Source organism: Actinomadura sp. NTSP31, assembly GCF_041951385.1.
Taxonomy (GTDB): Bacteria; Actinomycetota; Actinomycetes; order Streptosporangiales; family Streptosporangiaceae; genus Spirillospora; species Spirillospora napierensis.
The window spans coordinates 1-55,903 of the sequence record NZ_JBGNUT010000049.1; the positions used below are offsets into that span (position 1 = coordinate 1).

47 protein-coding genes are annotated in these 55,903 nt (G+C 72.9%); 16 read left to right on the plus strand and 31 right to left on the minus strand.

Translation table 11 applies throughout. The features are described from left to right. Positions 1-611 precede the first annotated feature (611 nt). The 9 genes from ACA514_RS45625 to ACA514_RS45665 all read right to left on the minus strand — a co-directional run bounded on the left by ACA514_RS45625 (position 612) and on the right by ACA514_RS45665 (position 10,983). On the minus strand, positions 612-1,553 hold the full coding sequence (locus ACA514_RS45625) for a LamG-like jellyroll fold domain-containing protein (protein WP_375047762.1): 942 nt from the start codon (positions 1,551-1,553) through the stop codon (positions 612-614). Positions 1,554-1,618: 65 nt separating this feature from the next. Further along, complete coding sequence (locus tag ACA514_RS45630; protein WP_375047763.1) at positions 1,619-3,706, minus strand: PQQ-dependent sugar dehydrogenase; 2,088 nt, start codon at positions 3,704-3,706, stop codon at positions 1,619-1,621. Between the two features lie 88 nt (positions 3,707-3,794). Next, a complete protein-coding gene (locus ACA514_RS45635) occupies positions 3,795-5,057 on the minus strand; it encodes a hypothetical protein (RefSeq protein ID WP_375047764.1) in 1,263 nt (420 codons plus the stop codon). Positions 5,058-5,094: 37 nt separating this feature from the next. After that, positions 5,095-5,898, minus strand: a complete 804-nt coding sequence (locus ACA514_RS45640) for a sugar phosphate isomerase/epimerase family protein (protein WP_375047765.1) — start codon at positions 5,896-5,898, stop codon at positions 5,095-5,097. After that, on the minus strand, positions 5,895-7,025 hold the full coding sequence (locus tag ACA514_RS45645; protein ID WP_375047766.1) for a dihydrodipicolinate synthase family protein: 1,131 nt from the start codon (positions 7,023-7,025) through the stop codon (positions 5,895-5,897). Before ACA514_RS45645 ends, ACA514_RS45640 begins: the two co-directional genes overlap by 4 nt. Beyond that, complete coding sequence (locus ACA514_RS45650; RefSeq protein ID WP_375047768.1) at positions 7,022-8,170, minus strand: Gfo/Idh/MocA family protein; 1,149 nt, start codon at positions 8,168-8,170, stop codon at positions 7,022-7,024. The genes ACA514_RS45645 and ACA514_RS45650 overlap by 4 nt, the downstream gene beginning before the upstream one ends. A 36-nt stretch (positions 8,171-8,206) precedes the next feature. Then, positions 8,207-9,010 (minus strand): ABC transporter ATP-binding protein, encoded by an 804-nt coding sequence (locus tag ACA514_RS45655; protein ID WP_375047769.1) that lies wholly within the window; start codon positions 9,008-9,010, stop codon positions 8,207-8,209. Between the two features lie 20 nt (positions 9,011-9,030). After that, the gene (locus ACA514_RS45660) at positions 9,031-10,053 is read right to left on the minus strand and encodes an ABC transporter substrate-binding protein (protein ID WP_375047770.1); all 1,023 of its coding nucleotides are present in this window, start codon (positions 10,051-10,053) and stop codon (positions 9,031-9,033) included. A 60-nt stretch (positions 10,054-10,113) separates the two neighbouring features. Next, positions 10,114-10,983, minus strand: coding sequence for an ABC transporter permease (locus ACA514_RS45665; protein WP_375047771.1), 870 nt, complete (start codon positions 10,981-10,983; stop codon positions 10,114-10,116). Positions 10,984-11,115: 132 nt separating this feature from the next. Here ACA514_RS45665 and ACA514_RS45670 point away from each other — a divergent pair, with 132 nt between their 5' ends. Beyond that, positions 11,116-12,174, plus strand: a complete 1,059-nt coding sequence (locus ACA514_RS45670) for a LacI family DNA-binding transcriptional regulator (protein WP_375047772.1) — start codon at positions 11,116-11,118, stop codon at positions 12,172-12,174. A gap of 12 nt (positions 12,175-12,186) precedes the next feature. On the opposite strand, the gene ACA514_RS45675 is transcribed toward ACA514_RS45670, so the two are convergent. Genes ACA514_RS45675 through ACA514_RS45700 form a run of 6 tightly spaced genes read right to left on the minus strand, consistent with a single transcriptional unit; the run spans position 12,187 to position 19,259 of the window. After that, positions 12,187-12,966, minus strand: coding sequence for a hypothetical protein (locus ACA514_RS45675; RefSeq protein WP_375047773.1), 780 nt, complete (start codon positions 12,964-12,966; stop codon positions 12,187-12,189). 3 nt (positions 12,967-12,969) lie between these two features. Continuing rightward, positions 12,970-13,764 carry a polysaccharide deacetylase family protein gene (locus ACA514_RS45680; protein WP_375047774.1) on the minus strand — a complete coding sequence of 265 codons (795 nt, stop codon included), beginning with the start codon at positions 13,762-13,764 and terminating at the stop codon, positions 12,970-12,972. Then, positions 13,761-15,065 carry a polysaccharide deacetylase family protein gene (locus tag ACA514_RS45685; RefSeq protein ID WP_375047775.1) on the minus strand — a complete coding sequence of 435 codons (1,305 nt, stop codon included), beginning with the start codon at positions 15,063-15,065 and terminating at the stop codon, positions 13,761-13,763. Before ACA514_RS45685 ends, ACA514_RS45680 begins: the two co-directional genes overlap by 4 nt. A 27-nt stretch (positions 15,066-15,092) precedes the next feature. Further along, on the minus strand, positions 15,093-16,634 hold the full coding sequence (locus tag ACA514_RS45690; RefSeq protein ID WP_375047777.1) for a polysaccharide deacetylase family protein: 1,542 nt from the start codon (positions 16,632-16,634) through the stop codon (positions 15,093-15,095). Next, positions 16,627-17,976 carry a glycosyltransferase gene (locus ACA514_RS45695; protein WP_375047778.1) on the minus strand — a complete coding sequence of 450 codons (1,350 nt, stop codon included), beginning with the start codon at positions 17,974-17,976 and terminating at the stop codon, positions 16,627-16,629. Before ACA514_RS45695 ends, ACA514_RS45690 begins: the two co-directional genes overlap by 8 nt. An 11-nt stretch (positions 17,977-17,987) precedes the next feature. After that, positions 17,988-19,259 carry a nucleotide sugar dehydrogenase gene (locus tag ACA514_RS45700; protein ID WP_375047779.1) on the minus strand — a complete coding sequence of 424 codons (1,272 nt, stop codon included), beginning with the start codon at positions 19,257-19,259 and terminating at the stop codon, positions 17,988-17,990. 606 nt (positions 19,260-19,865) lie between these two features. On the opposite strand from ACA514_RS45700, the gene ACA514_RS45705 reads away from it, so the two are divergent. Continuing rightward, complete coding sequence (locus ACA514_RS45705; protein WP_375047780.1) at positions 19,866-20,393, plus strand: NADAR family protein; 528 nt, start codon at positions 19,866-19,868, stop codon at positions 20,391-20,393. 15 nt (positions 20,394-20,408) lie between these two features. Here ACA514_RS45705 and ACA514_RS45710 read toward each other — a convergent pair whose 3' ends face one another. The 3 genes from ACA514_RS45710 to ACA514_RS45720 all read right to left on the minus strand — a co-directional run bounded on the left by ACA514_RS45710 (position 20,409) and on the right by ACA514_RS45720 (position 24,768). Continuing rightward, a complete protein-coding gene (locus tag ACA514_RS45710) occupies positions 20,409-21,002 on the minus strand; it encodes a DUF1990 family protein (RefSeq protein ID WP_375047781.1) in 594 nt (197 codons plus the stop codon). A gap of 93 nt (positions 21,003-21,095) precedes the next feature. Then, on the minus strand, positions 21,096-22,505 hold the full coding sequence (locus tag ACA514_RS45715) for a DUF1990 family protein (RefSeq protein ID WP_375047782.1): 1,410 nt from the start codon (positions 22,503-22,505) through the stop codon (positions 21,096-21,098). 133 nt (positions 22,506-22,638) lie between these two features. Beyond that, positions 22,639-24,768 (minus strand): germacradienol/geosmin synthase, encoded by a 2,130-nt coding sequence (locus tag ACA514_RS45720; RefSeq protein WP_375047783.1) that lies wholly within the window; start codon positions 24,766-24,768, stop codon positions 22,639-22,641. A gap of 118 nt (positions 24,769-24,886) precedes the next feature. Here ACA514_RS45720 and ACA514_RS45725 point away from each other — a divergent pair, with 118 nt between their 5' ends. Together ACA514_RS45725 and ACA514_RS45730 are read left to right on the plus strand one after the other, a co-directional pair. Beyond that, a complete protein-coding gene (locus ACA514_RS45725; RefSeq protein ID WP_375047784.1) occupies positions 24,887-25,261 on the plus strand; it encodes a phage holin family protein in 375 nt (124 codons plus the stop codon). 55 nt (positions 25,262-25,316) lie between these two features. Continuing rightward, positions 25,317-26,174 (plus strand): aldolase, encoded by an 858-nt coding sequence (locus ACA514_RS45730; RefSeq protein ID WP_375047785.1) that lies wholly within the window; start codon positions 25,317-25,319, stop codon positions 26,172-26,174. A 41-nt stretch (positions 26,175-26,215) separates the two neighbouring features. On the opposite strand, the gene ACA514_RS45735 is transcribed toward ACA514_RS45730, so the two are convergent. Further along, the gene (locus ACA514_RS45735) at positions 26,216-26,932 is read right to left on the minus strand and encodes a DUF2993 domain-containing protein (protein ID WP_375047786.1); all 717 of its coding nucleotides are present in this window, start codon (positions 26,930-26,932) and stop codon (positions 26,216-26,218) included. A 112-nt stretch (positions 26,933-27,044) separates the two neighbouring features. Between ACA514_RS45735 and ACA514_RS45740 the strand changes: the two genes are divergently transcribed. The 5 genes from ACA514_RS45740 (at position 27,045) to ACA514_RS45760 (ending at position 34,953) form a co-directional block, all read left to right on the plus strand. Further along, the gene (locus ACA514_RS45740) at positions 27,045-29,549 is read left to right on the plus strand and encodes an FHA domain-containing protein (RefSeq protein ID WP_375047787.1); all 2,505 of its coding nucleotides are present in this window, start codon (positions 27,045-27,047) and stop codon (positions 29,547-29,549) included. A gap of 57 nt (positions 29,550-29,606) precedes the next feature. Then, a complete protein-coding gene (locus ACA514_RS45745; RefSeq protein ID WP_375047788.1) occupies positions 29,607-30,158 on the plus strand; it encodes a (2Fe-2S)-binding protein in 552 nt (183 codons plus the stop codon). Then, positions 30,155-31,129: an FAD binding domain-containing protein gene (locus ACA514_RS45750; protein WP_375047789.1), complete on the plus strand. Its 975-nt coding sequence runs from the start codon at positions 30,155-30,157 to the stop codon at positions 31,127-31,129. The genes ACA514_RS45745 and ACA514_RS45750 overlap by 4 nt, the downstream gene beginning before the upstream one ends. Then, a complete protein-coding gene (locus ACA514_RS45755; protein ID WP_375047790.1) occupies positions 31,126-33,183 on the plus strand; it encodes a xanthine dehydrogenase family protein molybdopterin-binding subunit in 2,058 nt (685 codons plus the stop codon). The genes ACA514_RS45750 and ACA514_RS45755 overlap by 4 nt, the downstream gene beginning before the upstream one ends. A 123-nt stretch (positions 33,184-33,306) precedes the next feature. Then, positions 33,307-34,953, plus strand: coding sequence for an L-lactate permease (locus ACA514_RS45760; protein ID WP_375047791.1), 1,647 nt, complete (start codon positions 33,307-33,309; stop codon positions 34,951-34,953). A 1-nt stretch (position 34,954) separates the two neighbouring features. Here the strand turns inward: ACA514_RS45760 and ACA514_RS45765 are convergent, their stop codons facing one another. Next, positions 34,955-35,200, minus strand: a complete 246-nt coding sequence (locus tag ACA514_RS45765) for a DUF2630 family protein (protein ID WP_375047792.1) — start codon at positions 35,198-35,200, stop codon at positions 34,955-34,957. A gap of 64 nt (positions 35,201-35,264) precedes the next feature. On the opposite strand from ACA514_RS45765, the gene ACA514_RS45770 reads away from it, so the two are divergent. After that, positions 35,265-35,744 carry an STAS domain-containing protein gene (locus tag ACA514_RS45770; protein ID WP_375047793.1) on the plus strand — a complete coding sequence of 160 codons (480 nt, stop codon included), beginning with the start codon at positions 35,265-35,267 and terminating at the stop codon, positions 35,742-35,744. A gap of 5 nt (positions 35,745-35,749) precedes the next feature. Here ACA514_RS45770 and ACA514_RS45775 read toward each other — a convergent pair whose 3' ends face one another. From ACA514_RS45775 to ACA514_RS45805, 7 genes are all read right to left on the minus strand, one after another. Beyond that, a complete protein-coding gene (locus tag ACA514_RS45775; RefSeq protein ID WP_375047794.1) occupies positions 35,750-36,280 on the minus strand; it encodes a nuclear transport factor 2 family protein in 531 nt (176 codons plus the stop codon). 63 nt (positions 36,281-36,343) lie between these two features. Further along, complete coding sequence (locus ACA514_RS45780; protein ID WP_375047795.1) at positions 36,344-37,015, minus strand: hypothetical protein; 672 nt, start codon at positions 37,013-37,015, stop codon at positions 36,344-36,346. A gap of 51 nt (positions 37,016-37,066) precedes the next feature. Further along, on the minus strand, positions 37,067-37,813 hold the full coding sequence (locus ACA514_RS45785; RefSeq protein ID WP_375047796.1) for an arginase family protein: 747 nt from the start codon (positions 37,811-37,813) through the stop codon (positions 37,067-37,069). A gap of 61 nt (positions 37,814-37,874) precedes the next feature. Beyond that, positions 37,875-38,627, minus strand: coding sequence for a succinate dehydrogenase/fumarate reductase iron-sulfur subunit (locus ACA514_RS45790; RefSeq protein WP_375047797.1), 753 nt, complete (start codon positions 38,625-38,627; stop codon positions 37,875-37,877). 2 nt (positions 38,628-38,629) lie between these two features. Continuing rightward, positions 38,630-40,567: a fumarate reductase/succinate dehydrogenase flavoprotein subunit gene (locus tag ACA514_RS45795; RefSeq protein WP_375047798.1), complete on the minus strand. Its 1,938-nt coding sequence runs from the start codon at positions 40,565-40,567 to the stop codon at positions 38,630-38,632. A 2-nt stretch (positions 40,568-40,569) separates the two neighbouring features. Further along, on the minus strand, positions 40,570-41,259 hold the full coding sequence (locus ACA514_RS45800; RefSeq protein WP_375047799.1) for a succinate dehydrogenase cytochrome b subunit: 690 nt from the start codon (positions 41,257-41,259) through the stop codon (positions 40,570-40,572). 224 nt (positions 41,260-41,483) lie between these two features. After that, positions 41,484-42,716, minus strand: a complete 1,233-nt coding sequence (locus ACA514_RS45805; protein ID WP_375047800.1) for a PP2C family protein-serine/threonine phosphatase — start codon at positions 42,714-42,716, stop codon at positions 41,484-41,486. A gap of 349 nt (positions 42,717-43,065) precedes the next feature. Here ACA514_RS45805 and ACA514_RS45810 point away from each other — a divergent pair, with 349 nt between their 5' ends. Both ACA514_RS45810 and ACA514_RS45815 read left to right on the plus strand, forming a co-directional pair. Then, positions 43,066-44,757, plus strand: a complete 1,692-nt coding sequence (locus ACA514_RS45810) for an ABC transporter transmembrane domain-containing protein (protein ID WP_375047801.1) — start codon at positions 43,066-43,068, stop codon at positions 44,755-44,757. A gap of 52 nt (positions 44,758-44,809) precedes the next feature. After that, positions 44,810-46,558 carry an ABC transporter ATP-binding protein gene (locus tag ACA514_RS45815; RefSeq protein WP_375047802.1) on the plus strand — a complete coding sequence of 583 codons (1,749 nt, stop codon included), beginning with the start codon at positions 44,810-44,812 and terminating at the stop codon, positions 46,556-46,558. Positions 46,559-46,579: 21 nt separating this feature from the next. Here the strand turns inward: ACA514_RS45815 and ACA514_RS45820 are convergent, their stop codons facing one another. Then, the gene (locus tag ACA514_RS45820; RefSeq protein ID WP_375047803.1) at positions 46,580-48,661 is read right to left on the minus strand and encodes a prolyl oligopeptidase family serine peptidase; all 2,082 of its coding nucleotides are present in this window, start codon (positions 48,659-48,661) and stop codon (positions 46,580-46,582) included. Between the two features lie 177 nt (positions 48,662-48,838). On the opposite strand from ACA514_RS45820, the gene ACA514_RS45825 reads away from it, so the two are divergent. The 4 genes from ACA514_RS45825 (at position 48,839) to ACA514_RS45840 (ending at position 52,330) form a co-directional block, all read left to right on the plus strand. Continuing rightward, positions 48,839-50,290: a protein kinase gene (locus ACA514_RS45825; RefSeq protein ID WP_375047804.1), complete on the plus strand. Its 1,452-nt coding sequence runs from the start codon at positions 48,839-48,841 to the stop codon at positions 50,288-50,290. Positions 50,291-50,371: 81 nt separating this feature from the next. Further along, on the plus strand, positions 50,372-51,271 hold the full coding sequence (gene mshB, locus ACA514_RS45830) for an N-acetyl-1-D-myo-inositol-2-amino-2-deoxy-alpha-D-glucopyranoside deacetylase (protein ID WP_375047805.1): 900 nt from the start codon (positions 50,372-50,374) through the stop codon (positions 51,269-51,271). A 21-nt stretch (positions 51,272-51,292) separates the two neighbouring features. Beyond that, the gene (locus ACA514_RS45835; protein WP_375047806.1) at positions 51,293-51,796 is read left to right on the plus strand and encodes a DUF6113 family protein; all 504 of its coding nucleotides are present in this window, start codon (positions 51,293-51,295) and stop codon (positions 51,794-51,796) included. 78 nt (positions 51,797-51,874) lie between these two features. Next, on the plus strand, positions 51,875-52,330 hold the full coding sequence (locus tag ACA514_RS45840) for a flavin reductase family protein (RefSeq protein ID WP_375047807.1): 456 nt from the start codon (positions 51,875-51,877) through the stop codon (positions 52,328-52,330). Between the two features lie 22 nt (positions 52,331-52,352). On the opposite strand, the gene ACA514_RS45845 is transcribed toward ACA514_RS45840, so the two are convergent. The 3 genes from ACA514_RS45845 to ACA514_RS45855 all read right to left on the minus strand — a co-directional run bounded on the left by ACA514_RS45845 (position 52,353) and on the right by ACA514_RS45855 (position 55,722). Further along, positions 52,353-53,969 (minus strand): DHA2 family efflux MFS transporter permease subunit, encoded by a 1,617-nt coding sequence (locus ACA514_RS45845; protein WP_375047808.1) that lies wholly within the window; start codon positions 53,967-53,969, stop codon positions 52,353-52,355. After that, positions 53,966-54,616: a PadR family transcriptional regulator gene (locus ACA514_RS45850; RefSeq protein ID WP_375047809.1), complete on the minus strand. Its 651-nt coding sequence runs from the start codon at positions 54,614-54,616 to the stop codon at positions 53,966-53,968. Before ACA514_RS45850 ends, ACA514_RS45845 begins: the two co-directional genes overlap by 4 nt. Positions 54,617-54,714: 98 nt before the next feature. Further along, positions 54,715-55,722 carry an LCP family protein gene (locus tag ACA514_RS45855; protein ID WP_375047810.1) on the minus strand — a complete coding sequence of 336 codons (1,008 nt, stop codon included), beginning with the start codon at positions 55,720-55,722 and terminating at the stop codon, positions 54,715-54,717. Positions 55,723-55,903: the final 181 nt, after the last annotated feature.

Genomic DNA, 55,903 nt, shown 5'->3' on the forward strand with positions numbered 1-55,903 from the left:
TCTTGGTCCGCTGGTTCGGGGGCGGTGGGGTGGCGCGACCGGGCGGGGCCGGCGGAGCCTGCCCCTAAGCGCTGCCTCTGGGGCCGCAGAGGCTCCAAAGTCAAGGGTGGACGAAGTCCATCGCGAAGCGACGCCGAAGGCGCCCTTGACTTTGGAGGGGCGGCCCCGTACGCCAGCGCCACCCCACCGCACGAACGCCCTTCTTGCCTCTCCGCGAATACTGAATACTCCTCCTGCGAGGCTGCGCCCGCATGTTCAGGTTCATGCTCGGCAGCACGCGTCCGCGATGGACTCACTGATCCGGCGGCTGATCGAGGAACCCATGGCGAAGGCGCGAGCCGTCTTCGATGGCCTGGGAGCGCGCCTCCGCGCGGGAAGGCCCTGATCACCGGTTGCGTGCGGGAAAGAGGCCGAAGGGGGCGAGGCAGCCGCCGCATTGTCTGCATCTGCGAGTCGGCGATGTGGCGCAGCGGGGGAGCGGGCGACTTACTCGTCGACGTCCAGGCCGGGCGGCGGGAACGCTTTGACCGGGGCAAAGGCAGCCGGGCATGGCGCATGGCTAGGGCCGCCGGCGCGTGCGGGAGGGGCGTGCCGGCGGCCCGGGGTGAGGGTCAGCGTTTGGCGATGCGGTATTGGAGCTGCGCCTCGCGGGGGGTGACGGCGCGGTCGAGGAACATCAGGCCGTCCATGCGGCAGTTGCAGGGGTTCTTCTCGCTGGTGTTCTGCGGGTAGCTGCCGCCGATCTTGATGCCGCGCGGGTCGGTGGCGGAGGTGAGGTGCGGGCTGGGCGTGCCCTGCAGCTTCCAGGGGTCGCCGGAGACGGTGTAGAAGCCGTCCACGGGCTCGCCGTCCTTGTAGAGGGCCATCTTGCCGGTGTCGTAGTCGAACGTGGCGGCGAGGTGCACCCAGGTGTTCTGCGGCAGGAGGGTGTGCCAGTCGTCGCTCGCGGCGAACGTCTGCGAGCTGCCGCCGTCGATGCGGCGGCCGAGGGCGACCAGGCGCATGGTGCCGGAGACGTCGATGATCTCCAGCAGGGCGCGGACGGCGTGGCCGTCGGAGTCGCCGGTCAGCACCCCGAGGAGGCCGACGGCGTTGTAGACGTCGTCGGGGTTCGCGGTCTCGGTGTTGGGCGACGGGTTCGTGCCGGTCATCTTGAACCAGCCGGCGACGGTGGCGCCGCGGACGGCGTTGAACGCGCGCAGCGACGGCACGCCGGACGCGGAGTAGACGCCGGCCTTCCAGTCGTCGTTGCCCTTGGCGGCCGGGTTCACCTGGCCGAGCTGGATCGCGTGCCGGCGGGCGCCGTCCCGGACGCGCATCGCGGCGCCGCCGTTGATGAGGCCGATGGTGGTGCCGGAGCGGCCGAGGTCGCGTTCCTGGGCGGCGTCCCCGCGGACGGGGTGTTCGAAGTCGTAGTAGGAGACGAGGTTCTTCTTCAGGGACGGGGCGACGCCCGGCGCCGGGGACGCCTGGGCGGGGGTGGCGAGTGAGGCGGCGACGACGGACGCGCCGAGCAGGGCGGTCGCGGCCGTGACGCGGCGGCGGAGCAGCATGGAGGGTCTCCTTCGGGTGGCCCCCGGGGCGGGCGGGACCGGGCCCGCCCGCCCCGGGGAGGCCGTTACTGTGCCGGGGTCGCGTGGACGGTGAGGTCGCGGAGCCGTCCGATGTTGTCGAACGACCCGAACCCGACGCGTCCGGACGTGAACGTCTTGTCGAGGGCGGTCATGGCGGGACGGGTGGAGCCGTCCACGTAGACCGCGATCTCGCCGGTGCCGGCGCAGTGGGTGACGCGGACGCGGTGCCAGTCGGCGTCGGTGATGGTCGGCGGGGCGCCGTGCGAGCGGTTGGCGTTCCACTGCTGGTCGATGCGCAGCCGGTCCGCTCCGTTGACGACGAAGATGCCGTTGTGGGGGTAGATGCTGTTGTCGGTGGACAGGTGCGTGTAGTAGAAGTGCGTGTCGTCCTGGTAGCCGAAGACGATGATGACGTCCCGGTTGATGATGTCGACCGGGGTGTCGAGCCGCACTTCAGCGTCGATCTTGGTGGAGCCGAGCACCGGGCCGGACTTCAGCACCGCGTACTCGAAGGGGCGGCGCGGGCCGGGGCGCTCGGAGCCGGCCTCGGCGAGGACGACCTCCTTGCCGGGGAACTGCCACTTCGACGGGGTGACGGGCGCCCAGTTGTCGGCGGCGGTGACGCGGCTCTCGCGGATGTCGTTCGGGCGGCAGCCGGCGTAGCCCTTGGTGCCGACGACCTTCCAGATCTTGCCGTTGGCCTTGGCGAGCAGGTAGGGCTCGCCCTTGGCGTCCGAGCCGTAGCGCAGGTCGACGCGGTCGTTGCCGGCGAGCTGCTTCATCGTGACGGGGTTGCCCTGGGTGTCGTAGGCGGCGAGCGAGTAGATCTGCGCGCGGTGCTTGCCGGCGGGGTCCCGCTTCATCTCCGACTCTTCGGTGTACATGAGCCGGCCGTCGACGATGTCGGTGAACAGGTACTTACCGCGCAGGGCGGGGAGGGCGGCACCGCGGTAGACGTAGCCGCCGGAGATCGCGTGCCCGGTGTCGCTGGTGCAGTTCCAGTCCGCGGGCGGGTCGTGGTCGTAGGCGGCGACCGGGTAGTCGTAGTTGTTCTTGGCGTCGTCCGCGGGCAGCGGGTACAGGTGGCAGCGGTCGTCCTTGCGGAAGGTGAACGCGCCCTCGCGCTCGCTCCAGCCGATGTTGTCGCCGGACTTCACCTCGTGGATCGACTCGATCTCGTGCTCGCCGATGTGGGCGAGGAACATGCGGTGCGTGCCGCCGGTGTCCCAGCTGAAGCGGTGCGGGTCGCGCATGCCGTAGGCGTAGATCTCGCCGACCTTGCCGGACTGGCCGGCGAACGGGTTGTCGGCGGGGATGCCGTACTTGCCGTTCGCGGAGTCGGTCCCGGCCGGGTCGATCCGCAGGATCTTGCCCTGCGGGACGCCGAGGTTCTGCGGGTCGCCGCCGTTGTCGCCGACGTTGCCGTTGCCGCCGTCGCCGACGGACATGTAGAGCTTGCCGTAGTCGGCGGTGCCGGGCTTGGCGTTGGGGTTGAAGTCGATCTGCTGCAGGTTGTGGATGCGTCCGGCGAAGCCGATGCGCAGCAGCTCGCGGTGGGTGCCGTGGAAGGTCTGCGCCTTCGGGTCGTCGGCGGTCCACTCGTCGACGACGCCGTGGAAGGCGGTCTTGGGCTGCGCCGTGAGGTCGGGGGTCCTGGTCGTGAGCGCGTTCCCGGCCTCGACGTGCGTGGTGTAGAACTTGCCGTTCTTCTTGAAGTCGGGGTGGAAGGCGACGAACCCGAAGCCCTGGCCGAGCCCCTGCGCGGAGAAGAAGTCGGGGAAGGTGCCCTTGACGTCCAGGTAGACGTGCGACTTCCCGGTCTTGTCGAGGAAGTACAGGTTGCCGTTCAGGTCCGGGACGTAGAGCCGGCCCGAGTGGTCGGGGAGCTCACCGACGTGGTTGATGCGGTTCCAGCGGTCGAGCCGCGGGTCGGTGGGCGGCGCGGAGGGTTGCGACTTGGGCAGTTGGGCGACCTCTTTGAGGACGAGGCCGAGTCCGGACGGGGCGGGGTCGTCGGGGATGGGGTCGAGGATCGGGGCGTCGTCGCGCGCCTGCGCACCGGCGGGGAGCACGGTGAACAGGGCGGCGAGCAGCGCCAGGGTCGTCAGCAGGCACCATCTCAGTCTTGTCATTCCGGCCGTCCAGTGTGGGGGGATGGGAAGGGCAGGAAAGCGCTTTCTGGAAGCGCTTTCACGAACGTACGACCGGCGCCCGCCTGCGTCAAGAACGAATGCGGAGCCGATTCCCGGATCGAAGTGGCAGGTGGCGGACGAGCAGGGCGTGCACGAGCGTCGCGGCCGCCGACACCGCGAGACCGGCCGGCGCCGCCGCCGCGTGGCCGGCGAGCGTCAGCGCGACGGCGAGCACCGCGCCCGGCGCCCAGATCCACGTCCGGACGGGACGGGCGGGCCGTCCCCGCCGGCGCCGCGCCGCCTCGGCGGCCATCGGCGGGACGAGCGCGGGCAGCGCGGCGGCCAGCACCGTCAGCCAGTCGAGCAGCATCCGGTCGACGCGCAGCGCGGCCAGCACCGCCCCGGGCACCGCGACCGCCAGCACGCCCCACACCGGCGCGCCGGCCCGCCCGCCGGGCGGGAGGAAGCGGCGGACGGCGAGGGCGCCGGAGTGCACGGTGGCGAGCGTCGGCGCGACCACGGACGCGGCGACGAACAGGTTCGCGGCGGGCAGCCCGTCCGGCCCGGCCAGCACCGCGACGACATCGGTGGAGCCGCTGGCCGCCGCGACGCCCGCGCCGACCACCGACGCGGCCAGCGCGGGCCCGACCAGCAGCGCGACGCAGGCCGCGAGGTCGCCGCGGCCGCGCAGGCCGGCGGTGAAGTCCGGCGCCCGCACGGCGAACACCGCGACGTAGCCGATGTAGCCGGCGAGGTCGGCGGCCAGCCCGGCGAACGGGCCGTCCCGCGCGAGCGACACCGGGGACGCGGGCGGAGGGAGCTTCACCGCGACGATCCCGATCAGCGTGATCGCGGTCAGCGTGGTGACGACCGCGACCGCGTTCCACCGGCCGCCGCCCGCGAGGAGGAGCGCGACCAGCGGGACGGTCAGCGCGCAGACGCCGGCCGCGTCCGGCAGCCCCGTGAGCGCGGCGAGGGCCGCGCCGCCGAGCCCGACGTTGAACCCGAACCAGCCCGCCATCGCGACCGCGAGCAGCGCCGTGAACGCCCGCTCGGCGACCGGCGGCAGGTAGCGCGGCGCGAGCCCGGCCATGCCGGTGCCCTCGCCGGCGGGCGGCCGCAGGCCGAGCCGTCCCTGCGCGGCGAGCAGCGCGGTCATGACGGCCCCGCCGACCGCGAGCACGGCGACGGGCAGCGCGCCGCCGTGCCGTCCGCCGACCTGCGCGCCGAGGACGAGCGCGCCCGGCGCCGTGCCGATCCCGAGCCAGGCGCCCGACGCCGACCGCCACGTCCGCCCCCGGTCCGCCTCGGGCGCCGGGGCGCGGCGGGGCGTCGTGCCGTCCGCCGTCATGGCGGCGACTCACCGCGGGCGAAGGTTGCCCGGGGTGTCATTCGACGTGCTGGGCGAAGCGGGACAGGGCGAGGTCGAGGGCGGCCGGGCCGGGCATGGCCCACAGCTCGTCGTTGAAGATCTCCACTTCGATGGGGCCGGTGTAGCCGGTGGCGTCCACGGCCTCGCGGAACCGGCGCAGCTCGACGCAGCCGTCGCCGAGCATGCCGCGCCCGGTCAGGACGCCCTCGGGCAGCGGCGTCACCCAGTCGGCGACCTGGAACAGCGCGATCCGGCCCTCCGCGCCCGCGCGGGCGATGCCGTCCCACACCTCAGGGTCCCACCACAGGTGGTAGGTGTCGACCATGACGCCGACCTGGGACGGCGGGAACGGCGCGGCCATGTCGAGCGCCTGGGCGAGGGTCGCGACGACGCACCGGTCCGAGCAGTACATCGGGTGCAGCGGTTCGAGCGCGAGCTGGACGCCGTGCTCGCCCGCGTACGGCGCGAGCTCGGCGAGCAGGTCCGCGACCCGCGACCGGGCGCCGTCCACGTCCCGGGACCCCTCCGGCAGGCCGCCGCTGACCAGGCACAGCACGGGCGCGCCCAGCGCCGCGGTCTCCTCGATGGCGCGCCGGTTGTCCTCCAGGGCGTCCGGCCGCTGGAAGAAGCCGCCCCGGCACAGGGACGTGACCGCCAGGCCGTGCTCCTGGACGAGCTTGGCCGTGCGGGTCAGGCCGTACTCGGCGACGGGCTCCCGCCACAGGCCGACCCCGCGGACGCCGGCGGACGCGCAGCCGGCGAGCAGGTCGGGCATGGGCCAGTGGCGGGTCGTCCACTGGTTGAGGCTGAACCTGGTCATGCGGCTCCTTGGACGGTCAGCCAGGCGCGCATCCGGGTCGCCGCCAGGTCCGGGTCGGGGAAGAGCCCGGCCGCGTCGGCGAGCCGGAACAGCCGGGACAGGTGCGGGACGGACCGCGCCGACTCCAGCCCGCCGACCATCCGGAAGTGCCGCTGGTGCCCGGCCAGCCAGGCGAGGAAGACGACGCCGGTCTTGTAGTAGAAGGTGGGGGTCTCGAAGATGTGCCGGGCGAGCGGCAGGGTCGGCGCGAAGATCTCGTCGTAGGCGTCCGAGCCCTGGTCGAGGGCCTGCAGCGCGGCGGCGGCGGCCGGGGCGATCGGGTCGAAGATGCCGAGCAGCGCGTCGCTGTGCCCCTCGGCGTCCCCCTTGATCAGCTCCGGGTAGTTGAAGTCGTCGCCGGTGTAGAGCCGCACGCCGGCCGGCAGCCGCCGCCGGAGCGCGATCTCGCGGCCGGCGTCCAGCAGCGAGATCTTGACGCCGTCGACCGCCGCGGCGTGCTCGCGGATCAGCGCCAGGACCGCGTCGGTGGCGGCGTCCAGGTCGGACGAGCCCCAGTAGCCCTCCAGCGCCGGGTCGAACATCGGGCCGAGCCAGTGCAGGACGGCCGGGCGCCGCAGCTGCGACAGCAGCCGCCCGTACACCGCCGCGTAGTCCTCCGGCCCGCGCGCGGCGGCGGCGAGGTGGCGGCTCGCCATCAGCACCGGGACGGCGCCAGCGCCCTCGATGACGGCGAGCTGCTCCTCGTAGGCGGTGGTGATCGCCTCCAGCGAGGCGGGGCCGGGCGGGAGCTGGTCGGTGCCCGCGCCGCAGACGATCCGGCCACCTACTGAAAGCGCTTCCTCACAGCTGCGCACGATGAGCTCGCGGGTCGTCGCCCAGTCCAGCCCCATGCCGCGCTGCGCGGTGTCCATCGCCTCCGCGACGCCCAGCCCGTACGACCACAGGTGGCGGCGGAACGCCAGCGTCGCGTCCCAGTCCAGCGAGTCGCCGAACGGGTCGGCGACCACGTGGGCGGCGGCGAAGGCGACCCGCGACGACGGCGGCCCCGGCGGCGGGGGATAGGCGCGCGGCTCGCCCATCGTGTACGGGACGAGCGTCCCGTCCGGCTCCGGCAGTTCGATCTTCATCGCCGCAGCTCCGGCACCTCGAGGCGGCGGCCCTCGCGCCACGCCTTCAGCCCCAGCTCGGCGAGCTGGACGCCGCGGGCGCCCGCGTAGAAGTCCCAGGCGAACGGCGCGTCCTCGGTAACGTGCCGCAGGAACATCTCCCACTGCGTCTTGAAGCCGTTGTCGAACTCGGTGTTGTCCGGGATCTCCTGCCACTGCGCGCGGAAGTCCTCCGTCGCCGGCAGGTCGGGGTTCCACACCGGCTTCGGCGTCATCGACCGGTGCTGGACGCGGCAGCGCCGCAGCCCCGCGACCGCCGAGCCCTCCGTCCCGTCCACCTGGAACTCCACCAGCTCGTCGCGGAACACCCGGGTCGTCCAGGACGAGTTGATCTGCGCGACGATCCCGCCGTCCAGCTCGAAGATCCCGTACGCGGCGTCGTCGGCGGTCGCCTCGTACGGCTTGCCGTCCTCGTCCACCCGCTCCGGGATGTGCGTCGAGCCCAGCGCCTGCACGGACCTGACCGGCGCGATCGCGTCGAGCACGTACCGCCAGTGGCAGAACATGTCGAGGATGATGCCGCCGCCGTCCTCGGCCCGGTAGTTCCAGGACGGCCGCTGCGCCTCCTGCCAGTCGCCCTCGAACACCCAGTAGCCGAACTCGCCGCGCACCGACAGGATCCGGCCGAAGAAGCCGCCGTCGATCAGCCGCTTCAGCTTCAGCAGCCCCGGCAGGAACAGCTTGTCCTGCACCACGCCGTGCTTGATGCCCGCCTCGGCGGCGAGCCTGGCGAGGCCGAGCGCGCCGTCCAGGTCGTCGGCCAGCGGCTTCTCGGTGTAGACGTGCTTGCCGGCCGCGACCGCCTTGCGGATCGCCTCGACGCGGGCGCTGGTGACCTGCGCGTCGAAGTAGACCTCCACGCCCGGACGGGCGAGCGCCTCGTCCAGGTCGGTCGTCCAGGCGTCCAGCCCGTGCCGCGCCGCGAGGTCGCGCAGCTTCGCCTCGGACCGGCCGACCAGGACCGGCTCCGGCCACAGGTCGGTGCCGTCCGCCAGCCGCAGCCCGCCCTGCTCGCGGATCGCGAGGATCGACCGCAGCAGGTGCTGCCGGTACCCCATCCGGCCGGTGACGCCGTTCATGACGATCCCGATGGACTTGCGTGCCATCCCGTTCCTTCCCAAGCCTTGTGAAGAGAGGCGTGTCTAGTCGAGCGCCGCGCCGGCGCCGAGGAGCTTGCGGATCCGGCCGGTGACGCGGGCGAACTCCGGCTGCGCCATGGTCTCGGCGTAGTCCCGCTTCGCCGGCAGGTCCACGTCGATGACCTCGGCGATCGTGCCGGGCCGGTCGGTCATCACCACGACCCGGTTCGCCAGGTACGCGGCCTCGGCGACCGAGTGCGTGACGAGCAGGACGGTGGTGCCGGTCTCCCGCCAGATCCGGTTCATCTCGATGTTGAGCTGCTCGCGGGTGAGCGCGTCGAGCGCGCCGAACGGCTCGTCCATCAGCAGGACGGGCGGCTCGTGCAGCAGCGCCCGGCACAGCGCGACCCGCTGCTGCATGCCGCCGGACAGCTCGTGCGGCAGCGCGTCCTCGAAGCCGGTCAGCCCGGTCATCTCGATCAGCTCGGCGGTGCGCTTGCGCGCCTGCTCGGCCGGCATCCTGCGCATCTCCGCCTGGAGCAGGATGTTCTTGCGGGCGCTGCGCCACTCCAGCAGCGCGGCCCGCTGGAACACGTAGCCGATGTCGGCGCGCGGCCCGGTGACCTGCTCGCCGCGCAGCCGGACGGCCCCGGTGGACGGCTTGAGCAGCCCGGCGACCAGCTTCAGCAGCGTCGACTTCCCGCAGCCGGACGGCCCGACGATCGCGACGAACTCCCCCATCGGGACGTCCAGCGACACCTCGCGCAGCGCGGTGACGTCGCGCTTCTTGCTGCGGAAGCGGACGGCCACCTCGTCGATCCCGACGGCGGAGGACTGCTCGGCCGCGGCCTGGTGCGGTTCGCTCATGGTCTTCATCGCCCGTCCCGTCATCCCTGCGCCGCCACCTGCGGCGACCAGTACTTCGAGGGCGCCTCGGCCTTGCCGATGACCCCGGTCTGCTGGAACAGCGCGATCGTCTGCTTCCAGTCGTCCTCGCTGTTGACGCCCGGCGCCTTGCCCTGCGTCGCCGGCGTGTGCAGCAGCGTGAGGGTGGTCTTGAACTGCTCGGTCACCACGGGGGTCGCGGGCAGCTGCTCGGACGCGCCGGCCATGCTCGCGACGGCGCCCGCCGGGTCGGCCTCGGCGGCCGCCCACGCCTCGCTGGTGGCCGCGGCCATCTCCTTGGCCAGGCCGCCGTCGCTCTTCAGCTTCCGCTCGCCGACGATCAGGCCGTTGGAGAAGAAGTTGACCCCGAAGTCGGCGTAGCGCAGGTACGACACCGGCTTGCCGGACTTGGCGGCCACCGTCGGGCCCTGGTCGTTGGCGAAGCCGACCAGCCCGTCGGCCTTGCCGGAGATCACCGCGGCGATCTTCCCGGCCGGGTCGGTGTTCTGCAGCGGGACGTCGCCGTCCGACAGCCCGTTCTTCTTCAGGAACACCGGGAAGGTGCGCGAGAGCGCGTCGCCCGCCGTGATGGCGATCTTCTTGCCCTTGAGGTCGGCGGGCTTCTTGAGGTTCTCGGACGAGAACGCCTGCACCGACGCGGGCGTGGTCTGCAGGAACACGCCGATGCTCTTGATCGGCATGCCCTTGTCGACGGCGGCGAGCAGCGCCGGGGTGTCGGCCCAGCCGAAGTCGGTCTGGCCGGCGCCGGTCGCCTGGACGGTCTTCTGCGAGCCCTGGCCCGCCTTGATCTCCAGGTCGATGCCGTGCTTCTCGTAGATGCCCTTCTTCTTGCCGAAGTAGAAGGGCGCGTGCTCGCCGTAGGGGTACCAGTTGAGGGTGAGCGTGACCTTCTTCAGCTTCTTGCCCGAGGCGCTGGTGCTCTCGTCGGAGCCGCCGCCGCAGGCGGCGCTCGCGAGCGCGACGGCCGGAGCCAGGACGGCGGCGGCGAAGACGCGGAGTTTCATGGGACGGTCCTCCATAGGTGGGGTAGGTCCCGGCCGGCGGGCCGGGTTCGTGGAGGCGGGTCAGTAGGTCGTGGTGACCGAGTCGCCGCGCCGGCTGGCGTGCCAGGGGAGCAGCAGCTTCTCGGCGATCTCGACGACGACGAAGAGCACGACGCCGATGGCGGACATCACCAGCAGCCCGGCGAACAGCATGGGGGTGTCGATGTTGCCGTTGGCCTGCAGGATCACGTAGCCGAGGCCCTCGTTCGCGCCGACGAACTCACCGACCACGGCGCCGGTGACGGCCAGCGTCACCGCGACCTTCAGGCCGGAGAACAGGTGCGGCAGCGAGGCCGGGAGCCGGATCTTGGTGAAGGTGGCGTAGGCGCTCGCGCCCATCGTGGACGACAGCTCCAGCATCTCCGGGTCGACCGCCTTCAGCCCGGCGACCATCGAGATCACCACCGGGAAGAACGCGATCAGCACCGCGACGACGATCTTGGGGCCGATGCCGAAGCCGAGCCAGACCACGAACAGCGGCGCGATCGCGATCTTGGGGATGACCTGCGCGAACAGCAGGATCGGATAGAGGGTGCGCTCGACCGTCGCCGAGTACACCATGATCACCGCGGCGAAGACCCCGATGACCACCGCGAGCGCGAAGCCGATCAGCGTCTCGTAGGTGGTGACCCACGTGTGGTGCCAGATGTAGCCCCACTTGTCGCCCATCAGCCTCATCGTCGCCCACGGCGAGGGCACCAGGTACGCCTCGACCAGTTTGAACGCGGTGATCGCCCACCAGGCGGCGAAGCACGCCACCAGCAGCGCGACCGGCCGCCACGCCGACTCCAGCGCGTTCGCGATCCGCTCGCCGGTGCCCGGGCGGTCGCGTTCGACCACTCCCGCGGCGTCCGCCGCGGGCTTCGCGGCGGTTGTGCCCTGACTCACCATGGTTCCTCCGGACGGTGCCGAGAAAGCGCGTTCAGAAAGCGCTTTCTGAGGTACCGTAAGAACCGGCGCCCGGCGCGGTCAAGAGGGTCTTTCCAAACAGATCCGCCGCGCGGCGCCGCGATGAGGAGCGCGATGTCCGAGGCGGTGGGTGAGGAGCGCACCGGGGACCATGCGTACGTGACGCTGCAGGACGTCGCCCGGCAGGCCGAGGTGTCGCTGGCCACCGCGTCCCGCGTCCTCAACGGGACGTCGCAGGTCAGGGCGGACCTGCGGGAGCGGGTCCTGGCCGCCGCCGCCGAGCTGAGCTACACCCCGAACGCCCACGCGCAGGCCCTCGCCAGCTCCTCCAGCAAGGCCGTCGGGGTGATCTGCCACGACGTCAGCGACCCCTACTTCGCCGCCGTCGCCCGCGGCGTGATGCGCACCGCCGCCGAGCACGGGATGCTGGTCATGCTGGCCAGCACGTTCCGCGACCCGTCCCGCGAGATCGAGTACGTGGCGATGCTGCGCGCCCAGCGGGCCCGCGCGATCCTGCTGATCGGGTCCGGCTTCGAGGACCGCGACTGGGAGCGCTCGATGGGCGCCGAACTCGACCCCTACCAGCGCACCGGCGGACGCGTCGCGGTGCTCAGCCGGCACCGCAGCCTCAAGGTCGACGCCGTCCTGCCGCAGAACCGGGAGAGCGCGGGCGCGCTCGCCCGCGCGCTGCTCGACCTCGGCCACCGCGACTTCGCCGTGCTCACCGGCCCCCGCGCCCTGACCACCGTCTCCGACCGGCTCGGCGGGTTCACCGAGGCGCTCGGCGAGGCGGGCGTGCGGGTGCGGGAGGAGCACATCATCGAGGCGTCCTTCACCCGGGACGGCGGGTACCGGGCGGCGACCGAGCTGCTGCGCCGCGAGAACCGCCCGACCTGCGTGTTCGCGGTCACCGACGTGATGGCGATCGGCGCGCTCGCCGCATTGCGCGACCACGGCGTCGCGGTGCCGTCGGAGGTGTCGCTCGCCGGGTTCGACGACATCCCGATCGTGCGCGACCTGACCCCGCCGCTGACCACCGTCGCGCTCCCGCTGGAGGCGATGGGCGAGCGCGTCATGGGCCTCGTGCTCCGCGAGCCGGCCACCCGCCGCAGCCGCATCGAACGCGTCGCCGGCCACGTCATCCTGCGCGACAGCACCGTCCGCCCCCGCTGACCGCCTCCCCGGTCAGGAGAGGGGACGGGCGCGCAGGGACGCGAACTCGAACTCGCAGTTGTCGGCGCGCAGGCCGATCGAGCCGGGCCGGACGATCGGCGGGCCGTGCCGGCCGTCGTCCACCGCCTCCAGCAGCTCGCGGCCGTCCTGGTAGACGGCGATGGTGACCAGCGAGCGGCCGTTGGAGGTGATCCGGACGTCGAACGACTGCCACGCGCCGAGCCGGAACGGGTGCCGGGCCTGCGCGAGCGTGGCGTAGGTGCCGCCGTTCTCGGTGCCGCCGGTCAGCTTCTTCTTCACCACGACCAGCCCGTCCCGCCGGTTCAGCGACGCGACGTACAGCTCGGTCTGGTCCTGGCGGCGCAGCATCAGGTGGACGCCGTCGGTCGGCTCGGTCGGCGCCCGCCCGCCGCCGGGCACGAACCGCAGCGCCCGGATCCTCAGCGTCACCCGGACGTCGCCGAAGTCGGCGCGGCGGGTGTTCATCCGGAACACGCTCGACCCGGTCCCGGTGGACGAGCGGGCGTCCGGGGTGGCGAGGTCGGGCGGGCCGGACCAGCCGGCGCCGTCCCGGACGAAGAGGGATCCGCTGGTCACGTCCCATTGGGGGGAGCGGCGGGCGTCGGAGGCGCGGGGGTTCCAGTGCGCGTACTCGTTGGTGACGAGCCGGTCGCGCCCGGACGTGCGGGACGCGAAGCCGTCCGGCCCGTCCGTGCCGGACATGGACCAGATGGCCGGGGGGAGCGCGGCGACCGCGACGACGCTCGCGATGATGGTCCGCCGGGAGGCCATCGGCTACTCCGTGTCGAGGGCGGTGCAGAACCCCCGCGCGCGGAGCCCGGTGATGATCGCCGGGAGCGCCTTGATGGTGGCGGCGGAGTTGGCGACGCCGTCGTGCAGCAGCACCACCGAGCCGGGCACCGCCTGGCCGAGGACGGTGGCGGCGATGTCGGCGGGCCGCCGCCCGCGCCAGTCGTTGGTGTCGACCGACCAGCGGACGACCCGCAGCCCCAGCGTGCGGGCCTGGCCGTCCACGAGGCCGTCGGTGTTGCCGAACGGCGGCCGGAACAGGGTGGGCCGCGGCGCGCCGGCCCGCATGATCGCGGCGGTGGTGTCGGCGAGCTGGCGGTGCACGGCGGCGGCGTCGAGGTCGGCCATGTGCGGGTGGTCCCAGCTGTGGTTCTCGGCGAGGTGGCCGCCGGCGACGACCGCGCGGACCAGGTCGGGGCGCGCGGCGGCCTTCTCCCCCATGATGAAGAACGTGGCGCGCACGTTGTAGGCGCGCAGGACTTCGAGGACCTGCGGGGTGTAGACGTCGGGGCCGTCGTCGAAGGTGAGGGCGACGCGTCCGCGCCGGCACGCGTTGCCGGTGTCGGCGCTCTGCAGCATGTCGCGGGAGACGACGGTCCTGGCGCGTCCGGTGTCGGCGCTGCCGCGCTGCGGGAGCAGCGCGTCGCGCGCCAGCGGGACGATCGCGGCGAGCGCGAGGACGCCGAAGCCGAGTTCGGTGAGGTGCCGGCGGAGGTGCCGCCTGCGGCGGGCCGGACGGCCGGGCCGCGCGGGCCCGGCCGTCTCCTGGTGATCCGTCATGTGCCCTGGTCCGTGAGGGAGAAGTCGTCGACGACGAGGCTGCCGACTCCGGGCAGGGCGACGCCGAAGCTGAGGTTGGTGGCGCCGGCGGGGACGGCGGGGGTGGTGACGAGGGTCTGCTGCCAGGTGCTCGTCTGCGCGAGGGTGGGGCCGTTCGTCCAGAACGTCCAGGCGCCGGTGGCGTTGCGGTAGTAGATGCTCATCTTGGTGGTGACGCCGGACGACCAGGTGCCCTTGTACCAGACCCCGAGCTGGTAGGTGTGGCCGGGCGTGGCGGCGGGCGCGCAGGTCCCGGCGTCCTGCTTGGTGACGAGTTTGCGGTCGCCGTCGGTGCGGGCGGTGACGTCGACCCGTTCGGCGTACTGGCCGGTGCGGGAGTCGTTGGTCCGCGTCCAGGCGAAGGTGTTGGTGCCGTAGCCGCCGAGCTGGAAGCAGTCGGGGACGCCGCCGGTCGCGGCCTCCAGCGACGGGTTCTGCACGGTGGTGGGCGACGGCGGCCCGTTGACGGGCGGTTGCAGGCCGCCGCCGATGACCTGGTCGACCGTCTTCACGGTCGTGCCGTTCGCCGACCTCGGCGCCAGCCAGTTCAGGAAGGACGACAGGGTGGACGGGGTGACGGCGTAGGTGTCGTCGCAGCCGTTGCACACGTGGTGGATGACGAGCTGCACCCATCCGCCGCCGTGCGTCTCCGCCTGCGTGACGTAGCCCTGGAGCTGCGCGAGCGTCGTGCCCGTCTTGACGGAGTCGGGGGTCTGGGTGAAGTAGGCGTCCGCGGGCGGGACGGTCTCGGCGTACCCGCAGCCGTTGCAGCTGCCGGGCGAGACGACGCCGCCGACCGTCCGGGCGCTGTTGTAGCCGCAGTCGTGCACGACCTGCTCGGACGTGCTGTTCGCGTTCCCGTACGGGTAGGCGAAGTTCTTGACGGTGAAGCCCATGTTGAGCAGCGCGACGCGGTCGTCGCAGACCTGCCGCTGCTGCTCGGCGGTGGACAGGGTGGGCAGGTCGGCGTGCGTGATGGTGTGCCCGCCGATCTCGTTCCCGGCGGTCTCCAGCGCCGCGATCTCGGCCTGCGTCATGTAGCCGGACGTGCCGACCCGTGCGCTGTTGATGTAGTACGTCCCTTTCATCCCGTGGCTGTCGAGCGCGGGACGGGCGTTGTCGTACTGGTCCTGCGATCCGTCGTCGAACGTCAGCGACACGGCCGTGCCGGTGTCGGCGTGCGCGGGCGCGGGCGCCGGGACGAGGACGAAGGCGGTGACCAGGGCCGTGGCCAGGAGGAGGAGAAGGATTCGAGGAGGCATCGTCGGACTCCGTTGGGGGGTGGGGGATCAGCGCGCCCGGAGGGGGTCGAGCGCCGGTCTGCGGAAGATCAGGGTGCGCTGGTCGCGCGCCGCGATCTCGAACGTGAGGCCTCCTTCGTTGAGCCGCGGGTCGATGGCGGTGCGCAGCGGCGCCCCGCCCCCCACGGCGACGGAGAGCCGGGCGCCGCGCACCTCGATCCGGACGGCCCGCGCCCCCGCGCGCGCCGCGATCGGGCGGCGGCCGAGCACGACCGGGTCCGCGACCCCGATCTGCTGCCGGACCAGCACGGACGCGGCGCCGACCACGACCTCGGCCCGGCCGCGGTGGCCCGCGCCGGCGCCGTCCCGGACCGCGATGACCGCGCTGGTGCGCGGGTCGATCCCGGAGATCGTCGCCGTCACCCGGTAGTCCGTCCACTGGCTGGTGTTGGCGCCGGTGAGCAGGCAGCTTCCGTAGACGTCGCTGGTGACGCGCAGGTCGGACCCGTGGCGCCGGCAGGCGGCGAGGTCGCCCGTCCACGGCAGCGCCGCCAGCGCGTGCGGCAGCGGGGTCGGGACGGCGCCGCGGACCATCTCCAGCAGGTCGGACACCGACGTGGTGGCGCGGACGCCGATCCGGTCGAGGCCCCAGCGCGGCGCGTTCGCGGTGAGCGCGTCCACGTGGTCGGTCGGGACGTTCTCGCCGGTGAACGCCTCGCTGAACCCGGCGTGCCGGATCAGCGTGGGCAGCTCCGCCGCGATCCGCGGGTCGTTGCCGGACCGGCCCGGCTCGCCGAACGGGTAGGAGAACGCGGTGGCCTTGCGGCCGAGCGTCCCGGTGAAGAACCGCTGGCTGCGGGCCAGGTCGGCGCGGACGCGGGCCCGCCAGTGGCCGATCGTCTCCATCCCGCCGTCCACCAGCACGCGGTTCGCCATCGGCGCGGCGACATCGCCCGGGATCCGGGTGAGGTCGTGCAGGCCGTCGCTGTGCGAGCCGAACTCCCAGCGCCCGGTCGCGGCGAGGTCGCGGACCTGCCGGGTCGACAGGTAGTACGACGGCGTCCCCGGCTGGACGATCTTCCCGGTGGTCAGGAAGCCGGCCGCGGTGAAGCCGTGCGCCTTCAGCACCGGGTCGGCGGTCGTCCAGTCGGTGAGCTGCCCGTCGTCGAAGGTGATCAGCAGCGCGCGCGGCGGCAGCCGGACGGACCGGTGCGCGATGAGGTCCTCCACGTCCCGCAGCCGGACGGTCCGGTACCCGGCCGCCGCCAGCGCCGCCATGTGCTCGCCGAACATCCGGCGCGACAGCGTGCTGCCGGCGTGGTCGGTGTCGGACACCCCGTGGTAGGTCAGGACGAGCACCGACCCCGGATACCGGGGGAGCGCCGCCGCCGTCCGCGCCGCGGCCGGGTCCAGCCGGACGGTCAGCGCCGCCTTCTGGCCCGGGTCGAACGGTCGGCTCAGCGTCACCCACGTCGTGACCGCGAGGACGAGCGCGCACAGGAACACCAGGCCGGTGAACGCCCGGAAGACCCGGGTGGAGCGGCCGGGCGGCGGCCGCTCCCACGGCGCCGGCTCCGCCCGCTCACCCATCGCTCGCCGCCGCGCTGTACACCTGCATCGGGCGCGGCGCGGACGGCGGCGCAGGCGTCTCGGCGTCCCGGGTGCCCCACTTGCCGTCCCGGATCCGCGCGATCGCCCACAGCAGCTGGGGGGAGAACGCGACGTAGAAGAACGTCCCGATGAACGCGTAGATCCACATGCCGTCGTCGCGCAGCATCCGGTAGGTCAGCGCGTACCCCATCGACACCAGGTACAGGCCGAGGAAGTAGATCATCGGGAAGCGGCCGCCCGCGAGCGGGGTGGCCAGGCTGTAGATCACCACGATCGGGCTGAGCAGGCCCGCGATCGTCTGCACGGCGATGGACGGCAGCGCGCGCGTCCGGCTCCGCCACACGTGCGCCAGCAGCAGCGGCCCCTCCCGGCTCCACGACTTCTTCCAGCGCAGCTGCTGCCGGAAGAACTTGCGGTACCGGTCGGGGGCGTCCGTCCACGCCTCGGCGCGGGCGTCGTAGCGCGTCGTCCAGCCGGACTTGATGACCCGGTTGGTGAGCGCCCGGTCGTCGCCGTAGGTGCACTCGACGCCGAGGAACCGCTGGTGCTCCCACGCGTCCAGCAGCGGCGCGATCGCCGCCCGCCGGTACGCGGCGAAGCAGCCCGAGCAGCAGGTGACCGCGCCGAGCACCGACTCGGCGCTCTTGAGCAGCTGGAACGACACGTAGTACCGCGCCGCCTGCATCCGCGTCAGCACGTTGCTCTCGGCGTTGCGGACGTAGGTGAGGCCGGAGATCGCGCCGACCTTCGCGTCCGCGAACCCCTGGACCAGCAGCCGGACGGAGCCGGGCGCCGGCATCGAGTCGGAGTCGACGAACACCAGGATCTCCGCCGACGTCGCCCGGATCCCGGCCGCCATCGCCGCGCGCTTGCCCTTGTTGCCGCCGAGGTCGACGCACCGCACCCGTCCCCGCGGGTACCGCGCGGCGGCCTCCCGCATGCGGTCCCAGGTGTCGTCGGTGGAGCCGTCGTTCACCACGACGATCTCCAGCCTGTCCGGGGGGTAGTCGAGCCCGAGGCAGGAGTGGATCGTCCGGGCGACGGCCTGGCCCTCGTTGTAGGCGGGCACCACGATCGCGACGGAGGGCGCGATGCCGGCGTCGCGCGGCGGCCGGTAGAACGCCGCGAGCACGAAGCGGCTGATGACGTAACTGCTGACCAGCACCGTGTACGTCGGCAGCAGGAGGTTGCCGCGCATGTAGGCGACCTTCACCCCCACATGCCAGACGATCACTCCGCAGATCACCGTGACGGCGGCCAGCGCGCCCAGCGACAGCAGGCGCGCACGCCAGGGCAGGCCGCGGAACGGGGCCCGCGGCATTCGGCCACGGCTCACAGCGCGACTCGCCGGGAGGGGCCGGAGAAGCGGTACGTCGCGTCCAGCAGCAGCTGGTCCTCGTGCAGCCAGCCCAGGTCGAGGCCCTGCTGCGGGGTGTGCGCGATCACCAGGTCGGCCGGTTCCGGGGTGACGCTGGCCAGCTTCGTGCCGCCCTCGGTGACCAGTTCCGGGACGCGCGGGTCGTGGTACCTGACCTGCGCGCCCGCCGCCAGCAGCCCGTCGATGATCTCCAGCGCGGGCGACTCGCGCAGGTCCTCGACCTCCGGCTTGTAGGCGACGCCGAGGATGAGGACGTCCGCGCCCGCGAGGCCGCGGCCCTGGTCCGACAGCACCTGCCGGGCCCGCTCGACCACCTGCCCGGGGCGCATCGCGATCGCGTTCATCGCCGCCGACACCAGCGGCGTGTGCAGCCGGTCCCGCTTCAGCTGCCAGAGCAGGTAGTGCGGGTCGCAGGGGATGCAGTGCCCGCCCGCGCCGGGGCCGGGAAAGAACGGCATGAACCCGTACGGCTTGGTCGCGGCGGCCTCGATGACCTCCATCACGTCCAGCTCCAGCAGCCGGCTGGCGTCCGCGAACTCGTTGACGAGCGCGATGTTGACCGCGCGGAAGGTGTTCTCCAGCAGCTTGGTCATCTCGGCGGTCTCCGCCGACGAGACCGTGTGCAGGTCGCCCGCGTACCGGCCGAGCAGCGCGACGGCCCGCGCCGCGCACCGCGGCGTCACGCCGCCGACGACTCGCGGCACGTCCTCGTGCGCGTGCCGGTCGTTGCCGGGGTCGATCCGCTCCGGGCTGAACGCGACGAACACGTCGGTGCCCACCCGCAGGCCCCGTGCGGTGAGCGGCCGGACGAGCAGGTCCCGGGTCGACCCGACGTAGCTGGTCGAGGTCAGCACGATCGTCTGCCCGTCCCGGGCGTGCGCGGCGGCGGTGGCGCACGCCCCCATCAGCGCGCCGAGGTCGGGGACGAGATGCCGGTTGACGGGCGTCGGCACGCAGATGATCAGCGCGTCGGCGCGGGCCGCGTCCGCCGGGTCGGCGGTCACGGCGAAGTCGTCCCGCGCCGCCCGCAGCCGCTCGTGGTCGCTGTCCAGCAGGTCGACGCGGCCGGTGCGGACGGCCTCCAGCCGGCCCGGGTCGAGATCGACGCCGAGGACGCGGAGCCCGGCGGCGTGGAAGGCGAGCGCGGTCGGCAGCCCGACGTAGCCCAGGCCGATGACGGCGACGTCGTACGCGGACGAATCCGTGTGCTGGGCTTCGATGGGCAAGGTAGCGGAGGACATGGCTCAGTGATCTCCCCGTGTGAGCTCCGGTCCGAGGACCGGAGTCCATCAGCCAATGGCAAAGACAAGGTAAAGAGTCTTAGGTGACTGGTTGACAAGGGACCACAGTTCAGCGGAGGTCTTCTACGCCCGATAGGGGACGACTTCGCCCGCCGATCTATATGATCATGCACCTGACCAGGCGAAAAGAGACCAGGACCCGCCCGGAGACCGGGCGGGTCCTGGTCGCGGCCATAACCGGCCGGTCAACGTGCGGCGAGACCGTCCTCCGGGGAGGCCGTCTCCGCGTCCGTCGGACGCTCGGAGTCGGTGTCGGCGGGCCGGCGCTCCGGCCACGACACGATCCGGGTACGACGAGGGTTCGCCAGGGCGTTGTCCATTTCTGCTGCTGTCCTCCCGTTGTCGACGGCCCGCGATTCTCGGTATCGGGGCCGACCGAAATAAGGAGATCTTCCCCGATGACCCACCCGGGATAGCAAAATGGTCTAGACCGCAAGGCCTGTACCGGTGACAACGCCGTGGCCCCCGCAGTGCATTCCCGCGCATGAAACCCGGTCGCACTGTGACCTTTCTCTCTGCCACCATCGCCACATGGACGTCCAGCACCTCATCCGCCTCCACGACGAGGGCGCCCGCGTGAAGTACCTGTTCTTCTGGGGCCACCGCACCCCCGGCCCCGGCTATCTCAGCCAATGGTGGCCGTCCCCCTTCAGCGTGGACGGGGTGACCTATGCCACTGCCGAGCATTACATGATGGCCGGAAAGGCCCGCCTCTTCGGCGACGAGGAAACGGCCGCCGCCGTCATCGCCGCGCCCCATCCCGGCGCCGCGAAAGACCTCGGCCGCCGCGTCCGCGGCTTCCGCGAGGACGCCTGGGCCGCCCACCGCACGTCCGTCGTCGTCGCCGCCAACCAGGCCAAGTTCACCCAGCACCCGGAACTGCGCGACTACCTGGCCGGCACCGGCGACCGCGTCCTGGTCGAGGCCAGCCCCCTGGACCGCGTCTGGGGCATCGGCCTGGCCGCCGACGACCCGCGCGCCGCGAACCCCGCCGAATGGCTCGGGCAGAACCTGCTCGGCTTCGCCCTGATGGCCGTCCGCGCCACCCTCGCGGCCTGACGCCGGCGAACACGGTCAGCCGTCCGCCGCCGGTGGGCGCCGGCGCCCGTCGAGTTCCGCCCGGGTGAGGTCCGCCATCCGGCGGCAGGCCCGCCGCTGGTATTCGAGCTGGGTGGGGCGGCCGAACAGCGCGAAGCCGAGCCGGACCACGGGATTGCGGATGCCGGCGCGGCGGGAGAAGGCGTGGAGGTGGAACTCCACTTCCCCGGTGTCGAGCCACTTGCGCACTTCCTGGTCCATCTGGCCGCGTTCCAGATGCCCTTCCAGCGTCCGGTAGTTCCAGCCCCACACGCGCGCCCGGCGCCCGTCCCGTTCGACGACCGTGTCGACGACGTCGCCGACGCGGACGCCGAGGTGGAAGCGCAGGCCGAAGAACCTGCCCTCCAGGAGCATGTCGTTCCCCGGGGCCGGGGCACTCGTCCGGTAGGCGCTCCGGATGATCCGCGGGTCGGCGAACTCGTAGTCGCGGACCAGGCGGCGGGCGATCTCCCAGCTGCCCTCCGGCTCCGGCGGGCCGGGGCGTTCCGGCGGAAGGGGCCGGCGGTAGTCGTCGATGTGCCAGCCGTCCGGCCCGGCGTTCTCCGGCCGATCCCGCGGCTCGAAGTTCACCGGACGATCCCGTAGCTCGCCGTAGAGCCGCTGCAACCGGCGATGCTTGCGCGGCCCTCCGCGCTGGGCGGTCCTCCACCGGCCGATCATCGCTCACCCCGCGCGGCGGTCGGTGTGCTGGACGGCGTCATAGGTGCGCCTCCGCACCTGCTGGAGCGGACCGGCGGGCCGCAGCCCCGGGATCGGGTGCCGGGCGGGATTGAAGCGCACCGGCGCGCGGTCGTCCCTCCGCGCGGGGCCCGTCAGGACCAGTTCGCCGAAACGCTCCCATGGGCCGAACTCGGTGGCCACGACCAGATCCATCGGGACCGGCCCCTCGCCGGCGGCGCGGGCGAGGGCGCCCAGGCCGGACGGGACGGTCCGCCGGGCGACCGCGCCGACGAACACGTGCCGGTCGCCCGCGGCATAGGGCAGCAGCGAACCGTAGAACCCGGGCCCCCACCGGACCGCCGGGCGCAGCAGGTGCCGGCCGAGCCGTCCCCGCCCGGTGGTGGCCAGCAGCAGTTCGGAGGGCGCGCCGCCGTCCGGGGCGTCGTCCCCGGGCTGCCGCCACCGCAGCGCCAGCCCGAGGACGTCGGGAAGCGGGGGCGGCAGGCCGACCGACCGCGACAGGCGCGCCAGGCCCCGCGCCTCCACCGTGTCGTCCAGCAGGGGGACGCCCCAGAAGTGCGAGGTCCCCGACAGGCGCAGGGTCGCGTCGAGGACCAGCCCGCGGGGATGCAGCGGCCGGCCGCCGCGCAGCCTCGCCAGCGCCGTGAAGGCCCGCGCGGACGCCGCGGCCGCCAGCTCGGTCGGGTACCGGGCGTTCACCCGGCCGTCCCCGGTGATCTCGACCCGCTCCGTGCGGACCTCGACGTCCCCCGCCATCCTGCCGCCGGACATCTCGGCCACCCGGCCGCAGAAATGGGTCCACATGTGGAGCTGCATCTCCTTCGCCATGCGCAGCCGGTCGTAGAGCACGTCGGCCAGCCGGTCGCCGCTCCGCGTCCACGACTCGACGGTGAACTGCAGCCCGTCCTCGGTGTCCTTCGCGCGGAACTCGATCTCCCCGGCCTCGACGTGGCCCTGCAGGGTCGCGAACCGGAACGACACCGGCGTGCGCTCCACCACCCGCACCGGGCAGTCCCAGGGCCCCGGCATGTGGACGTCGTACTCGTCGCCGAGGTCCAGGGGCGCCGCGTCCCCCGAGGTCTTGTCGAAGACGGCGAACTCGACGGGCGACGCGGCGTTGACGTCGGCGCGCAGCCGATCCATCAACCGCGGCGCGTCCAGGCCGCTGCCGACGATCCGGGCCCGGTAGCGCCGCTGGTACACCGGTCCGACACCCTGCCGCACGCCCTGGACGCGGTCGCCCCGGCGGTCGGGGATCTGGTCCGGGGCGGACGCCGCCGGCAGCCGCTCGCGCGATATCCCGCGCGAGGTCCGCAGCCAGCGCCACAGCGCGACGCCCATCCCCACCGGCCAGCGCGCCGTGCGCGCATGCCGCCGCCAACGTCCCCGCACGGCGCCCCCCGACGACTCGCGCCTTCGCTCCAGCGTCATCACCCTGCGTCACTTCACGCTGGTCACGCCCTACCCTCGCCGCCGTCCCCCAACCAACGCCCACCCGGACGCGGGCCCGCCGAACGGGGGTGCGTCAGCCGATGGTCGTCCTGAAGGGGCGGAAGGCGGAGGCGCCCAGCGGGCGGACGGGTTCGCGCTCGTCGTAGCGGCGGGTCTCGCGGTGCCATTTGAGGATGCCCGCCATCCAGTCGCGGAGTTCGGCGACGTAGGTGTCCAAGGCGGTGCGGGCGGTGTCGTCGAGGCCCATGTCGGCGGCGAGGGCGGGCAGTTCGGTGGTGGCGAGGTGCTCGAACTGGCGGCGGCGCGAGGTCATGAGGTCGTTGACGATGGGGACGGCCTCGTCGCGGCCGCAGTCGAAGAAGTGCTGCACGGCGAGGACGCCGTTGTTGACCTCGCCCTCGTACTCGATCTCCTTCTGGTAGGAGAAGACGTCGTTGAGCAGGCAGGCGTAGTCCATCGCGGACGCGTCGATCTCCTGCAGGGTGCGGGTCGCGAAGACCTCGGCCGGGATCTCGTGGGCAAGGCCGATGCGGCTCAGCGCCATGGTGAGCTCGGACCCGAAGGTGCGGCGGCGCATCTCGAGGTAGTCGACGGGGTCGGGGATGCGGGACTGCAGGTGGTTGCCCAGTTCCCACAGCCAGCTGTCGACCATGTGCTCGATGGCGGCGCGGAACTCGCGGCGGCCGCGGGCGGTCATGGGGGACGCGGTGCGGTGCCACAGGTCGAGGAGGCCGGTCTCGAAGGGGTTCTCCGGGACGGGCGCCGCGCCGCAGTCGAGCGGCATGAAGGCGCGGACGCGCGCGGTGAACCGTTTCGCGCCGGCCATGTCGTGGTCGCGGTGGAAGACGGCCGGGAAGTAGTCGTCGCCGAAGGTGCCCCAGGCCAGCCACTGGGTGGCGAGGTCGAGCGCCTCCGGGCTGGAGTCCGGGTCGAGGGACGCCGAGCAGATCGCGAAGTCGAACCCGGCGAGCTTCTCGGCCGTCCAGAGCGGGACGGGGTGGCGGGGCAGCGGGTCGTACATGCCCATGGCGGCGCACCAGGCGACGACGTTCCGGCGGGCCGTCTCGCGGTGCGGGTTCACGCGGGCCTCGTACGGCATGTCGAAGTCGGGGAGGGCCGTCGGGCCCACTTTCTGGAACGGGACGTGGGGGCGGCTGATCCGGGCCGACTTCAGCAGCGCGGGTATGTGCGAGGCCGGCATGCCGGCGGACTCGCGGTTCATGTAGCGGCTGGAGCGCAGGTGCCATTCGTGGCCGCCGGACTGCCAGTCCTGAAGGCCCTTGACGTAGCCGGCGACGGCGGCCCGCTCTGCCGCGTTCAGCCCGTGCTCCTCGAACAGCGGGGGCAGTTCGGTGACGGCGGTGTTCTCGAACTGGCGCAGCCGGGAGGTGAGCAGGTCGTTGACGGTGTCGGCGGCGCGCTGGGCCGGCACGCCGAGGAAGTGCTCGACGACCAGGACGCAGTTGTTGATCTCGCCTTCGGACTCCGTCTCGCGCTGGTAGGAGAAGATGTCGTTGCGCAGGTGGACGCCGTCGGAGAAGGTGTCCTTCAGCACGCGGAGCGGGCGGGTGCCCACGACGCGGGCGGGGACCTCCACGCCGGCGGCGTGCTCGACGAGGTCCGCCGACCAGGGGGCGCCGCCGACCTTGCGGCGCATCTGGACGTACTCGACGGGGTTCGGGACGCGCCCGGTGCTGATGTTGGACAGCTCCCACAGCGACTCGCGCAGCAGCGCGTCGGTGCTCTCGGCGAACCGGCGGCGCCAGGCCAGGGAGCGGACCGGGACGGTGCGGGCCCACAGGTCGGCGAGGCCGCGCTCGACGGCGTTCCGCGGCTCCGGCGGGTCGAGCGACATGAACAGCGGGAGCCGGTCGAGGTAGGCGCGGGCGCCCGCCTGGTCCTGCGGCTTCTTGAACACCTCGAGGAAGTGGTCGTCGAAGTAGAAGACCCAGACGTACCAGTCGGTGACGAGGTCGAGTTCGGGGCCGTCGCAGTCGGGATGGGTGTAGGCGCACAGGAGCGCGTAGTCCATCGCGTCGAGCTGCGCCTCGTCCCAGATGTCGGGGGTGCCGGGGTCGCGGGTGTCGTCCAGCATGCCCATCGTGCGGGCCCAGGCCGTGCTGTGCGTCCGCGCCCGCTCCAGGTGCGGGTTCAACCGGGCCGGGTACGGGACGTAGAAGTCGGGCAGCTGGAACGGTTGCATCGACCGGACACGCCTTCCTGCTCGGGGACGCTTCGCAACCTATAGCACACGCAAAGTTACTTGCAGTGACAGCTTTGCTCCCCGGAATCCTTCGCCATGCAACGGGTAGGCCGAGGTCATGACTCGGTCGCGACAGGCGGCGAAGATCAAGGACGATCCGGTGGAGCAGAACCTGGCGCTCGTCCGGCAGGTGATCGACGCCGCGCATCAGGAGATGCTCGACAAGGCGCGCAAGCGCGTGCCCGCGGTGAAGTTCGGCGCGCTCGCCGGAACGCTCGGGGTCCTCGCCACGGCGGCGACCTACCGGATGAACGTGCTGCTGCTGGAGAAGAAGCTCCCGCCGGAGCTGGCGTCGTTCGTCGCCGCGCTGGCGTACGGGGGCGGCGCGGGCGCCGCCGCGATGGCGGCCTCGCGCAGGTGGAAGGGGCTGCCCGCGCCGCTGCCGACGGAGACGGCCCGGCAGGTCGCGGAGATCATCACCGACTCCGGCTGAGCGGGGCCGCCCGCCCGATTGACAGCGCGCCGTGCTCGTCAGCAGACTCGCAGGAGTGCGCATCGGCGAGCTGACGGACGTGCGGGCCGCGCGACCGGAGGCGGTCGCCGAGGCGGCGGCGCGCCGGGTGCGGCTCCCGTCCCTCCCGGACCGGCCCGTGATCATCGCGGCGGACCATCCGGCCCGCGGCGCCCTCGCCGCCGGCGCCGACCCGGTCGCGATGGCCGACCGGCGCGACCTGCTCGAACGGCTCTGCACCGCGCTGGAACGCCCCGGTGTGACCGGCGTGCTCGGCACCCCGGACGTCCTGGAAGACCTGATGCTCCTCGGCGTCCTGGACGGCAAGGTCGCGATCGGCTCGATGAACCGCGGCGGGCTCGCCGGCGCGGCGTTCGAGATCGACGATCGCTTCACCGCCTACGACGCGGACGCGATCGCCGCGTCCGGGCTGGACGGCGGCAAGATGCTGCTGCGCATCGAGGACACCGACCCGGCGACGGCCCGGACCCTGGAGGCCTGCGCGCACGCCGTCACCGCCCTGGCGGGGCACCGGCTGATGGCGATGGTGGAGCCGTTCGTCTCGCACCGCATCGAGGGCCGCGTCCGCAACCTGCTGACGCCGGAGGCGATGATCCGCGCGGTCTCGGTGGCCGCGGGGCTCGGCGCGACGTCGGCGTACACGTGGCTGAAGGTGCCGGTCGTCCCGGAGATGGAGCGGGTCGCGGCGGCGACGACGCTGCCCCTGCTGCTGCTCGGCGGCGACATCGGCGACGATCCCCGCTCGGTGCTGGACGGCTGGCGCCGCGCGCTGCGGCTGCCGGGCGTGAAGGGCCTGGTCGCCGGGCGCTCGCTGCTGTACCCGCCGGACGGCGACGTGCGGGCGGCCGTGGACGCCGCCGTCTCCGTCCTCTAGCCCGGCCTCACGAGTCGCCGAACCTCACGAGTCGCCGAACCTCACGAGTCGCTGAACTTCACGTTGCGGCCGGTCACGTGGAGGCCGACGCCGCTGGACGAGACGGTCACGCTCTGGAACGTCAGCCCGAGCGGCAGGCCCTTCACCGGGACGGTGAAGTCGAGGTCGTCGCCGAGCTCCGACCGCGAGAACCCCTCGACCGACTGGGTCCGCACCACGATGCTGTCGCCCTGCTTGGTGACGGTCGCGGTGGCGGTGGCGTCCGTGATGCCGAGGTCCATCTTCGCCTTGACCAGGTTGTTCCCGGCGGCCGTCAGGACGAGGTCGGGGTTGTCGCTCGCGCTCGCGAGGTCCTTGAAGCTGACGAACGCGGTGCCGTCGACGCTGCCCAGCGTGCCGCTGCTGAAGCCCGAATCGACCCGTACGTCCTGTGCGCGCACTTTGAGGTTCGTGATGCGCAGGGGGCCCTCGGTGATTTTGCTCGCCTCCAGCCGCACATCGCCGAAGTGCCGCGACACGACCTGGGTCAGGAACGGGATTCCCTTGATCGTCACTTTCGGCGTCGTCGGGAATCCCTCCTTTTTGATCTGCACGGCCATCTCGTGCTGCGCGAACGCCACACCGCCGCGGTCCGCCACCACCAGGAGCAGCACCAACAGCAGGACGGCACAGATCAGTACGGTCAGCCACCTCGGCCGCCTGCGCCTCGGCAGACGGTCGACACGGGTGACGGTGGCCGCGTGCGGCGGATTCGCCATGGCGTTCACTCAATTCGCGCGCCCGGCCCCTGTCAATGGGACCGGTGTCCCGTGAATGCCGGGCCCGAAAAGGGGCCGGGACATTTCCGGGGCGAGGACTTACACTCCCCGCATGACGGCCGGACCTTCCGCCGAATCCCTAGCCGCGCCCGTTCTCGTCGTCCGCACGCGCGACCGGGTCCACCGGCTGCGCCCCGGCGGCTCCTACCGCATCGGCCGCGACCCCGCGTCCGACATCGCGCTGTCCGACGCGCGCGTCTCGTGGTGGCACGCGGTGCTGCGCACGGGCCCCGACGGCTGGCTGATCGAGGACGTCGGCAGCAGCAACGGCACGTTCTGCCAGGGCGAACGCATCGAGCGGATGGAGATCGGCGGGCACCGCACGTTCCTGCTCGGCCACTCCTCGGCGGGCGAGAGCCTGGCCTGCTTCCCCGAGAACCCGCCGCCGAGCCGCCGCCAGGTGTACCCGCCGCCCGGCGGCCGGGCGGTGCCGCCCGTCCAGGCGCCGGCACCGCGCGGCCGGGCGCCGCGGCCCGCCGGCCCGCCGTCCGGCACCGCGCCGCCGAGCCCGTACCCGCCGCAGCCGCGCCCGCAGCCGAACGGGGCGCCGGGTCCGCGGCCGGAACCGGCCGCGCAGTACCGGCCGAGCGTCGACCGGAACCCGAGCCAGATCATCCGGGTCGCGCCCCGCACGCTGCGGATCGGCCGCGCCGCCGACAACGACATCGTGGTGGCGGACCTCGTGGTGTCGCGGCACCACGCGGAGCTGCGCACGCTCGGCCCGGGACGGCACCAGATCGTCGACCTCGGCAGCCACAACGGCACCTACGTCAACGGCAACCGGGTCGAGTCGGCGGAGTTCACCGAGAGCGACCTGCTCGGCGTCGGGCACGCCACGTTCCAGCTGGTCGGCCAGGAGCTGCGGGAGTACGTCGACACCGGCGACGTGTCGCTGTCGGTCGAGGACCTGATCGTCCGGACGCCCGAGGGCAAGGTGATCCTGGACGGGGTGGGCTTCCCGATCCCGGAGCGGTCGCTGGTCGGGGTGATCGGGCCGTCCGGCGCGGGCAAGTCGACGCTGCTCGGCGCGGTGACCGGGACGCGTCCCGCGACCGAGGGGACGGTCCGCTACGACGGCCGCGACCTGTACTCCGACTACGACGAGCTGCGGCACCGCATCGGGCTCGTCCCGCAGGAGGACATCCTGCACACCCAGCTCGACACGCGGCGGGCGCTGCTGTTCGCCGCCGAGCTGCGGTTCCCCGGCGACACCCGCAAGCAGGAGCGCGAGCAGCGCGTCGACGAGGTGATCGGCGAGCTGGGCCTCACCCCGCACGCGAAGACCCGGATCGACCGGCTGTCGGGCGGGCAGCGCAAGCGGGTCAGCGTGGCGCTGGAGCTGCTGACGAAGCCGTCGCTGCTGTTCCTGGACGAGCCGACGTCCGGCCTCGACCCGGGGCTGGACAAGACGGTCATGGAGATGCTGGCCGAGCTGGCGCACGACGGCCGGACCGTCATCGTCGTCACGCACAGCGTCGCGAACCTCGACATCTGCGACCGGCTGCTCGTCCTGGTCCCGGGCGGGCGGCTCGCCTACTACGGCCCGCCCGCCGAGGGGCTGGACCATTTCGGGAAGCAGTCGTGGGCGGAGGTGTTCCAGGCGTTCGACCGCGAACCGGACCGCGACTGGGCGAGCGAGTTCCGCGGTTCGCCCCGCCACGCCCGGTACGTGGAGAGCGGCCGGCAGGGCGGCGCCGTGCAGGCCGACACCTCCGTCCCGGCCCCGCCGCCTCGCCAGCAGTCCCGGTTCGCGCAGCTCAGCACGTTGTGCCGGCGCTACCTCTCGGTGATCGCGTCCGACCGCAGCTATCTCGTGCTGCTCGGGGTGATGCCGCTGATCCTCGGCGGGCTGAGCGCCGCGATCCCGGCGCCGAAGGGGCTGACCGGGCCGCCGGGCTCCAACGCCGACGCCGCGTCCAAGCTGATGGTGCTGGCGTTCGCCGCCTGCTTCGCGGGCACCGGCAACGCCGTCCGCGAGCTGGTCAAGGAGCGGACGATCTACAGCCGGGAACGCGCGGCGGGGCTGTCGGCCGGGGTGTACCTGATGTCGAAGCTGCTCGTCCTCGGCGTGATCACGGCGCTGCAGGCGGTCGTGCTGGTGTTGATCGGGACGATCGGGGTGAAGCTGCCGCCGTCCGGGACGTTCGGGCCGGTGCTGCCGGAGCTGATGCTGGCGATGGCGCTGCTCGGCGTGGTGTCGATGGCGCTCGGGCTGCTGGTGTCGGCGTCGGTGAACAGCTCGGAGAAGACGCTGCCGCTGCTGATCGTCCTGTCGATGGGGCAGCTGGTGCTGTCGGGCGGGCTGGTGCGGCTCGCGGGCAAGCCGGGGCTGGAGCAGCTGGCGTGGCTGTCGCCGTCCCGCTGGGGGTTCGGCGCCGCCGCCGCGACCATCGACCTCGACACGATCATGCCGCACGAGGGCGGCTCCGACGCGGTGTGGAAGCACGCCGTGGGCGCCTGGGGCATGGACCTCGGCATCGCGGCCGGGCTCGGCGTGCTGTTCTCCGCGCTGGCCTGGTACCGGCTGTACCGGCTCCGCCCCCGCCGCCGCCGCTGACCGCGTCCGCCGGTCCGGGTCGACTGGCCACCGCCGATCCGGGGTAGGGGCCCGGTCATGGACAGCGAAGTCACCCCGGTGCACACCGAGATCACGCTGGTCGTGAACGGGACCGAGCACCGGCTCCGCGTCGACACCCGCGCCTCGCTGCTGGACACGCTGCGCGAGGACCTCGGACTGACGGGCTCGAAGAAGGGCTGCGACCACGGCCAGTGCGGGGCCTGCACCGTCCTGCTGGACGGCCGGCGGGCGAACGCGTGCCTGGCGCTGGCCGTCGCGCACGACGGCGCCGAGATCGTCACCGTGGAGGGGCTCGCCGAGGACGGGCGGCTCAGCGCCGTCCAGGAGGCGTTCATCGAGCAGGACGCGTTCCAGTGCGGCTACTGCACGCCCGGCCAGCTCTGCTCCGCGACGGCCGTCCTCGACGAGGCGGACCAGGGCTGGCCCAGCGCGGTGACCGAGGACCTCAGCGCCGATCCCGTCCTCGACGACGACGAGATACGCGAACGGATGAGCGGCAACCTCTGCCGGTGCGGCGCGTACACGGGCATCGTCAAGGCGGTACGCGAGGCGTCGCGGAAGACGCGGACGGAGGCCACCAAGGCATGAGGCCCTTCGTGTACGAGCGCGCCACCAGCGCCGACGACGCCGTGCAGCGGCACAACGACGGCGCCTACTACCTGGGCGGCGGGACCAACCTCGTGGACCTGATGCGGCTCGGCGTCGAGGAGCCGTCCCGCCTCGTCGACGTCTCGCGCCTTCCCTACGGCGAGATCGAGCTGCGCCCGGACGGGAGCCTGCTCATCGGCGCCGCCGTCAGCAACAGCGACCTCGCGGCGGACCGGACGGTGCGCGAGAGCCATCCCGTGCTGGCGCAGGCGGTCCTGGCGGGGGCGTCCGGCCAGATCCGCAACCTCGCGACGGTCGGCGGCAACCTGCTTCAGCGCACGCGTTGCTCCTACTTCCAGGACGCCGACAAGCCGTGCAACAAGCGCGACCCGGGCAGCGGCTGCCCGGCCCGCGAGGGCGAGCACCACAACCTCGCGATCCTCGGCCATTCCGAGGCGTGCGTGGCGACCCACCCGTCCGACATGGCGGTGGCCCTCGCCGCGCTCGACGCGATCGTCCACGTCCAGGGCCGCGATGGCGAGAAGGCGATCCCCGTCGCGGACCTGCACCGGCTGCCCGGCACCGAGCCGCAGCGCGACACGGTCCTGGAGAACGGCGACCTCATCACGGCGGTGGAGGTGCCGCCGCTGGACATCCCGTCCCGCTACCGCAAGGTCCGCGAGCGCGCCTCGTTCGCGTTCGCGCTGGTGTCGATCGCGGTGGCGCTCGACGTGGAGGGCGGCACGGTCCGGGACGTGCGGATCGCGCTGGGCGGCGTCGCGCACAAGCCGTGGCGGGCGCGCCGCGCCGAGGAGACGCTGCGCGGCGCCCCGGCGATCGGCGAGGAGTTCCAGCGCGCCGCCGAGGTGGAACTGGACCTGGCCGAGCCGCTGCGCGACAACGCCTACAAGGTGCCGCTCGCGCGCAACCTGATCGTCCGGACGCTGACCGAGCTGGGGGAGCAGTCATGACCGACCGGCTGGAGAGCCGCGAGAAGGTCACCGGGGCGGCCCGCTACGCCTACGAGTACCCGCTGGAGGACCCCGCGTACGCCGCCGCAGTGCAGGCGACGATCGCCAAGGGCGAGATCACGGCGGTGGACGCGGAGGCGGCGCTGAAGATCCCGGGCGTCCTCACCGTCCTGTCCTGCGAGAACGCGCCGCACCTGCACGACGTCGCGGACCGGGAGCTGGCGCTGTTCCAGTCCCGGACGGTGGCGTACCGGGGCCAGTTCGTCGCGGCCGTCGTCGCCGAGACGCTCGACATCGCGCGGGAGGCGGCCCGCCACGTCCGCATCACCTACGTGTCCGAACCGCACGACGTACGGCTCAGCGCGGACCACCCGGGCCTGTACAAGCCCGACAAGGTGAACCCGGCGTTCCCCGCCGACACCGAGCAGGGCGACCCGGAAGCGGCCTACAACGACTCCGCCGTCCGCGTGGACGCCACGTACACGACGCCGGCCGAGCACAACAACCCGATGGAGCCGCACACGACCGCGGCGCAGTGGAACGACGACGGCACCCTCACGCTGTACGACTCCACGCAGGGCTCCTCCTCGACGCGGGACATGATCGCCCAGGTCTTCGGCCTCGACAAGACCCACGTACGCGTCATAGCGCCGCACGTCGGCGGCGGTTTCGGCTCCAAGGGGACGCCGCGCCCGAACGTGGTGCTCGCGGCGATGGCGGCGGGAGCGGTGCGCCGCCCGGTGAAGTTCGCCGTGCCGCGCCAGCAGATGTTCGCCACCACCGGCTACCGGACGCCGACGATCCAGCGGTTCCGGCTCGGCGCCGACGCCGACGGGACGCTGAACGCGATCGTCCACGAGGTGTTCGAGCAGTCCTCGACGGTCCGCGAGTTCGCGGAGCAGACCGCGACCCCGACGCGCGTGGTGTACCGGGCGGGCAACCGCCGCACCTCGCACCGGCTGGCCCGCCTCGACGTCCCGACGCCGTCGTGGATGCGGGCGCCCGGCGAGACGCCCGGCATGTTCGCGCTGGAGTCGGCGATGGACGAGCTGGCCTTCGCCGCCGGAGTCGACCCCGTCGAGCTGCGGATCCGCAACGACACCGACCGCGAGCCCGAGAGCGGGCTGCCGTTCAGCTCCCGCAACCTCGTCGCGTGCCTGCGCGAGGGCGCCGACCGGTTCGGCTGGGAGCACCGCGGCCCCGAGCCGGGCGTCCGCCGGGAGGGCCGCAAGCTCGTCGGGATGGGCGTCGCCGCGTCCACCTACCCCGCCTACATGCGGCCGAACAAGGCCACGGCGCGCGTCGACGCGGACGGGCGGTTCACCGTGCGGATCGCCGCCGCCGACATCGGCACCGGCGCCCGCACCGCCCTCACGCTGATCGCCGCCGAGGCGCTCAAGGCCGACGCCGACCGGGTGACGGTCGAGATCGGCGACAGCTCCCTGCCGGACGCGACCGTCGCGGGCGGCTCCGCCGGGACCGCGAGCTGGGGCACCGCGGTCGTCCGCGCCTGCGAGTCGTTGCGCGGCAAGATGAACGGCTCCGTGCCGCCCGGCGGGCTGGAGGCGTCCGCCGACACCGCCGAGGAGATCAAGGCCCGCGACGCGTACGCCCGGCACGCGTTCGGCGCGCAGTTCACCGAGGTGGAGGTGGACGCCGACACCGGCGAGGTCCGGGTCCGCCGGATGCTCGGCGTGTTCGCCGCCGGGCGGATCATCAACCCCAAGACCGCGCGGTCGCAGTTCATCGGCGGCATGACGATGGGGATCGGCATGGCGCTGATGGAGGAGAGCGTCATGGACGACCGGTTCGGCGACTACGTGAACCGCGACCTCGCCCAGTACCACGTGCCGGCCTGCGCCGACGTCCGCGACATCGACGCGGCGTGGGTGGAGGAGTCCGACCCGCACCTGAACCCGATGGGGTCGAAGGGCATCGGCGAGATCGGCATCGTCGGCGCCGCCGCGTCGGTCGCCAACGCCGTGCACCACGCGACCGGGGTCCGCGTCCGCGACCTGCCGATCACCCCGTCCCGGCTGCTCCCGCTGCTCTGAGTCCGCGGGACGGCCTTCGGCGGGCACTGACTGATTGAAAAGTTCACCATCAATGTGAGGCAGGCCACACCAGGGGGTATCGATCGTTCACTCGGGGGCCGCTCCTACTCGCGAGGTGATCCCGTGTACCGACAGGTCCTCGATCCCGTCGCCGATTCGCTCGGCTGGAGTTCCCTGGTCGCCGCGCTGCCGCTGGCGGTGCTGTTCGTCCTGCTCGGCGGCGTCCGGATGCGCGCCTGGCTGGCCTCCCTGATCGCCCTGGCGGTGTCCCTGGCCATCGCCGTCTGGACGTACGGGATGCCGGTGGGGCAGGCGCTCCTGGCCGGCAGCGAGGGCGCCGCGTTCGGCTTCTTCCCCATCCTGTGGATCGTCATCAACGCGCTCTGGGTCTACAACATGACCGTCGCGACCGGGCACTTCGACGTGCTGCGCCGCACGTTCGCGCAGGTCAGCGACGACCAGCGGCTGCAGGCGATCCTGATCGCGTTCTCCTTCGGCGCGCTGCTGGAAGCGCTTGCCGGGTTCGGCACCCCCGTCGCGGTCACCTCCGTGATGCTGATCGCGCTCGGCTTCCCGCCGCTGAAGGCCGCCGTCCTCGCCCTCACCGCCAACACCGCGCCGGTCGCGTTCGGCGCGATGGCCACGCCGATCCTCACCCTCGGCAAGGTCACCGGCGAGTCCAGCGACACCCTCGGCGCCATGGTCGGCCGGCAGACCCCGATCCTCGCGGTGTTCGTCCCGCTCGTCCTGGTGCTGATCGTCGACGGCCGGCGCGGCGTCCGCGAGACCTGGCCGACCGCGCTGTTCTGCGGCGCCGCGTTCGGCGCCGCGCAGTACGTCACCGCCAACTTCGTCTCGGTGCCGCTCGCCGACGTCGTCGCCTCGCTGGTGTCGGCCGCCGCGGTCGTCCTGGTCGTCCGGCTGCGCCGCCCGCACGCCCCGGCCCGCCCGGTGATCGCCGGCGGTTCGGCGGACGAGCCGACCCCCGAGTTCGCCGCCCGCGCCGGGCGCGGCGAGGCCCCCGCCGACTCGCGGGCCGACATCGCCCGCGCCTACGCCCCGTACGCGATCATCATCGCGGTGTTCGTCGTCTGCCAGATCGACCAGGTCAAGGACTGGCTGAACGGCGCCACGCAGACGGTCGGCTGGCCCGGCCTGCACATCACGGGCGCGTCCGGCAAGCCGTCGACGCTGCCCACCTTCACCTTCAACTACTTCACCACGCCCGGCACCCAGATGCTCGTCGCCGGCCTCATCACCATGGTGGCGCTGCGCGTCGGCGCCGTCCGGGCGCTGCGCGCCTACGGCACCACGCTCGTGCAGCTCCGCTGGGCGATCGTCACCGTGATGGCCGTGCTGGCGCTCGCGTTCGTGATGAACGCCTCCGGGCAGACCGTCACCCTCGGCACCTGGATGGCCGGCGCGGGCGGCGCCTTCGCCGTGCTGTCCCCGGTCCTCGGCTGGCTCGGCACCGCCGTCACCGGGTCGGACACCTCGTCGAACTCCCTGTTCGGCGCCCTGCAGATCACCGCCGCGGACAAGGCCGACCTGTCGCCGGTCCTGATGGCCGCCACCAACAGCTCCGGCGGCGTCCTGGGGAAGATGGTGTCACCGCAGAACCTCGCGATCGCCGCGGCCGCCGTGGGCCTGGACGGCCGCGAGGGCGACATCTTCCGCCGCGTCGTGCTGTGGAGCCTGCTGTTCCTGGCGGGCATGTGCGTCCTGTCGGGCCTGCAGTCGACCGCCGTCCTGTCGTGGATGGTGCCCTGAACTACTGGCGGTAGCCCTCGACCTCGCCGGCGGGGCGGACGTGCGCGTCGTCGGGGTTCTGCCCGGCGTCGATCCTGGCGCGCCGCTGGCGCAGCAGGTCCCAGCACTGGTCGAGGGCCACCTCCAGTTCCCGCAGCCGCTGCCGGGCGTCCTCGCCGCCGGTCTCGGCCCGTTCGTGCGCCTGCCGCAGCGCGTGCTCCTCGTCGATGAACTCGTTGATCCGTTCGAGGATCGCCTTCTCGTCCATGAAAAGCCTCCCGATGACGGTTTTCCCGCGTGGTGGGAACCAGAAGGTGTCAACAGGTGAGATCGTGGCATATACGGGCGTGCCCGCGGTAGGCGGCGCCCCGGTCCCGAAGGGCGAGGAGCGGATGACGGTCTGGCGGATCACCGGCGGGGAGGGCGGGCCCGGCGGCCCGCGCCCGGAGCGCACCGCTCCCCGCTACGACGTCGTCGAACTCGACACCCCGCTGCTGCGCATCGAGGGCGCCGCGGACGCGCCCTGGCTGCGCGTGTCCGGTGAGGTCGACGTCTCCAACGCCGGCGACCTGAAGCGCGCCCTGCGCTCCGCCCGCGCCCGCGTCGACGGCGACCTGCACCTCGACCTCGCCGGCGTCGACTTCATCGACGTCGCGGGCCTGCGCGCGTTCACCCTGACCGCCCGCGACCTCGCCGAACGCGGCGGGCTGCTCGTCCTGCACTCGGTGTCGGCGCACATCGACAAGCTGGTCCGGCTGATCGGCTGGGACGCCGTTCCCGGCCTCGAACTGCACTGCCGCCTCCGCCCCTGACCCGGTCAGGAGGCGGCGAGGCGGCGCATGGCCTCCTGCCGTTCCGGCGGGACGAGCGGCGGCTTGCCGGCCGTCCACGCGACGTCCAGGGCGACCGCGCGGAACCGCCAGCCCTCCGGGGTCCGGACGGCCTCCGCGTCGTAGTGGCCGCCTGACACGAACGTCTCGCCCAGGCGGTCGGCGCGGGCCTCCTGCGTGGACGCGAGGTGCACATGGGTGTGGACGGCGCTCCACCGCACCGTGGCCCGGTCGCCGTCCAGCGCGATCTGCGGGATGCCGGCCAGGTGCTGCGTGCGCCCGAAGTTGTCCATGGTGAGGTCCATCACCTCGTCGGCGTGCCCCGTGTAGGCGCCGACGGGGTAATGGAACTCGACGTCCTCGGTGAACAGGTCCCGCGCCCACGCGCCGTCGAACGGGTGGGCCCGCGGGTCCCGCTGGCGGTCGTCGATCGAGGCGAAGAACCGCGCGACCAGCTCGGTGAGCTCCGCGCGGTCGGCCAGCGCCGCCACCCTGCCGGTCAGGTCCTCGTCGTTCATCGTCTTCTCCTTCTTCCGGGAACACGACCAACGCTAGGGACGCCCCGACCGGCCGGGCATCCGTCAACCGACCGGTCCGCCGGCGGCCCGCGCGGGCGTCTCGACGGCGCCGCGCCCGGTGGGCAGCGACCGGACCCAGGCGGGCGTCCGCGTCTCCTTGACCGAGACGCGGACGCGCCGGTACGCGGCGGCCTCGCACGTCCGGTTCTGCGCGATGACCTCCTTGTAGAACCACTCCGACGCGATCACCGCGATGACGTCGGCGGAGTCCCGCAGCGCGTCCCGGAGAGCGCCGGCCTCCAGCAGCCGGAACGGCAGGTTGATCGCGCTGCCCGCCACGCCGTGGCGGTCGTAGTGCACCTCCCCGGCGTGCATCGCGACCCGGAGCCGGACGCGGGCGCCGGGCGCGGCGGCCCCGTTGTGGCGTTCGAGGCACGCCGCCAGCCTCGCCGGGAACGCCCCGGCGAGGTGCTCCTTCGGCACGGCGGGGTCGACGAGGATCAGGGCGCCGTCGCCCCGGTCCTCGTAGGCGACGTGCTCAGCGGGCACCCGGGACCCGGCGAACGCCTTGTCCAGGGCGCGGAACATGGCGTCGCGGACGGTGAGCTGGTCCGGGTTCGCCCGGCGGCCGAACTTCTCGACGTCCACGCAGACGATCGACCGGTGCAGGGCGAACGACACTCCGGCAGTACCGTGCAGTTGCTCATGCTGATGCACTGTCTTATGCACGTGCATGACGAGCATGGTAGGGCACGCGGTGCCGCGCGGCCCAGGCTTTCCGGCGCGTCAGGACGCGAGGAGGGCGGCCAGCAGGCGGGTGCGGACGGGGGTGTCGGCGGCCTGCGGCGGGTGCCAGGGGCAGGCGATGTCCAGGGCGGCGACGCGGCCGGTGGCCTTCACCCGCCGGACGGCCGCGACGACGGCGTCGAAGGACGGGCCGCCGCCGACCGGGAACTTCAGGCCCGGCAGGTCGGCCTTGTCGACCACGTCCACATCGATGTGCAGGACGAGCGGGCCGTCCGGCAGGTCGATGTCGTCCACGGGGCAGCGGCGCACCCGGGAGGAGGCGAGGAACTCGGCCTCGGCCGGGTCGAGGTCGCGGGCGTCCACCAGGACGGCCCGCTCCTCCGGCAGCGGCCGCAGGCCCAGCCGGGACGACAGCAACTCGGGGTGGTCGCCGAGGATCTGCCGCAGCGGCATCCCGCCGATGTACCCGGACGTGGTCGTCTCCGGCGTCTGGACGTCCCCGTGCGCGTCGAACCACACGATCGAGGCGTCCACTCCGGCGCGCTGCACGCCCGCGAGGACGGCCTCGGAGACCAGGCAGTCGCCGGAGACCACCGACGGGACGGTTCCGTTCGAGACCTGCGCGGCGACCTCGGCGGCCACGGGCTCGTAGAGCGCGGCGATCCGCGTCCACACGTCGCCGTCGGGGAACTCGCGGCCGACCGTGACCACCTCCGCCTCGGGGAGCGGGAACGTCGTGCCGGGGAGGCGTTCGTCCTGGTGGTAGGGGACCAAGGTAATCGTCATGCGCACACATTAGAGCGGCCCCGCCCGGTACGCCGGGCGGGGCCGTGGCCTGCGGTGACCGTCAGCGCTTCCTGCCGCCGGCGGTCGCCTTCAGGTAGTCGCGGTTCAGGTTGCCGATCACGTCGAGCGGGATGCCCTTCGGGCACGCGACGGTGCACTCGCCGGTGTTGGTGCAGCCGCCGAAGCCCTCCTCGTCGTGGGTGTCCAGCATCGACACGACGCGGTCCCAGCGCTCCGGCTGGCCCTGCGGCATGAGGCCGAGGTGGGTGACCTTCGCGCCGAGGAACAGCGACGCCGAGCCGTTCGGGCAGGCCGCGACGCAGGCGCCGCAGCCGATGCACTCGGCGGCCTCGAACGCGCGGTCGGCGTCCGGCTTCGGGACGGGCGTGGAGTGCGCCTCCGGGGCGGTGCCGGTCGGCGCGCTGATGTACCCGCCGGACTGGATGATCCGGTCGAACGCGGACCGGTCCACCACGAGGTCCTTGACGACCGGGAACGCCTTGGCGCGCCACGGCTCGACGTCGATGACCTCGCCGTCCTTGAACTTGCGCATGTGCAGCTGGCAGGTGGTGGTGCGCGCCTCGGGGCCGTGCGGGGTCCCGTTGATGACCAGCGAGCACATGCCGCAGATGCCCTCGCGGCAGTCGTGGTCGAACGCCACCGGCTCCTCGCCGCCCGCGATGAGCTTCTCGTTGAGGACGTCCAGCATCTCCAGGAACGAGGCGTCCGAGGAGATGTCGTCGAGCTCGTACTCGACCATCCTCCCCTTGTCCTGGGGGCCGCTCTGGCGCCAGACGCGCAGTGTGAGCTTCATGATTACTTGTACGACCTCTGCGTCGGGTGGACGTATTCGAAGTTCAGGTCCTCCTTGTGGAGGACGGGCTGCTCGCCCTCGCCGGCCCATTCCCAGGCGGCGACGTAACCGAAGTTCTCGTCGTCGCGCTTGGCCTCGCCGTCCTCGTCCTGGCTCTCGGCGCGGAAGTGGCCGCCGCAGGACTCGGTGCGGTGCAGGGCGTCGATCACCATCAGCTCGGCGAGCTCGAAGAAGTCGGCGACGCGGCCGGCCTTCTCCAGCTGCTGGTTGAGCTCCTCGCCCTTGCCGGTGACCTTGACGCGCGTCCAGAACTCGTCGCGGAGGGCCGGGATCAGCTCCAGCGCCTTGCGCAGGCCCTCCTCGGTGCGCTCCATGCCGCAGTACTCCCACATGATGTGGCCGAGCTCGCGGTGGAAGGAGTCGACGGAGCGGTCCCCGTCGATCGACAGGAGCTTCTCGATGCGCGAGGCGACCCGCTCCTCGGCCTCGGCGACGGCCTTGTCGTCGACCGGCGGGAGGGAGTTGCGGGCGATGTAGTCGTTGATGGTGTTCGGCAGCACGAAGTAGCCGTCGGCGAGGCCCTGCATCAGCGCGGACGCGCCGAGCCGGTTCGCGCCGTGGTCGGAGAAGTTCGCCTCGCCGATCACGAACAGGCCGGGGATGGTCGACTCCAGGTCGTAGTCGACCCACAGGCCGCCCATCGTGTAATGCACGGCGGGGTAGATGCGCATCGGCGTCTCGTACGGGTTCTCGCCGGTGATGCGCTCGTACATCTCGAAGAGGTTGCCGTACTTGGCCTCGACCGTGTCGCGGCCCAGCCGCTCGATCGCGTCGGCGAAGTCGAGGAAGACGCCGAGGCCGCCGGGGCCGACGCCGCGTCCCTCGTCGCAGACGTTCTTGGCGGCCCGGGACGCGATGTCGCGGGGGACCAGGTTGCCGAAGGACGGGTAGATGCGCTCCAGGTAGTAGTCGCGCTCGTCCTCGGGGATGTCGGACGGCCTGCGCGCGTCGCCGGCTTTCTTCGGCACCCACACGCGGCCGTCGTTGCGCAGCGACTCCGACATCAGCGTCAGCTTCGACTGGTGGTCGCCGCTGACCGGGATGCAGGTCGGGTGGATCTGGGTGTAGCAGGGGTTGGCGAACAGGGCGCCGTGCCGGTGCGCGCGCCACGACGCGGTGACGTTCGAGCCCATCGCGTTCGTGGACAGGAAGTACACGTTGCCGTAGCCGCCGGACGCCAGCACCACCGCGTCGGCGGTGTGGTGCTTGATCTCGCCGGTGATCAGGTTGCGGACGACGACGCCGCGGGCCCGGCCGTCCTCCATGATCAGGTCGAGCATCTCGTGCCGCGGGTGCAGCTCCACGTTCCCGGCGTCGACCTGGCGCATCAGCGCCTGGTAGGCGCCGAGCAGCAGCTGCTGGCCCGTCTGGCCGCGGGCGTAGAACGTGCGGGACACCTGCGTGCCGCCGAACGAGCGGTTGTCGAGCAGGCCGCCGTACTCGCGGGCGAACGGCACGCCCTGCGCGACGCACTGGTCGATGATCTGCGTGGAGATCTCGGCGAGCCGGTGCACGTTGGACTCGCGGGAGCGGAAGTCGCCGCCCTTGACCGTGTCGTAGAACAGCCGGTGCACGCTGTCGCCGTCGTTGCGGTAGTTCTTCGCGGCGTTGATGCCGCCCTGCGCGGCGATCGAGTGGGCGCGGCGCGGGCTGTCCTGGAAGCAGAACTGGACGACGTGGTAGCCGGCCTCGCCGAGGGTGGCGCCGGCCGAGCCGCCGGCCAGGCCCGTGCCGATGATGATGATCTTCTTCTTCCGGCGGTTCGCCGGGTTGACCAGCTTGGCCTCGAACTTGCGGGTCGTCCAGCGGTCCTCGATCGGGCCCTTGGGCGCCTTGGCGTCGGCGATCGGCTCGCCGGACTTGTAGAAGCTGTCGCTCATTGTCAGCTCACCCATCCGAAGGTGACGGAGATCGGGACGGCGATGAAGCCGAGGGTCACGACCCCGGCGACGCCGCCGGCGAGCACGCGCAGCGCGCCGTTGCTGCGGGGGCTGCGCAGGCCGAGGGTCTGGAACGCGCTCCAGATGCCGTGGTTGAGGTGCAGGCCGACCAGCAGCACCGCCAGGACGTACCAGACGGTGATGTACCAGCGGGAGCCGTCGAAGTCGGCGATGACCCGGTCGTAGGGGGTCGCGTCGGAGCCCAGCGGGTTCACCGCGAAGAAGGTGAGGTCCAGCAGGTGCCAGATGATGAACAGCGCGACGACGATGCCGCCGTACCGCATCGTGTAGGTGGCGTAGCCCTGCGCGTGCGACTTCTTCTTCGACTGGTACTTGACGGGCCGGGCGTGCGCGGCGCGCTTGCCGAGCGACACCGCCGACCAGATGTGCAGGACGACCGAGACCGTCAGCACGATCTCCAGGAGCGTCAGCAGCACGCGGTGCGGCAGGGCCGGCTCGCCCATCGTGCGCAGCCAGTGCGCGTAGTGGTCGAAGTCCCCGGCGCCGAGGAAGATCTTCAGGTTGCCGATCATGTGCGCGATGAGGAACAGCACCAGGATGGCGCCGGTCACGGCCATGACGGCCTTCTTGCCGACGGTCGATCGGTAGATCGCAGGTATCGCTATAGCCACGTCGCGAACGCTATGTCCAATTTGGACAAGAGCGCCAAGTCATCAGCGCACTCATTCTGATAGCCGCAGGCTATGAACCGAGCAGGGACGGGCATCGCCGCCGCCGGGGCCGCGGATGATCGTGAGTGACCTCACAGGGGGTCCGGGAACTCGTCCGCACGGTGACGCAGACGACATTGACCGGTCGCCGCCGGTGTGCGGTCAGGACGCGGCGGTGGCGAAGATCACGACGCCGTGGCCTGCCGGGACAGCAGCAGCACGGCCAGGTCGTCGGTCAGGGCGTCGCCGTTGAGGCGCTCCACCTCGGTCACCAGCTCGTCGATCAGCGTCCGCCCGGTGGCGCCCCGGCCGCGCGCCCCGCGCGCCAGCTCCACCAGGCCGTCGGTGCCGAGCCGGGTGGAGCCCGCGCCGACCCGTCCCTCGATCAGGCCGTCGGTGTAGAGCATCAGCCCCCACGACTCGCCGAGGTCGATCTCCGTCGTCGGCCACTCCGCGCCCGGCACCAGGCCGAGCGCCGGGCCGTGCGCGTACTCCGGCAGCGCGGCGACCTCGAAGCCGGCGCCGGCCTCCTCGCGGAACAGCAGCGGCGCGGGATGACCGGCCAGGTGCATCCGCGCGGTGCGGCGCGACGGCGCGATCGTGATCATGCAGAGGGTGGTGAAGATCTCCTCGCTGCGCCGCTCGTGACCGAGGACGGTGTCGAGCGTGCCGAGCAGCTGCTCGCCGGTGTGCCCGGCCAGCACCAGCGTCCGCCACGCCATCCGCAGCTGGACGCCGAGCGCGGCCTCGTCCGGGCCGTGCCCGGCCACGTCGCCGATCATCAGGTGCACCGCGCCGCCCTCGGTCTGCACGGTGTCGTAGAAGTCGCCGCCCAGCAGCGCCCGCCGCCGGCCGGGCCGGTAGCGGGTGTGGTGCCGCAGCGACGGGTCGTCGATCAGCGGGACGGGCAGCAGCCCGCGCTCCAGCCGCGCGTTCTCGCGGCCCAGGATGCGCGCCTCCACCAGCCGCCGCTCGGTCTCCTCCGACCGCTTGCGCTCTATGGCGTAGCGCACCGCGCGGGCCAGCAGCGGACCGTCGACCTCCTGCTTGACCAGGTAGTCCTCGGCGCCGGCGGCGACCGCTCGGACCCCGAGGCCCGCGTCGTCCAGCCCGGTCAGCACCACCACCGCGGCCGTCCCGGACATGTCCAGCACCTCCCGCAGCCCCTCCAGCCGGTCGATGCCCGGCGCGGACAGGTCCACGATGATGCACTGGGTGCGGCGGGTCAGCCGGCGCCGCGCGGTGGGCAGGTCCGCCGCGACGGTGATCAGCGCGTCCAGGCCGCTGTCGGCGAGCATCTTCTCGACCATCAGCACGTCGGAGGGGTCGTCGTCGATCAGGAGCAGGTCGACCCGGTCCTGGACGGCGGACGTGGCCCCTGGCGTGAAGGGATGCGTCTGGTGACTGATAGTGCTCACTAAGCTTCCGGAGAACTCGGGGCTGGCGACGGCACTGGCAACGGCCGGACCGTTCCGGTTATTCCTGCGACGGCAGGACGCAAGGGCCGGACCGCACCGGGGGAGCGGCATCTGCGTAGCCGCCGGAGTCCCGGCTCGAGGAGCGGAGGAGCATCGCTCCGTGCCCTCCGACCTTAGCGTGTCCTCACCTTTGCGCGCACCCCTGTGATCGTCCGTCAGGCGGGTCCCGGACGGCCCGGAAACCCCCTCCGGCGCGCCGGCCCGCGGCCGGCCCGCCGCCGTGCGGCCGCTCGGGCGGCGGCCAGAAAATCGTTCGAACTCGGCGGGGCCGGCCGCATATCTTCGTCCGGTGAAACCGTTGCCGGAGAAAGATCCAGGCAGCCCGGACCACAGATCCCCCGCCCGGTACCTGCTGTGGCTGCTGCGCGCCGAGTGGCGCGGCGTGCTGGCCGGCTGCCTGCTCGGCGTCGGCTGGATGCTCAGCCAGGCGCTGATGCCCGCCGCGATCGGCCGCGCCATCGGCGACGGCGTCGCCGGCCGCGACGACGGCGCGCTCGCCGCCTGGACGGGCGTGCTGCTGGTCCTCGGCGGCGTGCAGGCCGCGACCGGTGTCCTCAGGCACCGGCGCGCGGTGTTCCTGTGGCTGTCGTCGGCCTACCGGACCGTCCAGATCGTCACGCGGCACGCCACCCGGCTCGGCGCGACGCTGCCGAAGCGGCTCGGCGCGGGCGAGGTCGTGAGCATCGGGCTGTCCGACGTCGCGCACCTCGGCGACGTCGTCGACATCGTGTGCCGCGGCTCCGGCGCCGTCGTCGCGATCGTCGTGGTCGCGGCCGTGCTGCTGGTGACGGCGCCGAAGCTCGGCCTGATCGTGCTGGTCGGCGTCCCGCTGGTGCTGCTGCTCGCGGCGCCGCTGCTGCGCCCGTTCCGCGAGCGCGAGGAGGTGCACCGCGAGCTCGTCGGCGAGCTGAACGGCCGCGCCACCGACCTGGTGGAGGGGCTGCGGATCCTGCGCGGCATCGGCGGCGAGCGGCTGTTCTCCGGCCGGTACCGCGGCGTGTCCGGCCGGGTCCGCGACGCCGGTGTGGCCGCGGCCCGCGCCGAGTCCCGGATCTCCGGGGCCGAGGTGCTGCTGCCCGGCCTGCTGATCGCCGCCGTGACCTGGGCGGGCGCCCACTACGTGGAGCGCGGCGAGATCGGCGTCGGCGACCTGGTGTCCTGCTACGGCTACGCGGTGTTCCTGATCGTCCCGCTGCGGACGATCGGCGAGGCCGCCGGCAAGGTCACCAAGGGCCTGGTGGCGGCGCGGCGGGTCGTCCGGCTGCTCGACCTGGAGCCGGCACCGGACGGCGGCGCCGCCCGCCCGGCCGGGCCCGCCGAGCTCGTCGACATCGCGTCCGGGCTGGTGGTGCGGCCCGGCCGGGTCACCGCGATCGCCGCCGCGCAGCCGCGCGACGCGCAGGCCATCGCCGACCGGCTCGGCCGGTACGCGCCCGGGGACGTCGACTTCGCCGGCGTCCCGCTGCGCGAGGTCGCCGGCCTGCGCCGCCGCGTGCTGGTCGCGGTCAACGAGGACCGGCTGTTCTCCGGCCCCCTCGCCGAGGCCCTCGCGCCGCCCGGCACGTCCCCGGCCGTACTGGACCGGGCCCTGCGCGCGGCGTCCGCCGAGGACATCGCCGCCGCGTCCAGCCTGGACCGGCACGTCGCCGAGGCGGGACGGGAGTTCTCCGGCGGGCAGCGGCAGCGGCTGCGGCTGGCCCGCGCGCTCGCCGCCGACCCGGAGGTGCTGGTCCTCGTGGAGCCGACCAGCGCCGTCGACGCGCACACCGAGGCGCGCATCGCCGAGCGGCTCGGCGAGGCGCGCGCGGGCCGCACCACCGTCGTGTGCACGACCAGCCCGCTGATGCTGGACCGCGCCGCGCACGTCGCGTTCGTCGAGGACGGGCGGGTCGTCGCCGAGGGCCTGCACCGCGACCTGATGCTGTCCGAGCCGCGCTACGCCGCGGCCGTCACCCGCGGGGAGGGCGTCCCGCAGCCCTGACGCCGGGGTCCGCCGAACCACCGAACACGAAGCACGGAAGGCCCGAGGAAACGTGAGCACCGAGATCCTGCCGGTCGCGGAACCCGCGCAGGTGCGGACGTACGCGCAGCGCATCGCGCTGCGGCATCCGCGCGCCCTCGCCGGGACGCTGGCGCTGCACGGGCTCGCCGCTGCGGCCGGCCTCGTCGCGCCCCGGCTGCTCGGCGACCTGGTCGAAGGCGTCGGCGACGGCACCGCCCACATCGACACCGCCGCGCTCGCCATCGCCGCCTTCGTGATCGTCCAGGGCGTGCTGACCCGGTACGCCTACTTCACCTCCGCGCGGCTCGGCCAGCGCGTCCTGGCCGAGCTGCGGGAGGAGTTCGTCGACCGGCTGCTCGGGCTGCCGCTGTCGGCGGTCGAGCGGGCCGGCACCGGCGACCTGGTCACCCGCGCGTCCCGGGACGTCGACACGCTCGGCACCTCGCTGCGCGAGGCGGTGCCGGAGACCCTCGTCGCGATCGTCGTCGGCGCGTTCACCTTCGGCGCGCTGCTGCTCAACGGCCCGCTGGTCGCGCTGCCGTGCCTGGTGTCCGTCCCGATCCTGTGGGGCGTGATGCGCTGGTACCTGCCCCGCTGCCGGGACGGCTACCTGCGCGAGAACGCCTCGTGGGCGCTGATCGCCGACGGGCTCGCCGAGACCGTGCACGGCGCCCGGACCGTCGAGGCGTTCGGGCTCGCCGGCCGCCGGCACGCCCGCGGCGACGCCGACATCGCCCGCAGCTACGCCGCCGAGCGGTACACGCTGCGGCTGCGGACCGTCCTGTTCCCGGTCGCCGAGTTCGGGTTCGTGCTGCCCGTCGCCACGACGCTGTTCTTCGGCGGCCTGTTCTACGCGCACGGGATGGCCTCGCTCGCGCAGGTCACCGCCGCGACCCTGTACGTCCAGCAGCTGATCGAACCCGTCGACATGCTGCTGTCCCGGCTGGACGAGCTCCAGCTCGGCGGCGCGTCGCTGGCCCGGCTGCTCGGCGTCGGGAACGTCCCGCCGGACCGGGAGCCGGGGGAGCGGCGCCCGGACGGCGAGCGGCTCACCGCGCGGGACGTCCGCTACTCCTACCGGACGGGCCGCGACGTCCTGCACGGCGTGGACCTCGACCTGCGGCCGGGGGAGCGGCTGGCGATGGTCGGGCCGAGCGGCGCCGGGAAGTCGACGCTGGGCCGCCTGCTCGCCGGCATCGACGGTCCCCGCTCCGGCGCGGTCACGGTCGGGTCCGGCGCGCCCGTCCCGCTGGTCGAGCTGCCCATGGACGACCTGCGCGGCCATGTCGCGCTCGTCACCCAGGAGCACCACGTGTTCCGCGGCACGCTGCGCGAGAACCTGGCGATGGCCCGCCCGGACGCGTCCGACGCGCGGATCCGCGACGTCCTCGCGACCGTCGACTGGGACGGCCCGGACCTCGACGCCGAGGTCGGCGAGGGCGGCGCGGCGCTGTCGCCCGCGCAGGCGCAGCAGCTGGCGCTGGCCCGGCTCGTCCTCGCCGACCCGCACACGCTGGTGCTGGACGAGGCGACGTCGCTGCTCGACCCGCGCGCCGCGCGCCGGCTGGAGCGCACGCTCGCCGCCGTCCTGGACGGCCGGACCGTCGTGGCGATCGCGCACCGGCTGCACACCGCGCACGACGCCGACCGCGTCGCGGTCGTCGAGGACGGCCGGATCACCGAGCTCGGCACCCACGACGAGCTCCTCGCCGAGGACGGCTCCTACGCCGCCCTCTGGACGTCCTGGCACGGCCCCGAATCCCGCACCCCCGCGACCTGAACCGCGCTCACTCGCCGCGACTCAGCGAGCGAGGGCGGTCTTGAGGTACTCCACCTGGACCAGCAGGAGGTTCTCCGCGACGATCTCCTGCGGGGTCATGTGGGTGACGCCCGACAGCGGCAGGACGGTGTGCGGGCGGCCGGCGGCCAGCAGCGCCGACGACAGCCGCAGCGTGTGCGCGGCGACCACGTTGTCGTCGGCGAGCCCGTGGATGATCATCAGCGGGCGCTTCAGGTCGCCGGCCATCCCGATCAGCGAGTTCGCGGCGTAGGCCTCCGGCTCCTCGTCCGGGTGGCCGAGGTAGCGCTCGGTGTAGTGGGTGTCGTACAGCCGCCAGTCGGTGACCGGCGCGCCCGCGATGCCCGCGTGGAACACGTCCGGGCGGCGCAGCACCGCCAGCGCCGCGAGCCAGCCGCCGAACGACCAGCCGCGGATGCCGACCCGGTCCAGGTCGAGCGCGGCCGGGTGCACCCGCGCCGCCTCGATCAGCGCGGTGATCTGGTCCTCCAGCACCGGCTCGACGAAGTCGCCGCGGACCGCGCGGTCCCAGACCGGGCCGCGGCCCGGCGTGCCGCGGCCGTCCGCGATCACCACGGCGAAGCCCTGGTCGGCGAGCCACTGCGCCTCGCAGTACGCCCGCTGGACGGCCAGCACCCGCTGCGCGTGCGGGCCGCCGTAGGGGTCCATCAGGACGGGCAGCCGTCCGTCGCCGGGCTTCCAGCCGGTCGGCAGCACCACGGCGGTGCGGACCTCCCGGTCCCCGGCGCGCAGCAGCTCCACCCGCGGCGTGATCACCGGGGTCTCGGCGAGGGACGCGACCGGGTGGATGCCGGCCGGCTCGCGCACCTCCACCTCGGTGCCCGGACGGTCCAGCCGCGATCCGGTGACCACGGTCACACCGGCGGCCCGCACCCCGCCGAACACGCCCTGGCCCTCCGTCAGCCGGACGATCTCCCCGGCGTCGTAGGAGTAGAGGTGCACCTCGGTGGGCTCCTCCGAGGCGGTGAACAGGATCGACTCGCCCTCCACGCCGAGGATCGAGCGGACCTGGAGGCCCCCCGGCGTGACCGGCTTCCCGCCGACCGTGATGCGGCGGGTGTCGGTCTCGCGGTCCTCGGTGACCCACACGAGATCGCCCGCCCCGGTGTGCGCGGGCAGGCCGGGCACGATGTCGGTCCACACCGGGTCGTGCTCGTTGTGCACCAGCGACGTCTCCCCGTTGGACGGGTCGATCCGCAGCACCCGCTGGGACCGCTGGTCGCGCGGCTGCACGACGATCAGCAGGCCGTGCCGGTCCCAGGACGCGGTGACGACGTAGGGGAACATGCCGCGGTCCCACGCGACGCCGAGCCGGCCGCCGTCCACCTTCAGCAGGACCAGCGAGACGATCGCGTTCGGCGTGCCCGCCGCCGGATAGGCGATCTCGGCGGGCGTCCGGTCCGGGTTGGCGGGGTCGGCGATGTGCCAGCGCTGCACCGGCGTCTCGTCCACCCGCGCGACCAGCAGCGTTCCGCCGTCCGGTGACCACCAGTGGCCTCGCATCCGGCCCATCTCCTCGGCCGCGACGAACTCGGCGAGGCCGTAGGAGATCTGCTCCGACTCCGGCTGCACGAGCGCGCGGTCGTCCGAGCCGTCCATCTCGATCACCCGCAGCGTCCGCCCGGACACGTAGGCGACGCGGCGGCCGGCCGGGTCGGGGCGCGGGTCGAACACCGGCGCCTGCGCGGGCAGCTCCCTGACCTGCCCGGACCCGATGTCGGCGACGTAGAGCCGGCCGCCGAGGGTGAACACGGCCTGCCGCATCTCCCGGTCGGTGGCGTACCCGACGATGCCGCCCGCCTGCTCGCGCGCGCGCTCGCGGCGGGCCCGCTCCTCGGCGGGCAGGTTCTCCTCGCCCGGCACGTCCAGCGCGGCCGGGTCGGCGACGAGGCGCTCCTCGCCGGTGCCGGTCTCCAGCGTCCACAGGCAGGTCACCGGATCATCGCCCGCCCTGGTGCGCAGGAACGCCACGCGCGTCCCGTCCGGCGCGATCTGGAAGGCGCGCGGGACGCCGAGGGTGAAACGGCGGGTGCGGGCGCTCTGCCGCGGATAGCTGATGCTCATGGCATCCGAGTCTGCCAGCCTGCGAGCCTTTGCGAACGGCGGCGCGGCGCGGGGGCGCGGCCCTATGATGCCGGGCGGTCGTCGCGGCCGGGGAACGGCCGGTGGCCGTGCTCCCGCTCGCGTAAGCTCAAGACTTCCCCAAGCACATTTGTTCTCGCGGGTTTGAAGGAGTGGTCCATGCCGGAGCTGCAGCCGGGCGATCCCCGGCGGCTGGGCTCGTACGAGATCGTCGATAGGCTCGGCGAAGGCGGCCAGGGCGTCGTCTACGCGGGCGTCGACGCCTCGGGTAACAGGGCCGCCATCAAGCTGCTGCGCGCCGATCTGTCCGGCGACGCCGCCGCGCGCAACCGGTTCGTCCGCGAGGCGCAGGCCGCCAAGCAGGTCGCCCGGTTCTGCACCGCGCAGGTGCTGGAGGCCGACGTCGCGGGCGACCAGCCCTACATCGCCAGCGAGTACGTGCCGGGCCCGTCGCTGTACAAGCAGCTCACCGAGACCGGGCCGATCACCGGCGCGGCGCTGGACCGGCTGGCGATCGGCACCGCGACCGCCCTGGTGGCGATCCACCAGGCCGGGATCGTGCACCGCGACTTCAAGCCGCACAACGTGATCATGGCGCCGGACGGCCCGCGAGTGATCGACTTCGGCATCGCGCGGGCGCTGGACACCGGCCAGACCAACGCCACCAAGGCGATCGGCACGCCGTCCTACATGGCCCCCGAGCAGGTGGCGGGCGCGACCCTCACCGAGGCCGTGGACGTGTGGGCGTGGGCGACCACCATGGTGTTCGCCGCGACCGGGCACCCGCCGTTCGGCGACGACACCGTGGTCGCGGTGATCAACCGGGTGATGAACGAGCCGCCGTACCTGGAGGGCGTGCCCGCCGACCTGCACCGGCTGGTCGCGGCGTGCCTGGTGAAGGAGCCCGAGCGGCGGCCGACCGCGCAGCAGCTGATGATGGCGCTGATCGGCAGCGGGCCGGGCGGCGCCGGGCAGACCCGGATGGACGACCCCGGCCAGGCGACCACGATGCTCGCGGAGGGCTCCACGCTCGCCGCCGGCGCGGGCGCGGCCGCCGCCTTCGGCGCGCACCAGGGCGGGCCTCCCGGCGGCCGGACGCAGCGGGTCTCGCCCGCGAGCTACACCGGCACGCTGCCGCCCGTCCAGCAGCCGCCGTACCAGGGCGGCCGGCACACCGGCTACGACGACTTCGAGCCGCAGCGCCGGTCCAAGTGGCCGATCTTCGCGGCGGTCGCGGCGATCGCCGTGCTCGCGCTGGTCGTCGGCCTGTACATGGCGAACCGGGGCAACGACGAGACCCCGAACCCGGGCTCGTCCCCGACGGTCTCCGACTCCGCGACGACCTCCGACAGCCCGACCGAGGAGGAGCCCACCCAGGAGACGCCGACGACCCCGCGGACGCACCGGCCCACGCAGCTGCCGACGCGCCTCCCGACGAGTGAGGCGCCGACCAGGGAGACCCCGACCAGCGAGGCCCCGACCAGCGAGGCGCCGACCTCGCACTCGCCGACGGCGAACCCGACGAACACCGCGGGCGGCGGTGGCGGCGGAGGCAACGGCGGAGGCGGTGGCGGCACCGGTGCCGGCGGTGGCGGCGGAGGCGGCGACTGACCGCGCGCCCGCGGGGGCGTCGCGGTCCCCCGGGCAGGGCGGTCATCGCCGTGCCCGGGCAGCCTGAGTAGGCTCGTGACCATGAAGGAGCCGCGGATCCTGTTCGTCCACGCCCATCCGGACGACGAGTCCATCGGGACCGGGGCGACCATGGCCAAGTACGCCGCCGAGGGCGCCCACGTCTGTCTCGTCACCTGCACGCTGGGCGAGGAGGGCGAAGTCATCCCCGATGAGCTGCGCCACCTGGCCTCCGACAAGGAGGACCGCCTCGGCGAGTACCGGATCGGGGAGATGGCGGCGGCGGCCGCGGCGCTCGGCGTGCGCGACCACCGCTACCTCGGCGGTCCCGGCCGCTGGCGCGACTCGGGCATGATGGGCACCGCCACCAACGACGATCCGCGCTGCTTCTGGCGCGCCGACGTGGACGAGGCGGCCGGCGAGCTCGCGGAGACCATCCGGGAGGTCCGGCCGCACGTGATCGTCACCTACGACGAGCGCGGCAACTACGGGCACCCCGACCACATCCAGGCGCACCGCGTCACCTGGCGGGCGTTCGAGCTGGCCGCCGACCCGGCGTTCGCCGGCGGCGGCGAGCCGTGGCGGGCCGCGAAGATCTACGCCTACGCGACCCCGCGCACCGTCCTCGCCCGGGCGATCGCGGTGATGCGCGAGGCGAAGCTGCCGTTCGCGCGGGTCGCCGGGCTGGACGAGCTGGGCTCCGGCGTCCCGGACGGGCAGGTCACCACGGTCGTGGACGCCCGCGCGCACCTGCCCGCCAAGCTGGCCGCGCTGCGCGCGCACCGCACCCAGATCACGGTGGCGCCCGAGGAGGCCGGGCCGTTCTTCGCGCTGTCGAACAACCTCGGCCAGCAGGCGTTCGGCACCGAGTACTACATCCTCCAGGCGGGCGAGCTCGGCCCGGTCGGCCCCGGCCGCCGCGAGACCGACCTGTTCGCCGGGCTGCGCGACGCCGGGGCCTGATTCCCTCGATACGCTGAGGGCGTGGACGAGGACGACGAGGCCCGGGTGAGCCTGGCCAAGGACGACCCCGCCGCCGGTGCGGCGGGCGGCGCGTCCGCGGCGGGCTCGGGCGCGCGCGCGGAGGGGCCGCTGGAGTCCCTGGTGACGGGCGCGGCGTACGCGGCGCTCGGCCTGCTCGGCGGCGTCCTCGGCCTGGTCGGCTCGTACGCCCAGGAGTGGACGGCCGGGGACGTGCCGGTCACCTCGATCGTGCTGGCGCTGCTGGTGTACGCCATGGTCCGGCTGGCCGGCTGGGGGATGGGCGGCAAGATCGGCGCCGCGGTGCCGGCAGTGGCCTGGGGCGTCGTGGTGATAGTGATGTCCATGCAGCGCGCGGAGGGGGACCTGGTCGTTCCGGGAACGCTCGCGGGGTATGTGTACATCATCGGCGGCATGGTGGCCGCGGGGATCGCGGTGGCGCGGGTCCCGTCGCCCGGCCCACCCGGGCAGTGGCTCACCGGGAGGGCGGCGCGTACCCGCGGGTAGGGAGCTCGGTAGGGTGTGCGCCTTGTGAGCGGCGACAAGGGGGACCCTGGGGTTGATCCCGGGCTTTTCCGACAGGTGGTGGGCAGGTTCGCGACGGGCGTCGCGATCGTGACGAGCGTGGTGGACGGCACCGACCACGCCATGACCGTGAACGCGTTCGCCTCGGTGTCGCTGGACCCGCTGCTGGTCATGTTCTGCCCCGAGAAGATCGCGCGCTTCCACGACCTCGCGCTCGACGCCGGCGAGTGGGCGGTGTCGGTGCTGGCCGAGGAGATGCGGGACGCCTCGCAGTGGTTCGCGACCCGCGGCCGCATGCTGGACGGCCAGCTGCAGGGCTGGGAGCACGTCCGCGGCCCGGTCACCGGCGCCGCGATCTTCAAGAACGCCGTCGCCGCGCTCGAATGCCGCACCCACGCCGTGCACGACGCCGGCGACCACAGCATCGTCGTCGGCGAGGTCCTCAGCCTGGACGTCCCGTCCCCCGACGCCCGCCCCCTGATCTTCTACGAGGGCGACTACCACGGGCTGGACTAGCCCGTGGCAGTCGCCTTTCGGGTCAGGTGTTGGCCGCGGCCGGAGCGGGGTCGGTCTTGCCGGCCGCGGGGGTGGAGCGGTAGCCCTTGACGCCGAGGCAGGCGGCGGCGCTCGCCAGGACGACGACGATCGGCAGGATCATCGTCGGCTTCAGGGCGTGCACGAAGCCGTGCGTGAAGACCTGGCCGGCCACCTGCTGGACCTGGTGCACCACGCTCTGCGGGACGCCCGGCGGCAGCTTCTGCTGGGTGCCGGTCTGGCCCGCGCCGACCTCCAGGCCGCCCTTGGCGGCGCCGGCGAAGCCCTTGACGAAGCCGGGCCGCACGTCCGGCGGGAGCGCCGCCGCGCGGGTCGCGGCCTCGCTCTTGAGCGACGAGGCGAGCTGGTTCTGCAGGACGGCGCCGACCGCGGCGCTGCCGAGCACGGAGCCGATCTGCCGGACGGTGTTGTTCACGCCGGACGCGGCGCCCGCCAGGTGGGGCGGGACGTGCCGGGTGGCCTCGGTGGCCATCGGCGCGAACACCCCGCCGATGCCGAACCCGGCGACGACGAGCGCGGGGATGAACGCGGTCCAGCCCGTCCCGACCTCGGCGACCAGCACCAGCCACAGCATGCCGATCGCGTAGAGGGTGAGGCCGCCCATCAGGATGAACTTGCCGCCGATGCGGTCCGACAGCTTGCCGGCGACCGGCGCGAGGAACATCGACACGACCGAGGACGGCGCCATCACCAGGCCGGCCTTGAGGGCGCTGAACCCGAGCACGGACTGCATGTAGATCGTCATCGGCAGGAACATGCCGATCATGCCGATCGACACGGCGGCGCCGACGAAGTTGAGGATCGTGAAGTTGCGGTCGCGGAACAGCGAGAACGGCACCAGCGGCTCGCGGTCCTGCTGCGTCCGCTGGTAGAGGTAGAAGATCGCGAAGAGCGCGAGGCCGGCCGCGATGAGGCCCCAGATGCCCTCGTTCCAGTCGTACTTCTGGCCCTCGGTGAGCGCGAACGTCAGGCAGAACAGGCCGGCGGAGGCGAGCAGGACGCCGGCGATGTCGAAGCGGTGCCGCACCGTGGGGGTGTGGCCGGGCAGGATCGGCACGGCCATGGCCAGCACGATGATGCCGATCGGCAGGTTCACGAAGAAGATCCACCGCCAGTCGAGGCTGGTGACCAGCAGGCCGCCGATGGTCGGGCCGGCGATGGTGGACACGCCCGCGACCCCGCCCCAGATACCGAGCGCGGCGCCGCGCCGTTCGGCCGGGAACACGCTGATGATCATCGACATGGTCTGCGGCATCAGCAGCGCGGCGCCGAGGCCCTGCACGGCGCGGGCCGCGATCAGCTGGGCCGGGTCCTGCGAGACGCCGCACGCCAGGCTGGACAGCGTGAACAGCGTGACACCGGCGATGAACAGGTTCTTCTTGCCGAACAGGTCGCCGAGGCGGCCGGCGGTGATGAGCAGGACGGCCAGCACCAGGATGTAGGCGTTGACCACCCAGAGCACCTCGTCCAGCGAGGCGTCCAGCTTGTCGATCATGCTCGGGATCGCGATGTTCACGATCGTCAGGTCGAGCAGCGTCATGAAGAAGCCCAGGGAGAGCGTCAGCAGGATCGCCCACGGGTTCCCGCGCCATTTGCTCATGGTGCCCCCTTGTCGATGCGGCGGGTGTGGTAGTCGGTGCAGTGTTCGTGCTGGTGGGGCGAGTGACAGGAGGTCACGTCCGCGTCGTCGGCCCAGGTCAGCCGTCCGGACTCCAGGTCCTCGGCGAGGCTCTGGACGAATTCCAGCTCGCTGCGGAACCGGGCGATCGACCATTCCTGGTCGAGCAGCTTGTAGCGCTCCAGCCCGCGCTTGCGGAGCGACTCGTTGGCGGCCTGGTTGCCGACGAGCAGCAGCTCGAGCGCGATGGCCCGGGTCCGCAGCTGCCGGGCGACCTCGGCCTCCGGCAGCAGGTTGACGAACGCCAGCCCGGTGCCGAACAGCGGGAACTCCTCGACGGGCTTGGCCAGCAGCTCGGCGAGGCGGATGTGCGCGGCGTCGCGTCCGGCGCTGGTGACCGCGTAGACGGTGCGCTCGGGCCGGCGGCCCTCGCGGCTGGTCTCCAGCGGCTCGATCAGCCCGGCGGACGCCAGCCGCTCCACCGAGTGGTACAGCGAACCGTGCGTGATCTTGACGGCCTGGTCGTAGGCGTGGTCGCGGATGCGCTGCTGCATCTCGTACGGGTGCATGGGCCCGTCGCACAGCATGCGCAGCACGGTGAGCGCGAGCGGTGTGAGGGGTCGGGACATGGCGCGACCTTCTTGGTCGAAGTCGATTAGTCCACGTAGACTAATCCATCTAGACCTTGGTCGTCATATCGTTTTGATGCCCGACTTATCCGTACAGGTCAGCGCACGGTTCCGACCGTGTTCGCCGCGCCGTTGCGGGCCACGAACTCCCCGACCCGGTCGTTGCGGACGTCGGCGAACAGCTCGCCGCCCGCCGCCCCGTCCAGCAGCACCACGCTCTGCCCGTGCCGCGACGCGAACCGGTCGACCGGCGCCGTCAGGTACTCCAGCAGCGGCGTCTTCAGCAGCCGCGCCGCCAGCCCGCGCAGCGTCCCCGACGTCACCGAGTCGTCCACGGTCACCGAGTGCGTCGCCGCCCGGATGAACCGGTCGAGCTTGAGCGGGTTGCGGGTGTCGAGCGCCTTGTCCGCCAGCGCGTGCAGGAACGCCTGCTGCCGCTTGATCCGGTCGAGGTCGCCGCCGGGCAGGTTCCAGCGCTGCCGGACGAAGTCGAGCGCCTCGACGCCGTCCAGGTGCTGGTGCCCGGCGGGCCAGACCCGGTTGTGCATCGGGTCGTAGGTGCGCTTGGCGACGGTGACGTCGACGCCGCCGAGCGCGTCGGTCATCTTCACGAACCCGCCGAAGTCCAGGGACGCGTAGTGGTCGACGCGCACGCCGCTCAGCTTCTCCACCGTCCGGATCAGCAGCTTCGGCCCGCCGTAGGAGAACGCCGCGTTGACCTTCCCGCTGCCGTGCCCGGGGATCGGTACCCAGCTGTCCCGCGGGATCGCGATCACCGACACCCGGCCGTCCCGCCCCGACAGGTGCACCAGCATGACGGTGTCGGACCGGGCGCCCATCGACGGCATGTCCGAACGCCGGTCCGACCCGATCAGCAGCCAGTTCTCGCCGCGCCCGGTCGAGGCCGGCCGGCCGCTGCGCTCCGGCATCGCGCCCGCGATCCGCTTGACGCCGTCGTCGTAGGCGTTCTGCAACAGGTAGGCGCCGCCGCCGAGCAGCAGCAGCGCGGTCACCGCGAGCCCGCCGCAGCCGATGAGCACCCGCCGCCGCCTGCGTCCGGACGGCTTCTTCTCGGGGGCGTCCTGCGCGGACGGCTTGGCCTGCATGCGCACACCCTCCCCCCGCGCGCCCCCGCGTCCCCGCCCGACAGACGGCCCCGAGCCAAATCCTGTGCTCGATTTGCAGCCCCTATTGCCTGACCACGCCGCCTTCGATGCCGGCTGAACACGCATACGGAAGACCAGACCTCAGCCACACCACGGGCGAGCACGCGGAGCGAGTGCAGCG

Excerpts from the sequence above, each read along its gene's own strand:
- ACA514_RS45780 (WP_375047795.1), bottom strand. The coding sequence starts at position 37,015 with ATGCACGTGCATAAGACAGTGCATCAGCATGAGCAACTGCACGGTACT.
- ACA514_RS45625 (WP_375047762.1), bottom strand. The coding sequence starts at position 1,553 with ATGCTGCTCCGCCGCCGCGTCACGGCCGCGACCGCCCTGCTCGGCGCG.
- ACA514_RS45855 (WP_375047810.1), bottom strand. The coding sequence starts at position 55,722 with ATGCAGGCCAAGCCGTCCGCGCAGGACGCCCCCGAGAAGAAGCCGTCC.
- ACA514_RS45645 (WP_375047766.1), bottom strand. The coding sequence starts at position 7,025 with ATGAAGATCGAACTGCCGGAGCCGGACGGGACGCTCGTCCCGTACACG.
- ACA514_RS45640 (WP_375047765.1), bottom strand. The coding sequence starts at position 5,898 with ATGACCAGGTTCAGCCTCAACCAGTGGACGACCCGCCACTGGCCCATG.
- ACA514_RS45765 (WP_375047792.1), bottom strand. The coding sequence starts at position 35,200 with ATGGACGAGAAGGCGATCCTCGAACGGATCAACGAGTTCATCGACGAG.
- ACA514_RS45775 (WP_375047794.1), bottom strand. The coding sequence starts at position 36,280 with ATGAACGACGAGGACCTGACCGGCAGGGTGGCGGCGCTGGCCGACCGC.
- ACA514_RS45725 (WP_375047784.1), top strand. The coding sequence starts at position 24,887 with ATGACTCGGTCGCGACAGGCGGCGAAGATCAAGGACGATCCGGTGGAG.
- ACA514_RS45735 (WP_375047786.1), bottom strand. The coding sequence starts at position 26,932 with ATGGCGAATCCGCCGCACGCGGCCACCGTCACCCGTGTCGACCGTCTG.
- ACA514_RS45680 (WP_375047774.1), bottom strand. The coding sequence starts at position 13,764 with ATGACGGATCACCAGGAGACGGCCGGGCCCGCGCGGCCCGGCCGTCCG.
- ACA514_RS45795 (WP_375047798.1), bottom strand. The coding sequence starts at position 40,567 with ATGAGCGACAGCTTCTACAAGTCCGGCGAGCCGATCGCCGACGCCAAG.
- ACA514_RS45850 (WP_375047809.1), bottom strand. The coding sequence starts at position 54,616 with ATGTCCCGACCCCTCACACCGCTCGCGCTCACCGTGCTGCGCATGCTG.
- ACA514_RS45745 (WP_375047788.1), top strand. The coding sequence starts at position 29,607 with ATGGACAGCGAAGTCACCCCGGTGCACACCGAGATCACGCTGGTCGTG.
- ACA514_RS45660 (WP_375047770.1), bottom strand. The coding sequence starts at position 10,053 with ATGAAACTCCGCGTCTTCGCCGCCGCCGTCCTGGCTCCGGCCGTCGCG.
- ACA514_RS45820 (WP_375047803.1), bottom strand. The coding sequence starts at position 48,661 with ATGAGCATCAGCTATCCGCGGCAGAGCGCCCGCACCCGCCGTTTCACC.
- ACA514_RS45635 (WP_375047764.1), bottom strand. The coding sequence starts at position 5,057 with ATGACGGCGGACGGCACGACGCCCCGCCGCGCCCCGGCGCCCGAGGCG.
- ACA514_RS45690 (WP_375047777.1), bottom strand. The coding sequence starts at position 16,634 with ATGGGTGAGCGGGCGGAGCCGGCGCCGTGGGAGCGGCCGCCGCCCGGC.
- ACA514_RS45720 (WP_375047783.1), bottom strand. The coding sequence starts at position 24,768 with ATGCAACCGTTCCAGCTGCCCGACTTCTACGTCCCGTACCCGGCCCGG.
- ACA514_RS45695 (WP_375047778.1), bottom strand. The coding sequence starts at position 17,976 with ATGCCGCGGGCCCCGTTCCGCGGCCTGCCCTGGCGTGCGCGCCTGCTG.
- ACA514_RS45825 (WP_375047804.1), top strand. The coding sequence starts at position 48,839 with ATGCCGGAGCTGCAGCCGGGCGATCCCCGGCGGCTGGGCTCGTACGAG.
- ACA514_RS45785 (WP_375047796.1), bottom strand. The coding sequence starts at position 37,813 with ATGACGATTACCTTGGTCCCCTACCACCAGGACGAACGCCTCCCCGGC.
- ACA514_RS45845 (WP_375047808.1), bottom strand. The coding sequence starts at position 53,969 with ATGAGCAAATGGCGCGGGAACCCGTGGGCGATCCTGCTGACGCTCTCC.
- ACA514_RS45670 (WP_375047772.1), top strand. The coding sequence starts at position 11,116 with ATGTCCGAGGCGGTGGGTGAGGAGCGCACCGGGGACCATGCGTACGTG.
- ACA514_RS45630 (WP_375047763.1), bottom strand. The coding sequence starts at position 3,706 with ATGACAAGACTGAGATGGTGCCTGCTGACGACCCTGGCGCTGCTCGCC.
- ACA514_RS45685 (WP_375047775.1), bottom strand. The coding sequence starts at position 15,065 with ATGCCTCCTCGAATCCTTCTCCTCCTCCTGGCCACGGCCCTGGTCACC.
- mshB (WP_375047805.1), top strand. The coding sequence starts at position 50,372 with ATGAAGGAGCCGCGGATCCTGTTCGTCCACGCCCATCCGGACGACGAG.
- ACA514_RS45750 (WP_375047789.1), top strand. The coding sequence starts at position 30,155 with ATGAGGCCCTTCGTGTACGAGCGCGCCACCAGCGCCGACGACGCCGTG.
- ACA514_RS45665 (WP_375047771.1), bottom strand. The coding sequence starts at position 10,983 with ATGGTGAGTCAGGGCACAACCGCCGCGAAGCCCGCGGCGGACGCCGCG.
- ACA514_RS45790 (WP_375047797.1), bottom strand. The coding sequence starts at position 38,627 with ATGAAGCTCACACTGCGCGTCTGGCGCCAGAGCGGCCCCCAGGACAAG.
- ACA514_RS45755 (WP_375047790.1), top strand. The coding sequence starts at position 31,126 with ATGACCGACCGGCTGGAGAGCCGCGAGAAGGTCACCGGGGCGGCCCGC.
- ACA514_RS45655 (WP_375047769.1), bottom strand. The coding sequence starts at position 9,010 with ATGAGCGAACCGCACCAGGCCGCGGCCGAGCAGTCCTCCGCCGTCGGG.
- ACA514_RS45650 (WP_375047768.1), bottom strand. The coding sequence starts at position 8,170 with ATGGCACGCAAGTCCATCGGGATCGTCATGAACGGCGTCACCGGCCGG.
- ACA514_RS45675 (WP_375047773.1), bottom strand. The coding sequence starts at position 12,966 with ATGGCCTCCCGGCGGACCATCATCGCGAGCGTCGTCGCGGTCGCCGCG.
- ACA514_RS45705 (WP_375047780.1), top strand. The coding sequence starts at position 19,866 with ATGGACGTCCAGCACCTCATCCGCCTCCACGACGAGGGCGCCCGCGTG.
- ACA514_RS45740 (WP_375047787.1), top strand. The coding sequence starts at position 27,045 with ATGACGGCCGGACCTTCCGCCGAATCCCTAGCCGCGCCCGTTCTCGTC.